Origin of the sequence: Chryseobacterium phocaeense (genome assembly GCF_900169075.1) — a bacterium.
In the GTDB taxonomy this organism is placed as follows: Bacteria; Bacteroidota; Bacteroidia; order Flavobacteriales; family Weeksellaceae; genus Chryseobacterium; species Chryseobacterium phocaeense.
This window is the reverse complement of the sequence record NZ_LT827015.1, coordinates 461,372-519,042: the sequence shown is the minus strand read 5'-3', so window position 1 is coordinate 519,042 and position 57,671 is coordinate 461,372. Positions and strand designations below refer to the sequence as shown.

Here is a 57,671-nt window from a genome sequence, read left to right as displayed (position 1 = left end):
ATTCCTCCATATGATTCAGGGAAAGTTCCAATGCTTTACCCAGCCCTACAATTCCGCTTACATTCTCAGTTCCGGCTCTTAGGCTTCTCTCCTGAGGTCCGCCCGTGATAATTCCTTTCATTCCGGTTGCCTTTCTGATAAATGCAAACCCTACTCCTTTCGGGCCATGGAATTTGTGACCACTGCATGACGCAAAATCCACCTTGATATCTGAAAAATCCAGATTCATATGGGCCATGGTCTGTACGGTATCTGAATGGAAAAGCGCATTATGTTCTTTGCAGATTTCAGCAATTCTTTTAATATCTGCTATATTTCCGATCTCGTTATTGGCGTGCATTAAGCTGACCAATGTTTTTTTATCTGAAGCTTTCAGTAATTCCTCCAGCTTATTCAGGTCAATATCCCCTTTCTCATTAGGACGGATATAATTTACCTCTACCCCTTTTCTGCTTTTCATATCCAGAATACTCTCTGAAACACATTTATGCTCCAAAGGCGAACTGATGATTCTTTCCACTCCCAGATGTTCCACAGCAGACTTAATGATCATGTTGTTCGATTCTGTTCCGCACGAAGTAAAAATAATCTCTGCCGGCGTTACGTGAAGATAATCTGCCACCTGTCTTCTCACATTTTCAATAAGAATTTTAGCTTCCTGTCCGAAACTGTGGGTAGAAGAAGGATTTCCGAAGTTCATTTTCATGGTTCCTACCATGGCATCTATCACTTCTTCTGAAAGAGGAGTCGTCGCAGCGTTATCTAAGTATATTTTGTTCATTTTTATTTTGAGTATTTTAATTCTACAGAGGTAAACTGATAATCTGAAGGCACGGCAAAAATAAACCATGGGTTTGAAATTACCTGGATTTCCATTCCGCCTGATGATGTTTCAGGAACTTCCACATACAGGATATTGTTTTTTACAAAGGTATTTTTGATGGTATTAATTCTGTGGCTTCCTGATCTGAACATTCCCATATGATACACAATTATTTTTTTGTTTTTGGGAAATTTCGGATAGTTGATAGCAGGCTCTTTATTTACTTCGATAAGACCAAAGCTTCCTTTGATGACATTCCGGAATTCCTGTTCGTTCTTTATGATCTTAAATCCGGCTTCATCCGGACCGCCCTGGGCCTCGGATACCAGAAGTTCAGAACTTTCCTGCATACCTGATGATTTTTGAGACGGCGTAGCTGCACAGCTCATTAAGATCGCAGTACATAAAATAAGCAGTCTTTTCATTTTTACATTTTTACCCTTCAAAATTAGTGAAAAAATTGGTAATGACCTTCATTTGCCCATTTCAGCATCTGGCGGTCTCCGGAGGTATCCCCGAAAGCTATTATTTTATCGTATTTCGCTTCGTGTATTTCGGCTTTTATTCTTACCAGCTTTTCTTTTCCGTTGCAGTTTTTTCCAATAAAATTCCCTGTAAAAATGCCGTTTTTAAACTCCGCCCGGGTGGATACGAGCTGCATTTCCAATTCTTCGGCAAAAGGTTTTACCCAAATATCCAGAGAAGCGGTCACCAATAAACTCTGTGTATTATCCCTATCGATATTTTTTATAAAGTCAAGGGCATTTTCACGGACGATTTTTGGATAATGATGCTCGAAAAACTGTTTGGATTTCATTTCAATCTTTTCCTGGGTCTGCCCTTTCAGAATAGAGCCTATAAAGCTTTTCTTTACTTTTTCCGTTTCGGCAAGCTTCAGTTTCAGTAAAATAAAAAGAGGAACGTGCTTTAAAAATTGTATCCGGAATTTGGTAGAATCGTAGAATTTAAGATACAAGAACATGGTATCCTTATACGTTATGGTTCCGTCAAAATCAAAACAATACAATTTTTTCATTTTTTTCTAAAGCTTTAATTTCTTAAATATAAATTCAGGTATATTCCTGATAATCATCATTATAATACTCCAAACCGGCAAAACATATGCCACATTTTTCTGCTTTTTGAAGGCCTTGTAAATGCCGGCCGCCGCTTGTTTGGGGGTTGCGGTCAGTTTCGGATTCAGGGGCAGTCCTTCTGTCATTTTCGTGGCCATAAAGCCGGGTTTAATCGTAAGGACATGCACTTTTTTATCAAAAAGATAATTCCGGAGACCGCTCAGGTAGGCTGTAAAAGCAGCCTTTGCGCTTCCGTAAATAAAATTGCTTTGCCTTCCCCTGTCACCAGCCACAGATGAAAGCCCGATAATGGTTCCGGACCTTCTGCTTTCAAACTTCTGGACAAAGTAGTTCATCACCGGAACCAGCTTTGAATAATTGATATCAATAATTCTTTCCGTATTCCTGTTATCGTAAAGACCTTCTTCAGTTCCTTCTCCCAAATATCCTACCGCACAAAATAATACATTTGAACTGACATGATCAAATGAATTATAATCAATTTCTTTCATCAGGTCAATTTCTATGACTTCAGACTGCTGCAGAAATTTGACATCAATATGCCTTGCAAATCTTTCCGTAGTCTCTTTATTTGAAGTGAAAAGATATATTTTTTCAAACTTTTCCCCTTCCTGGAGAGCCTTTTCCACAAAAGCCTGTGCCACTTCAGACGTACTTCCCAGAACTATCATTATGAATTGTTGTTTATGATTCTTTTGTGCTGTAAAGACACAAATTTTGAACTTTGAATATTTTTAAGGTAATTCGTGAGCGAAGACCGGCTCATGCTGTCTTTGGTGAGATAAATCCTTCCCCCGAACTGCTGTACGATATCATCCAGCTTTTCTACAAGTTTTTTCAGTTTTGAATTCACCTTAAAATCAAGGGCGAGCGTGTACCCTTCAAAAGGAAATGAATTATAAGCTTCAGGATTGTTTTTCCCAAAGAGTTTTAAAACCGCTAAAAATGATCCGTTCCCGCTTGCCGCAATGGTTTCCAGGATCTGTTTCATTCCTTCTCTTCCTGTTTCTTTCGGGATCACCATCTGATACTGGATAAACCCGGATTTTCCATAGATTTTATTCCAGTCGATGATGGCATCCAGCGGATAGAAAAAAGTTTCGTAATCGATGAAGGATTTCACTTCTTTCCTGGTCTGTTTTTTATAATACAGCAGGTTGAAAATTTTAACAGTCAACGCATTCAGTACAAAACCCGGAAAATAAAACGGAACGGTAGGCTGCAGTTTTTTCTTTAATCTTAAAGGCTGTCTGGCCAGGTTTTGCGGAAGCTCATGCTGAAAAGCGTGTTCACCCCTCATTAAAATGCTTCTTCCCAAATTTTTGCCTTTCTGAAGACAGTCGATCCACGCTACAGTATACGTCCAGTTTTCACTTTCTTCAAAAAGCCTGAAAATTTCATCCAGATTCTCTGCTTTGATGCTTTCCTGGCGGATGTAAGCAGATTCTATATTTTTAAGCTTGAATTTTACGGTAAGGATGATCCCGGTAAGGCCCATTCCTCCGATCGTAGCCCAGAATTTATCTGAATTTTCTTCCCGGGAACAGGTAATAATATCCCCGTTTTCGGTCATCAGCTTAAATTCAGTTACATATTCTGAAAAGCAACCTTCAGCATGGTGGTTTTTACCGTGAACATCGGATGCAATGGCACCTCCTACTGTAATAAATTTGGTTCCGGGAGTCACATACAGGAAGTATCCCTGGGGAACTGAAATTTCAAGTACCTCTGAAAGCAGTACTCCGGATTCACATTCTATAATCCCGTTCAGGCGGTCAAAACTGATGAATTTATTTAATTTTTTTGTAGAAAATACCGTTTCCCCTAATGAAGCATCTCCGTAGCATCTTCCGTTTCCTCTTGCAATGACTTCATTATGACTGAGTACAAACTCCTTAATTCTTTTGAAGCTGTCCTCAGATCTCATTTCTTTTTCTACGATGGGAAAATTTCCCCAGTTTGTAATTTTCTGTATGAAATTCGGCTTCATTTTTTAAAGTAAATCTGGATTAAAAATGCGGCTACCCAAAGCAATAAGGTCACCTGGATGTAACGGTCTCTGTAGAGTATTTTTGTGGGAGATTCCGTTCTGTTATATACCAAAGTCTGCTGGAGATATCTTAAAAACGCAAAAACCACGAATATCACGGTAAAGAAAACTCTTTCATGAAATCTTGCCTGAACTTCGGGTGACAGGGTAAACATCAGATAGCAGATAATGGCCAACGTGACTGAAATAGAAAGGGTAATATCTGCAAACTGAACATTATACCCATCCAGAGCTTTTCTTGTTTTCCCGGAAATCTGGGCATTGATGAGTTCTCCCCTTCTTTTCCCGATCGCCAGTACAAGCGCGAGTACAAAAGTCAGCAAAATAGCCCATTGTGAAATATCAATTCCCGTAATGTAACCTCCGGCGAGAACCCTCAGTACAAAACCTATTGCAATAATGAATATATCAATAATCGGGACATGCTTAAGTTTGAAGGTATAGGCCAGATTCATCACAATATAAAAACCTATAATGGTGGCAAACTTCCATAAAGATCCATGAAAGTACATCTGGGCAAAGAAAACAAGCGCCACGTTAACAATAATGAGCCCGGTGAGAATGGCTATCGCTTTTGATTTTGAAATAGCTCCGCTTGCGAGAGGACGTCTTCTTTTTTCAGGGTGTTTCCTGTCGGCCTCAATATCGTTATAATCATTGAGAATATACACCACACTGGCAGCGAGGGAAAAAATGATAAATGCAAAGACACTTTTGCTAAGTAGATCTATATTTGTAATGTTTCCGGAAAAAAACAGAGGGACAAAAACAAACAGGTTTTTCACCCATTGCTCCACACGGAGGAGTTTCAGATATTTCTTCATTTATGCTATTTCGGTTACAAAAATAGGGATTTCAAAATTCAAAACATAAAAATACAAAAAAAACCGCCGAGGCGGTCTTTTACGAAAATATTTATATCAATAAATTAATTACTGCCCTTGCTTGGCATCATTAATCATCTTTTCATTAGCGGTGATTGCAAATTCCACTCTTCTGTTTTTAGCTCTTCCTTCGTCTGTATCGTTGGTTGCTACCGGCATTGCTTCTCCTTCTCCTTTAGTAATCATTCTGGATGATGCAATTCCTTTTCCTGATAGATATGCTTTTACAGCATCTGCTCTTCTCTGAGAAAGTGACAAGTTATAAGAATCCGAACCTTTACTGTCTGTGTGACCGTAGATGTTGATGTTGGTGTCAGGGTTGTCTACAAGAACCTGAGCCAGTTTATCAAGGTTGGTCTGCGCCACAGATGTAAGGTTTGAGGAATCAAATGCAAAGTTTACAATGCTTTCGTTCATGGTAATTTTAATACCGTCCCCTACTCTTTCTACTTCAGCACCAGGTAAGGTTTCTTTAATCTGTTTGGCCTGCTTGTCCATCTTATTACCGATTACGTTACCTGCAACACCACCGATAATACCTCCTAATACTGCACCTAAAGCTGCATTTTTACCTTTACCTACATTATTTCCTAAAATCCCTCCGATTACAGCTCCGGAAGCCACCCCTACGGCCGTACCTCTCTGCTGGTGGTTAGAATTCTGAACAGCTTCACAGCTTGTTAATAGTAATGCGGATGATAAGAAAAGAGCTCCTATATATGTTTTAGTTAATTTCATTGTTTTGGTCTTTTATATTGATAAATTATTTCATTCCTGTTCTCTGGAAGTTGTAAACAACCTGTACTGTGCTTCCATCGAATGGAACATTCTGTACAAGTGAGAATTGGTCTGTAGACTGATTTGTAATCGTTAGAGAATAGCCTGCCAGGTTTTGTTTGGCTTTGGTACCCGCAGCTATTTTTTTGAACATGAAGGTATTGCCATCTTTTACTTCAAATTTAATAGGCTGTGTAACGCTTGGGCAAGCGCCACCACCATTTAAAGTATAGGCACCGGTATAGTTATTGGGAATTAATCTCCAATGGCTTCCTACGAAACACTGAGCATCTGCTCCTTCATCAAAAGGCTTTATTTTCAAACCTTTTTCATAATCCACACTTACAATTTGCCAGTCACCTTTTAATTTAAGGTATTCGACTCTCTGATTCTGTGAATTTTCTGCGTTTTTTACTGAGGAACAAGACACTGCAAAAAGTGATGTTCCAATCAATCCTGCAAGTAGTAACTTTTTCATTATGTTGTTTATTATTTTGTTAGTATTAAAGTTACAAAAAACCGTGCCAAATTGAATTATAAAAATAAAAAAAGTCCGAAAATTTCGGACTTTAAATGGTTTCTCCTTATATACAGGAAGATAAATTATTTTTTAACAGCCTTTTTTACGGATTTCGCAGGCTTCTTGGAAACTGAAGATTTTCCTTTGTAAAAATTCGTGTATGCATATTCTGCGGCTTTCTGAAGATCTATTACTCCACCAGCCTGAGAATAGTCAGGGAATTGGTTTTCAGCGCTCAGGTTGCTGCTTTTTACCAAGGCTTCGATGATCTGATCCGGTTTCAGCTCAGGCATATAAGCCAGCAGTACAGTAGCTGCTCCGGCAACCACTGGAGATGCCATGGAAGTCCCCTGAAGATATTTGTATTCATTTTTAGGTACAGTAGAATAAATTTCTTCCCCCGGTGCAAATACATTAACCATTTTCTTATTGTAGTTGGAGAAATCAGCTCTGAGCTGGTTGTTTCTGTTTGTGCTCGCTCCTACTACCACTACGTTATTTACAAATGGTTTTTCATCTGCAACGTTTTTAAAATTGGTAGGAAAAGCAAGATGTTCAGCTACATCTTCATTTTCGTTACCAGCTGCTTTCACCAGAAGTACTCCTTTGTCTTCAGCATATTTGAAAGCATCCCACACTACATTTTTACCTGGTGATACCGGTTTTCCGAAGCTCATGTTCAGAATTCTGGCCCCGTTGTCTACGGCATATCTGATAGCGTTGGCAACATCCTTATCTCTTTCGTCTCCGTTTGGAACGGTTCTTACAGACATGATTTTAGCTACTTTTGAAGCCACTCCGTACTGGATTTCTTTTCCTTGCGGAAGTCCTGCGATGATACCTGCAACATGGGTTCCGTGTTCTGCATCAGGACCTTCATAATCATTGTTTCCATAACTTTTTTCGGAATAGTCGTCGTAGTTATCACCTACGATTTCTTTTCTCGGGTCATAGCTCAGATCATATTGTTTGGCCTGTGGTGCAAAATGATCAATCGCCTCTTTCATCTGCTCTTTCATTAATTTTTCAAATTCAGCAGAAGATTTTCCCTGGAATTCAGGATTCTGTGAAACCTGACCAAGAATCTGAAGCGCAATGGCATCATCCTGTGCCGTAGAAGGTTTAATTGTTTCCAGGGTAGCTGCTGTAACAGGCTTACCTCCCAACATTTTCATCATATTAGGAATCAGACTGTTGATTTTGGTATAGGTCTGAAAACCTTGTTTTGCTTCTGCACTTTTTTTAGTGAAAAGCTCTTTGGATTTCATATACATGGCAAACTCTTCCGGCATTTTAGCCTGGTTTGCTTTGTTTTTGGTAGAATCATCGCCTTCGAAAACAGGTTTGTATTTGGCAACAACTCTGGTTACTTCCATGTTGTCTATATCAATATCCCCGTTTTTTCCGCCGATAAAGTTCCAGCCGTGTACGTCATCAATATATCCGTTTCCATCATCATCTTTTCCATTTCCGGGAACCTCATTAGGATTTGACCATACATTTTTCACAAGACCCGGGTGATCTACCTGAACCCCGCTGTCTAAAACTCCCACTACAACAGTTTTAGGTTTAAGACCTTTGGACTCTAAATATTTATAGGCATTTGCCGTATTTACTCCGTACACTTTTGATGTAGAAAAATCTTTATGATACCAGGTCATCAGATCTTTATCTTCTTTTGGATCCGTGCTCTTTGCCTGAGCTTCCTGAGCGTAAGAGAAACTAAAACCTGCCAGAAAAACAGCAGCCAATAATACTTTTTTCATAATGTTTATATTATTTTTTAATCCGATGCCGTCAGTATTTTCATGTGTCTGTTTCCGCAGAAAAACCCACAACGGCATTTGCATGTACCATGCTTATTTTATGTTCTTTATATATGTCAGCGATTCAGGTCCTTTGTTACAAATAAGGTCTAAAACGGACAGATCTTTTAAAAACCCCAGTTTATCGGAGAAGGTCTGGTAATAATCTTCCATCTGAAATTCTGAAGGAAGTTTAGCCGAAAATTTCTCTCTAAAATTAATACTTTCAGGATTTTTGATATATTCTTTATTCAAAGACTGTGCCTTTTCTGTTTTAAGAATCTGCTGTATTATTTCCAGCCCTTTGAGGTTAAAATCCAGAAGAAACTTCTCCTCCAGATCAAATATTTTTCTGAATTTATCTTCATAATATTCGAAATAGGGCGAGCTCTGGTAGGCTGTTTTGATGGACTTCCAGTGCAGATTCCTCCAGTCTTCCCGGTAAGAGATCTCGATATCTTTATACTCCCTTTTCCCGTTGTGATTGATGGGAATGATCAGGGAAAGCTTTCCGTTGGCCCCATAGATATTAGCTCTGTTTCTGTAGGTCTGCTTCGGGAAATTTTCAAACTGTTCAAATATAATTTCGTTTTCAGGATTCAAAAACACTGAAAACCATGAAACCGGAGGCATATAAAATACCGGCAATAATACATTCGTCATATTCATGATACAAAAATGAAGTATTTTTTCAAATACTTCATTCTATTTTTAATTTTTTAATTCAATTATGCTTCGTCTTCCGTTTTTTTCTTTCTGAATAATTTCACGAAATACTCCCATCCGAAGAAGAGGATCAGGATCATGGCAGCAATCCACCAGTAAGAAGTTTTATTAGCTTCCCCTGTATTCGTTGCCTTGAACATTCTTTCCCAACGGATTTTGAACGGAGCCTGATAAGAAGAACTGCTGTCTGAGAAAGCGCCCTGAAGGCTCATCCAGGTGAACATTGGCTTTCCTACGATGTTTTCTTCCGGAACCACCCCAAAGAATCTTGCATCCAGTGAAGCATCCCTGTTATCCCCTACCATCATATAATAATCCTGCTGAATGGTATACTGGGTGGCTTCTTTTCCATTGATGAAAATCTTTCCGTTCTTTTTCTCAAGGCTGTTGTGCTCATATTCTGAAATAATCCACTGGTACATCGGAAGCGTTTCGTTATTGATCGCTACTACATCTCCTTTCTTAGGGATTTTCAGCGGTCCGTACCAATCCTGGTTCCATGGTTTGTTGATTGGATAAATGGATTGGGTAGTGTCTATTTTTGTTTTGGCTTCGTCTCTGTAATATACGGCGGCTTCTCCTTTTGGTGTTATATCCTCTTTCATGTCTATCACCTGAGGAAGTGCCCCGATTTCCTTAGCCGTTTTGTCTGTCAGTCCCTGGAAAGCATACATATAGCCTTTATCCCCTTGAATCTCCTGTACCGGTAAGAACCCATAGGTGTTATACAGTGCGGGAATATCTAGCTGACTTCCGGTATTCACGATATATCTGTGCTGTACTTCCTGATCTCCCAGAACTGTTTCAGGCTTACCGTTCACAAAAAGTCTTCCTGCTCTCATTTCAAATGTATCACCGGCAACGGCCACACATCTTTTAACATAAGGATCTTTTCTGTCGATGGCTGTATGAACTGAATCCCGAGGGTAGTTGAACACCACCACATCATTTTTCTGTGGCTTGTTAAACTGTAAAATTCTTGTGTAAGGAAGTTTTACAGCATCAACGTACGATTTTGCATCATCTTTCGGGTTTCCTTTCTGTCCGGTATCCATAATGGTTCCCTGAAGGAATGGAATCGCCACGGGACGCATCGGCATTCTGTATCCGTAGCTCCACTTATTCACAAAAAGGAAGTCGCCAACCAGTAATGTTCTTTCCATAGAGCCTGTAGGGATTCCAAACGGCTGCGTTACAAAAACGTGAATAATGGTTGCAAAAACCACGGCAAAAGTAATGGAGCCTATGAAGGTATCTTTCTTTTTTGATTCTTTTTCTTCTTCTGTAATAAAAAGATCATTTGCATTCTCATCTTCTATTTCAGCATCTTTGGAATAGTTTACCGTAGCCATATAGATGAAAGGCAGGATCACGGTAAGAAGCTGGTTCTGGAAAAGGCTTTTCCCAAATTTCTTCATTAAATAAATATGAAAAACCGACATCATAATAGGTCCTACTATCGGAAGATAAGCGAGGATAGCCCACCATTTCGGATGCTTGGTCTCCTTTAGAATAATAAAGTAATTATAAAAAGGGATGAATGCCAATAAAGGACTGTATCCCATTTTTTTGAACAGCTTCCAGGTGGAGATCCCCATCAATACAGAGAGAATGAGAACATATACTGTATAAGTCAGAAAATAATTCATAGTTTTTTGTGCCTATTCTAAAATATCTAAATGATAAATGATGAGTAATAAATGATTTCAGCGCTCTGCTATAATTTACTAGTCATCATTTCCTTTTTATTGGTATGCAATTTAAAGAATTTGTTACAAATTAAAGCCCCAAAACGTCTTTCATTGTAAAATTTCCTTTTTTATCCTTGATCCATTCTGCTGCAACCACAGCTCCGAGTGCAAACCCGTTTCTGTTGAAGGCTGTATGTTTGATCTCAATTTCATCTACCTCGCTTTTGTAAAAAACGCTGTGGGTACCCGGTACCTCATCTTCGCGGACCGCGAAAATCCCGAGCTGATCCCCTTGGGTTTCTTCCAGTTTCCAGGCGTTAAATTGAGGATTATGCTTGATGATCCCTTCTGCAATAGAGATTGCAGTTCCGCTGGGTGCATCTTTTTTGTGGATGTGATGAATTTCTTCCAGCTGGCATGAATATTCATCTACATTTTTCATGATTTCAGCTACTTTTTCGTTCAGGGCAAAAAATAAATTTACCCCTAAACTGAAATTGGAACCGTATATGAATGCTGAGCCGCTATCGACAGCCATTTTTTCAACTTCTTCTTTTTTCTCCAGCCAGCCGGTGGTTCCGCAGATCACAGGAATTTTGTTCTCCAGACAGGCTTTGATATTGTCAAATGCCACTTCAGGCAGTGAAAATTCAATGGCTACATCCGGATTATTAAGATTTTCAGCGGTTGGAGTTTCTTTCAGGCGGGCTACAATTTCATGTCCTCTCTTCTGTGCGATCTCATCGATGATCTTCCCCATTTTACCATATCCAACTAATGCTATTCTCATGTGATATCTGTATTGTTTATGATCTCAAAAGCCTTGCGGTTTTGAATGATCTTATTTATTTTTTTAAAATCTGTAACTTAAACTTAACCCTGTTTTCGGTGTCGTAAATCCGTACTGATCCTGGATTACCGTAGGATTGAAACTAAGATCCGGGTCATGACGGCTTTCATAAAGATGCGCATCTACCACTGCATCCACAATGTTTAAAATATAGATCAAACCTGTGATGGCAATTGCATAGTCTCTTTGTCTTTTTGAACGGTCCTGGGCATTCCCCAGTGCCACTTTGTCCAGCCACGGATGACTGTCCACAAATTCGTTAGGGGTTCCGTTCAGTTTTGCGATATAATATTCCCTGTATTTTCTATACTGGTTGTTGCTCCAGATGGCATATCCTACTCCTGCCCCCACAGCACCCCATACAATAGGAATCTTAATGTATTTTTTGTTGTAATACTGCCCAAGCCCTGGAAATACTGCGGAATACAATCCGGCCCTTGTAGGATTCAGTTTGATGGTCTTTTTGGTAGGCCCGTTTGCATTTTCAAGGTCTTCAACAATCTTAGCTTCTGTCTTTGAAGGTTTTGAAGGCTGGATTATTACGATACTGTCCTTTGGAAGAGGGTTGGCAATGACCGTGTCGCTGGGCGTTACCTGCGAGTACATGAAAGCAAAAGTGCACAGAAAAAATGTGAAAAATATTTTCTTCATTATTTAATATGGGATAAAATATACTCCAGTTCTTCTTCATTTTTGAAGTCCAGGACAATTTTACCTTTTTTACCGTTTCCGGAGGTTTTGATCTCAACTTTTACGTCTAAAATATCAGCGATCGTTTTCTGAGCTCTTTTATAATTATTGGAAAGCTCGGTACTGGCCTTTTTCGCTGCCGGTGATTTAGGGTTCTTCAATGCCGTTGCAGCCTGCTCAGCCTGGCGTACATTGAGTTTTTCTTTAATGATCAGATCAAATAAAATCTGCTGATGCTCTTCGTTTTCAAGACTGATAATGGCTCTTCCGTGCCCGGCAGAAATCTCACCGCTCCTGATAGCATTCTGAATATCAGGATTCAGTCTTAACAAACGGATAGAGTTGGTAATAGTACTTCTGTCCTTTCCTACTCTCTGGCTCAGGTTTTCCTGGGTAAGACCGATCTCGTCCAAAAGTCTCTGATAAGTCAAAGCGATCTCGATAGCATCAAGATCTTCTCTCTGGATATTTTCAACAAGAGCCATTTCAAGAAGCTCCTGATCATTGACTAAACGGATATAGGCAGGAATCGTCGGAAGGCCTGCAATTTTACTGGCACGGTACCGTCTTTCCCCGGATATAATCTCGAACTTTTCACCATCTTTCCTTAAGGTAACCGGTTGGATTACGCCTAAGTTTTTGATTGACAGGGCAAGCTCGTTTAATGCTTTTTCGTCAAAATAAGTCCTTGGCTGGGTCGGGTTCGGATAAATATCTTCCAGAGCTACCTCTACGATATTTCCTACAAACTTATCTGCTCCTTCATCGGTAGCGGAGTTGATACTCGCTTTGGATTCTGCACTTAAAATAGCGCCTAAACCGCGTCCCATAGCTCTTTTTTTGTCCTTCATAGATATAATTGATCAATGATGATTGATAAGTGATGGTGCTCATTCACTTACAGGATTCATGTATTATATAATTAATTTTTTACTAAGTTTTCGTTTTTCAACAGAACTTCTTCTGCCAGCTGGATGTACTGGATGGCTCCTTTGCTTTCCGCATCGTAGTTCAGGATACTTTCCCCAAAACTAGGGGCTTCACTCAATCTTACGTTTCTGCTGATAATCGTTTCAAAAACCATATCAGGGAAATGGGAATTTACTTCTTCCACTACCTGGTTAGACAGTCTTAATCTGCTGTCATACATCGTAAGGAGAAGACCTTCGATACCCAGATCTTTATTGTGGATTTTCTGTACATTCTTCACTGTGTTCAAAAGCTTTCCTAATCCTTCCAGGGCAAAATATTCGCACTGGATCGGGATAATCACTGAATCTGCCGCTGTAAGCGCATTCACGGTAATAAGCCCTAAACTCGGGGCACAGTCGATAATGATATAGTCATAATCATCTCTCACTTCTGCCAATGCTTTTTTCAGCATGTACTCGCGATTTTCTTTGTCCACAAGCTCAATTTCCGCTGCTACAAGGTCAATATGGGAAGGGATGATATCAAGATTAGGTGTTGCTGTCCTCTTGATACATGCTCTGGTCTCTGCACTGTGTTCCAGAAGATTGTAGGTAGAATACTGAACGTCTTCCACCCCAAGGCCTGAAGTTGCATTCGCCTGCGGATCTGCATCAATGATCAATATTCTTTTTTCCAATACCCCTAATGCTGCCGCCAGATTTACAGCTGTTGTTGTTTTTCCAACTCCTCCTTTTTGGTTAGCGATCCCTATGATTTTTGCCATTATTAGAACTTTAGGTTTCAAAAATACACTTTTTTCTTTGCCCCTGATGAGTGACGAAATTCAAAATTGAGTTAAAATATTGTTAATAAGCTCTTTAACAATTAAAAAAATTATCCACAAAAAAAATTCTTTGTGGATAACTATCAGGATTTGTTTTTTATCTGATTATTCAAAGTTCATGGAAATCGGAAATTTAAAATAACTTCTTACATTTTCACCCTGCTTATTTTTAGCAGGTTTCCACAATCCTTTAATACTTTTAATGGTTCTGATGGCTTCACTATTGAACCCAGCCTCTTTGCCGTTGGCTTTAAGTCCGGAAATGGTTCCGTCTTTTTCCACAATAAAGGTGATCACTGTTTTCATGGTTTCTCCACTATCTTCAAACTGGGAACCGTCAAAATTGTTCATCACTTTATTTCTGAATGCATCAATTCCTCCTGCAAATACAGCTTCAGCACTTAGCTCGCCCGGATTTGCTATCTCGTTGTTATCTGGTTGAGGTTTTGGTGGATCTATACGCGGAGGTGCAATTGGTCCTTTTCCAATACCATCACTAATTATTGGTGTATACGAATCATTTTTAACAGGCTCTGCCGTAAAATCATTTTTTAAACCAGCCACTGCATCATCAGGAATGGTAGTTTTTTTTGTATCATCCGGTGCTGTACTAGATGGTGTAGGCACCGTCGCATCATATTGTCTTACTCTCTGAGGAGCGGTTTCTATAGGATTAATTTTTACAGGAGGAGTAACAGGGACATCTGGCGGAACAACAGGTTCTACAAACTCAATTACCACTCCGCCCGGTCCTTCAGACGGCGCATCATTACTAAACGCCGAAATCACAAACGGTGTTATTGAAATAGCAGCCAGTAAGCTTACTCCGACAAAAAGCGCCTTGGTTAATAACCGATCTGATTCATTTCTTAATACATAAGCTCCGTATTCTTTGTTGCGGTGCTCGAAAAGAACTTCGTTAAAGCGAAATTCCTGGTTTTGGTTTAGGTGTTTCATCACTATTAAATATTTAAACTGTTAAAATCAGTGATTATTAGTTTTAAGTGTTCTTATCGATAAGTAATGATTCGATATCAAAACATCTGCCAAAATTTTATCAAAACATCAACATTTTAAAAATTTTTATAACAAAATGCAAAATTTAACATTCTCAAAGGTTAGAAATATTCAAAAACAGAATACAGTACGTTTTATTTTTCGCAAAAAACACCTCATTATTTACCATATATACATCATAAAATAAAAATCAGTGAAAACCACATCGCAAAACAGGAAAATCACTGATGAATCAGTTTCAAATCTGAAATACATTTGTACCATAGAAAAATCGGGGATGCTGAAAACCGAAAAGAGTAAGCAAAGAAAATTTTTAAAAACTAATATATTATGCCAACTTTAACTCAAGACGCAAAAACTCAATCATTAATGAGCATGCTTTTAAAGCAGGTTTATGACACGGTAACGAACGGAGGAAATCCTGAACATTTAGGAACAGACGATTTTATTGCATTTGATCCGGTAGGGATTACTCTTTCTGAAGACACATTTGATTATGCATTAAACGGACTTTTCGGGGATGCTCCTTCTCCAAAGCCAATGCTGGACGGTACAGGAAAACCGGTTATGGATGCAGACGGAAATCCCAAAATAGATATGGAAGCCTACCAAACCGCTTTATCCAACAGTAAATTCAAAAAATATCTACAGATGGAGCAGTTTGCAGCAATGGTTGATTCAATTCCTTCACATCTTCCGCCGCTTACTGAAGACGGAAAAGGAAGAGCCATCACGATCATGAACGACTCGCAGAAAAGAGTATCAAAGGTTTACGAAGATCTTTTACAGTGGTCTGTAGTGGTAGATACGGATTTCGACAAGAAAATAGAGAAAAAACTGGATTCTCTGCGTGATAAATTATTTAAAATCAAAAAAGTAAAGAATCCGGATTTTGATGAGAATGCTCCTGTAGATGATTTCAACAAACCTGAGCTGATCCATACTTTCGTAGCGCCTACTTATGCCAAATACGTAGAATACCAGGTAAAGTATTATGATATCGTGGATGCGAACAACGAGATCAGAACTGCTGCCGACAACGGAGATACCGATGCCATGGCCAAATTATCCATTGACGGAAAAAACATGAAGAAGCGTGAAGATGCCGCTCTAAAGGCGTGGCAGTCTTTAGGATATAAAGAAGCTGTGGAAAGAATTCAGAATTACCTTAGTGAAATTGAGGAAAAACACATGCTGGTGATCAAGAAGAGAATCCAGGCGGAATTCAGAAACAGCCAGAGAACAAGAATTCTGGATTACACCAATTATTCTCCGTGTATTCCTGTAGCAGCGAATGCTTTGAAAGAATCGAAAGGATGGCCGGAAATTTCAATCTCACAAGGAAAATCAAATTACGACTATTCCAAATCCATCCACAACTGGGGAGTAGCCGGAGGTTTCAGCATGGGACTATTCTCTATCGGAGCCAAAGCGGGCGGTAAAAATGAAAAGACACAGATAAAATCCGACTACACCAGCATGGACATCTCCTTCAAAGTAGGAAAAGTAAGAGTGGAAAGAGGCTGGTTCAATCAGCAATTCATCGAATCCAAATACTGGAAGCTTCACGAGCAGTCTCCGCAAACCTTGAACGGCGACATGATCAGTGACGGAAAAGGAAAAGGATTAATGCCTTCCATTATTACAGAACTGATCATCGCCAAGGATGTTTCCCTTAATTTCAAGAGCAGCAACTCTGCGTACACTGAAGTAAAAAACTCCATCAATGCAGGTGGTGCCGTGGGAATAGGACCTTTCATGATCGGAGGAAACTACAGCTATGATGACCAGAATGTACGATCTACCTATGAATGGGACGACAAAAAGCTGATCTCTAAAGGAATCTACATCATTGGATACAAATGCCACATTGTTCCGAAATCTCCAAACCCGAACCCGGAAATCAAAAAATGGGCAGACGGAAAGTCTTAAGAAGTAAGGGAGTCTGAAGATGAAGGATGGAAGTTATCTAACCGAAAAGAAGCAAACAGTACATTAACTTCAAGCTTCCCTTCTCCCCTCTTCCAACCTTATAACCTAATATATCCTTCTCAATACGAATAGCCGGTGGAAATTTTTTCTGCCGGTTATTCACCTAAATTAAAAACAATAACCATGAAATATTTTGTAGCCGTCTATCAGAAGCTGAAGAACATTTATATGTCTCAGAGTTCGATGGAAAATGACCTTCCGATGATCTGCCCTTCTCTCCGGATCTATGATAATGAGGAACTGGAACTTCTGAAGCCCCAGAGCCTGCTGAATGACGAGCAGAAAAAAGCGCTTTCGATCATTAAAAAGCAGAATGTGGCGTATGAACTGAACTCGGTTCCTATTTCACCCAATTTCTGGGATCTGAACCCGAATAATTCTCTGTTTGATATTTACAGGGATATCCTGGACAAGAACAACCTGAAGAACCTGGAAGAAAATCTTGACAAAGTGCTTGACTCTAAAAGCACGGTTCTTTTTGACGCTAAAAATAGTGACACCAAAGACTTCAAGGCTTATAAAAAGTACCGGACATTATTTGAGGATGCGATCAATAAAGTGAGTGAACATTTACAGCTGTTTGACGGACTTGATACCGATGAAGAAAAAAACAACTGGAACGACCAACTTGTAAGTCTTAACAACCTCAAAGAACTGGCTTTTTCGGAATGGAAGGTGAAAGGCAACAAAGACCTCATAGAAAAGGAACTGGCAAGAATTAACAAATCATCTGATGCCGATCTTTATCTGGCGATGGCACAGAACGCTAAACATACCTTCGAGGCGGCTGAGAAAACGGATGTCATCAGCAATTCTTGTATTCATGACATTAATTTTATTCCGTATGATTTTATGGAGAATGAATCCGGATGGAACAGCATGCGGCTGGAAAAATCTGAAATGGAAGGACTCCATTTCGAAGCGAAAAACAGCAATGAAAACCTACCCTCTGAAATTTTATCCATCGATTATGATGAAAGTATGATCCAGGCTGTGGAAGTGGAATATTCTTTCGTCCATCTAAAAAGAAACTGGTTCAATAAAAACTTTATGCTGTCCGGCATGTTTGAATGGAATGAACCAAAAAAAATATCTGACGGACAAACCATTTCCAATGATTTTAAGCTTCCGGCATTCCCGAAAACCATGATTCTGATCAAAAACTTGAAAGTAATTCTCGATCCGTCCATCGTAAGCACCAGTGTAAGCAATGCGGAACAACTGGTTTACTTCGGGCCGATGGTGATGAAGCAGCAGGTATTTGTCAATAAAAATAACAATCAGAAATTCCTGAAAGCCATAACGAATGTAAAAACGATTAAATCCGACCAGCTGAATTATTTAGCAAAAAAAACTATGATCGCCGGAATTCCAAAAGTAACAGTGGTCAATAATCTGTCAGCCAGAATTTCTCCGGATAATGAACCTGTGGAGGTGATGAAAGCTGACACCCCTGCATCTTTCGCGGGAAAAGTAAATACAGGAAACCTTTTGAACAATATAAAAAATTTAAGACCCCTCAATCCTGCTCCTCATGAAGCGAGTCCTGTACAGCCAACACCACAGCCCGCCAACCCTATTAAAGGACCATGGGGTTCATGGGCCCCGAAATTTCCAACGATCCCGAGGCCTATACCAATCCCGACACCGATTCCAACACCAATCCCGGTTCCTCCTCCGCCATTAGGCGCTATGGTCCAGTTCAGGATTTCGGATAAGATCAACAATGAGCCTATTTATAAGTGCGCCATTTCCATCAAAGGAACCAATAACAACAGAATTTTCGAGATTGAGAGCAATGAGGCCGGGATCATCAGCCAGTTAATTCCTACCGGAGAATACAGCATTGAACTGAGAATTGATGATTATGCCGTTCTCAACCAGAATTTCAGCGTGAGCAGTGCCATGCCTCTTAATCTGGAATATAAACTTCAGCGGGAGGAAGTGAAATTCAAGTCTTATTTCCTGATCGGGATGATCTGTGAAAGGATGCCGAGGATACCGGTTGGGTAAATTTCAGATACCAGATTTCAGATATCAGATATCAGATATCAGATGTCAGACGTAAGATTCACAGTAGTTTATCGATATCTTTTAATCTTTTAATCTTTTAATCTTTTAATCATCATAAAAACTATCACCATGAAACTTTTAAAATATAACACAAAAGCACCGGAAGTGCTCACGTTGTGCGAGATCCTCTATCAACTTGGGTACAGCGTTAAAATATCGGATTCATTCACCCTGGAAGTGGATGCTGCGGTAAAGGATTTCCAGCAAAAAAACTCGCTGGTTGTGGACGGAATAGCAGGTGTTAAAACCTGGGCCGTCCTCCTTGAAAAAGATCCAAGACCTGTCAGTCAGACGGATAAATTCCTTAAAGAAAGTGACCTGACCAGTTTCGCAGCTGAATACAACCTTGAACTGGCAGCCGTTAAAGCCGTCAATGAGATTGAAAGCAGCGGTAAAGGGTTTTTGATCAATAATAAGCCTAAAATCCTGTTTGAAGGCCATGTTTTCTGGAACGAACTTAAAAAAAGAGGCATTGATCCCAATTCTTATTATAATTCCGAAAGCCGGAACGTTCTTTATCCAAAATGGACCAGAGCGCATTATCAGGGCGGTGTAAAAGAATATGACCGTCTGAATGAAGCCATCGGCCTGAATAATAACCCAAGTTTTAAAGAGGCTGCATTATCTTCTGCTTCATGGGGAAGTTTCCAGATCATGGGGTATCATGCCGAAAATCTGGGTTATCCGAATGTAGACGATTTCGTTTCCAGAATGGAAATGAATGAAGGGGAACATCTAAAAGCATTTGGAAAATTCCTGGAGAAAAACGGATGCCTGGTCCATCTCAGAAATAAAAACTGGGCAGGTTTTGCAAGGCTTTACAATGGAGCCGGATACAAGGAAAATAAATACGATGAAAAGCTTGCTAAAGCTTATGCTAAATATTCTCAGAATTAATTAAGTAGTTTTTTTAAAGTTCCTGCGGATCTAAGATTTCAAAGAGATTACAGCTTTGAATTTGGTGATCTGTGGGAATTTTGTCTTTGTGTATTTTAGTGTCACAACACTGTAATTCTTGTGGTGGATTTTTTTCCATAGATGACACAGATCTTCACAGATGTCTATGAATAAATATTCCGAATAAAAATCTTTGATTTTTCTAAAACTCAGGTGAACTTTTATCCATTCTAATACTAAACTTGAAATAACTCAAGTGTTAAAAACTTTTGTGCCTTTTGTGGTTATTCCTTTATTTCCCACAGATAACACAGATCTTCACAGATGTCTATGGATAAGTGTTCTGCATAAAAATCTTTGATTTTTTCTAAAACTTAGGTGAACTTTTATGCATTCTAAATATCAAATAACTCAAGTATTAAAAGCTTTTGCGCCTTTTGTGGTTATTTTTCCCATAGATGACACAGATCTTCACAGATGTCTATGGATAAGTGTTCTTCATAAGAATCTTGATTTTTTCTAAACCTTAGGTGAACTTTTATGCATTCTAATATGAAACTTCAAATTACTTAAGTGTTTAAAACTTTTGTGACTTTTGTGGTTATTTTTATTTCCCACAGATGACACAGATTTTCACAGATGTCTATGGATAAGTGTTCTGCATAAAAAACTTTGATTTTTTCTAAAACTTAGGTGAACTTTTATGCATTCTAAATATCAAATAACTCAAGTATTAAAAGCTTTTGCGCCTTTTGTGGTTATTTTTCCCATAGATGACACAGATCTTCACAGATGTCTATGGATAAGTGTTCTGCATAAAAATCTTGATTTTTTCTAAACCTTAGGTGAACTTTTATGTATTCTAATATGAAACTTCAAATTACTTAAGTGTTTAAAACTTTTGTGACTTTTGTGGTTATTTTTATTTCCCACAGATGACACAGATCTTCACAGATGTCTATGGATAAGTGTTCTGCATAAAAATCTTGATTTTTTCTAAAACTTAGGTGAACTTCTATGCATTCTAAATATTAAACTTCAAATAACTCAAGTATTAAAAGCTTTTGCGCCTTTTGTGGTTATTTTTCCCATAGATGACACAGATCTTCACAGATGTCTATGAATAAATATTCCGAATAAAAATCTTTGATTTTTTCTAAAACTTAGGTGAACTTTTATGTATTCTAATATGAAACTTCAAATTACTTAAGTGTTTAAAACTTTTGTGACTTTTGTGGTTATTTTTATTTCCCACAGATGACACAGATCTTCACAGATGTCTATGGATAAGTGTTCTGCATAAAAATCTTGATTTTTTCTAAAACTTAGGTGAACTTCTATGCATTCTAAATATTAAACTTCAAATAACTCAAGTATTAAAAGCTTTTGCGCCTTTTGTGGTTATTTTTCCCATAGATGACACAGATCTTCACAGATGTCTATGAATAAATATTCCGAATAAAAATCTTTGATTTTTTCTAAAACTTAGGTGAACTTTTATGTATTCTAATATGAAACTTCAAATTACTTAAGTATTTAAAACTTTTGTGACTTTTGTGGTTATTTTTATTTCCCACAGATGACACAGATCTTCACAGATTTCTATGGATAAGTGTTCTGCATAAAAATCTTGATTTTTTCTAAAACTTAGGTGAACTTCTATGCATTCTAAATATTAAACTTCAAATAACTCAAGTATTAAAAGCTTTTGCGCCTTTTGTGGTTATTTTTCCCATAGATGACACAGATCTTCACAGATGTCTATGAATAAATATTCCGAATAAAAATCTTTGATTTTTTCTAAAACTTAGGTGAACTTTTATGCATTCTAATATGAAACTTCAAATTACTTAAGTGTTTAAAACTTTTGTGCCTTTTGTGGTTATTTTTATTTCCCACAGATGACACAGATCTTCACAGATGCTTATGGATATTTTTCTGGTTAAAAATCTTTGATTTTTTAAGAACTTATGTGAACTTCTGCATTATTTTTTTAATTCCGGCTGCCTGTTTTTATTGGCTTTTTCCCATCTTTTAATGATCAGTATCCAGAGAATAATGCATACGCCAATTATAATCTGTTTCTGCTTAGGATCTATTCCGTTTTTAATCAATGAATTATATAATAAAATCTGTACAAGAAGATGGAAGCAGGCACAGGCACAGATGGAGCGTGTTGAAATAACGACCTGCCCGATTCCCCAGCTTCCGAGGATCAATCCACCCAGAAAAAGCAGATTGTTTAAGATGTTGGTTTCTGTTAGAAACGGCAGGTGCCATGTATACCAAATAAGCCCGATAAGAACATATTTTTTCCAGGGTTTCAGGTCCTGAAGTTCCCCCTGGAGATATCCCCGCCAGCCGTATTCCTCAATAATACAATATACTAATGTACACAAAATGGTAAAAAAGCCATAGAAATGGCTGTTCATACTGATGCTGTTGCTAACGCCGATCACAGTGAAGAGAATTACCGGCACTGTCATCATCAGAATGCTGTATCCGGGCGAAGTCCCAAAAAGAGTGGCATCCGACTCTTTTCTTTTATAAAAGAAGCAAAAAGCTATAACAGTTCCTACGAGTATACCGCTCCCTTCCAGCAAAGTAATAAGGATGATGTACATCCACTCAGGAAGGGTCTGTAAATTTTCCTTTAAAGAAAATACATCGAACCGGAACAGGTTGGATAAGACGGTAGCGATGACAAAAAATACTATAATCCTCAGGAATCTGTTTTGTTTCATTTCAATATCATGTTAATCTATTAAAAAGGCGGAACTTTTAAGCTCCGCCCATAGTTCATCAGTAGTTACTGCAGAGATTATTGTGCAGGAGCACTCACTTCTACAGAACCGAAATCACATAGTAAACTTGCAGCAGCAGCTTCTCCAGCTAATACTGTAAGGTTTACCATTTCTAGTCTTTCTTCTAATTCAACAGAATTGAATCCTTCTAAAAGCTCTAACTCTAGTTCTTGATTTTCCATAAGAATTTGGTTTATGATGGTTAAAATGAGGATAATGTCTTTCATTACCCTTTTATCTTAGATGGGAAGTCTACGGGTACTTTTCCCAAGTCTTTTAATAATGACAATTAAAAAATAAATATTGATTCCAAGCCCTACCACAAGATGACTTAGCTTATAATAAGAATCAAATGATCCCCACTCAGGTGTCCTGAAAGTACCGAACATTTCAATGATTCCTGTTGTATTCTGATAGGTAAGCCAGATGAATAAAGCAATCAACAGAATAAAAACAATATACAGCAATACAGAATAGATTCCGAGAGCCTTATTGCGGAACACGAAACTCATTTTCTGCCTGAAAGAAACAGGCTCAGTAAGTTTACCGTATAATCTCCGTGGAAAGGCTGTTGCTTCACTCATCAGATTCGGAATGCCGAAAAAATCACTGTATACCCAATATCCGTCATTTCTTAAAAAGGGATTTAAAGAATAGACCAGCAGGATAATATTGGACAGAAAGAAGAATTTAATCGCTATTTTCACCTCTACATTGCTGATGGATATATACAATACATAAAAAAGAAGATTAATGAGCAGCTGGAAATAGATGCCTGCAAGATTGACCATTACCCTCTTGTTTTTCCCCAGATTCCATATTTTGGTCACGTCCGTATAAAAAACGGGGAATATCAGATAAAAGCCGAATCCTATTTCTTCAGAGGGTTTGCCATAGAACCTTGATGAAGTGGCATGGCCGAGTTCATGAAACAGTCCGATGGCGGCAAAACCCAGATAGATCAGAACAATTCCTGTTAAAGAATGTTTCAGCGAAGATTCTATAGTCCATACCCCGTCGGTATACATTACATAAGCAAGAAGTACGCTGGCGATTAATGAGACCAAAACAAGAACAGGAAAAAGATATCTGTTGAAAAGAATAAGAAGAGGAGCAGATAGTTTATCTATAACATTCTTTCCAAATAATTTGAATTTAAGATAAATATAGTCTATCGTAGCACTTCTTTTCTCATGGGTCTGAACCAGCTTGTTGGTGAATTTTTCGATTTCACTGCTGATGAAAGTCTCATTGATGTTTACATTATATCTCTGATTGATTTTAGTTTTAATATCACCAATAGATTCTTCATTTTTAAGAAGGCTCAGTACTTCATACAGAATATTTCCTATAGAAAATATTTTATTTCCGTAGCTAGCCGTATAAAATGAATCGCTCACTTTAACGAGATCAATTTTCGAAACCAGGGAATAATCAGCCATAATGATAAGAATGAAGTGATTATTTTGTTCTGTTATCGCTTACAAACCGGGCTAAAGTTCCCATGGTTGCAAAGTGTGATGAAATGGCTTCAATATCTTCCACATCTATTCCGTAATCACGCTCAAATATCACCACGAGTTCCAGAGCATCTATGGAATCCAGTCCCAGTCCTTCTCTGAACAGTGCAGTATCCGCTGTAATGGTTTCGGGATTTACTTTTACAAGATTCATTTCTTCAATAATCTTCATTTTCAGCTCCTCAACGAGAAGATCTGCGTTTTTCGTTTCCATAAGATATTAGTTTTATAAGTACAGTACGGTAATTGGTTTAAAGCTTATTTTTTTAATATAACGTTTTGCGTCATGTGCCTTACTTTTGCCAAATCGTCGATTAATATTCAATTCTTTTAGGTCTTCATTTTTAATTTCTGATAAAAAGCAGTAAAACAGTGGTAAATTACTATTTATTTTCATTCCAACAAAATTTTTTTCATGATTTGGTGAACTTATTATAGTGCATTAAACATTCTGCGATTTTTTTCTCCGTATAAAAATTGTTTTTCTCTGATTCATAGGAGTATTGGCCTATCGGATTGATCTCTAAGAAGACAAAATCTCCCCGTAGGGTACGGATAAGATCTACAGAGCCCATCATCAGGTTCAGTGTTTTCATCAGATAGACCAGCTGCTCCTCAACAGTCTTCGGAAGAGCATATTGTACTACGCTGATCCTGTTGCTGTCTGTTATTTTTTTCCGGTCGTCTGTATCATAGCCTCCATCAATTAGTATGGCAGTAGAAGTGCAGTTTCCGTTAAGATAAAACACCCGGATTTCAAAATCAGTCTCAATTTTTTCCTGAAAAAGAGCCGGAAAAAATCGATCCTGCAGACTTTCTGCATCTTTTTTGGAAAATTCCTGTACAAAGGTTACGTATGACCGCTCTCCTATGGTGTAATACGATTTACTCCTGTCTGAAAAGGGTTTCATGATAAGCTTCTCCAGTTTCTGCTCTTCCAATAAACGGAGAACTTCTCTTCTGGAGGTCAATATCGCCGAATAAGGAATTTTAAACCCTGCTTCCTCAGCGGCATTAAGTGCGGTAAGCTTATTGAGGTATACTGCATCCATTCCGGAAAACCATTTTTTATCCTTGAGGTATTCCTGAAACATTTCCATAAAGCAGCTGATCTCATTATGGGTCTCTTTATTCATTCTGGTGCTTATCGGGTCTTTTTCCTCAAGAAGTGGTGTATATGCTTCCATAAAATGTCTGTACCACACCACATTAACTTCTTCGTTAAGATTGATACCCCGATAAAAGATCTGCCGTTTCCCGATATTCACCGAAAGTCCGTTTTCAGCGTAAAACAAATCATTTAACGTGATCTTGAGAAAAGGAACTTTATAGTAAATAAGCCAGTCGATCACAGGATCAGTACCCTGTTCATAGTGATGAGAACCCAGTATCAGAATCATTATTTACAGTTATTTTTTATATACCATTCATTCAGCTCTTTACCCCATTGCGGCTTTACAGAATTGGGATCCGGCTTGGTCTGGTTATATAAGCTGGCGGCCTGATTAAAAATCTTACAGCCTTTTTCCGGGTCTCCGCCTACAATTTTAGGAAAATAGACGTAGTACATTCCATAGACAAGATAAGCCCGCGGATTGTTTTTATTCAGCGAAATAGCTTTGTCCAGGTTGCTTTTGCATTGTTGCGTATATTTAGGGCCGTTTTTGGTCGTATTTTTTCCGATAAGCAAAACATAGGCTCTGCTTTCAAGGGTAAGAATTTCGCTGTTGTTAGGACTCAGCCTGGCGGCTTTCTGAAGCTTGGCCACCGCATCTTCAAGATCAGCAGTTCCTTCTTTCCATCTGGAAAGGACTATTTTACAGTAAGCAATATTGTACAGTAAAATCCAGTCCTTTTCCTGTTTCAGGGTATTAAGTCTTTCAAATTTATACAGTACTTTTTCGTAAGCTTCCTGATTGGTAGACTGGTTAAGCTCCTTTACGGTCTGTAAAAGTGTTTTGTTGTAATCCTGGGCAGGAGCAGCAGTCTGCCCGTGAATAAAGCCAAATGCCATCAAAAGAAACAAAAAAAGTGCTGAGGTGTAGTTTTTCATATAAATAGTTTTATTTCCGTTTTAAAATCTGATCAATAAGATCGTTATTTTTATTGAGACCGAAAGCAATATTCAGTCCGATAAAAAAGAATCGCCTGTACATAGGTGAGACCTCCCTTCTGATGTAAGGATCGTTTTCAGAATAGGTATAGCCATATATTTTATTGTTTCCCAACAGGTTGCTGACTGATAAAATAAGCAGCATAGCTGAATTTTTAACATTGAATGAATAAATAAGGTTGGAAGACAGATCATGAATATCCCGTGTCCTTTCCGAATTAAAGGCATCAGGCCCCAGTCCGGGATTATAATACGGCCTCCCGGAGGCATAATTATAGAATGCGCCCAACAACAGGTTGCCATCAAACAAAGAGTAATTGGCAGATAGGGTAAACTTGTTTTTAGAGTTAAGGTGAAATGGCGCTTCATCGGGATAGTTCAGGTATTTTCTTTTGGCGTCTGTATAGGAATAGCTGATCCTGTACTCCATACGGTCGAAAGTCTTTCCATCCCGGAAGTATACATCCAAACCTCTGGCGTAGCCGTAACCGTTATAAGTTGCCTGTTCAGGAGTGTACAGAAGCAGGTTGCTGTACTTTTTATGATAAAGTTCCAGTGAAAAATTACGGCCGTTGTTTTTGTATCGGTAATAGAGAATAGAATGGTCTGCTCTCGAGAAATCAAGGTCGTTCATATTAGAATTGTAGACGATTCCCGGTTGCTGGTAAAAGTTTCCGTATGAAATACCCACTTCATTTTCATTGGCATTATCAAGGTACTTAACATCGAACCTGCCTCCAAGATTGGCTTTCTTTACCAGCCATGAATATTCTCCCCTTGCTCCGATGCTGGCATACAGATTCCTGATTAATTTGGTGGTAAGTTCAGTATACAGGCCTGCATAGTTGTTTAAATAATCCACAGACCGGTCTCCATTAATAAGGTCAGAGTTTTCGATAAAATATTCTATTCCTGTATTGATGAATGTATTTTTTTTGAGCTTTTTATTCAGGCTTGTTTTAAACTGGGTGATGTTAAAATCTTTCCTGTAAAGAAGGAAATTCCCGTTTTTACCATACAGGGTTTCGTCGGTATTAAACGTATTGTTGATTCCGAAGAAAAACTTTGTATTAGCATTGCGTTCATAAGTAAGCGTTGCTTGATTGAAATAGTTTAAATTCTTTACCCTGGAGGAAAGCTCCTGTACAGGATTGTCAATATCCAGTGCAAGCGCATCAATTCTTGTAAAGGAATTATTGGAAAAATACCTGAATTTCAACTTATCCGAAAAATTATTCTTGTAAAATAAATTGCCGGTAAGGGTATAAGGCCCGTTTTTCAGCGATTGGTAATCAAGATCATCTTTAATATTCCGGGCATAAAGATCAAAATCCATAAGATTGATTCCGACTTCTACCGACTGCTTGTTTTCAGCTTTTATCGGCATTGCCATTTGAGTGTCCAGGGAAAAAGGAGACAAAAGAAAATTCAGGTTTTTGCTGGGCGCAACATCTTTTGAGGTCATTCTTACCACAGATGATAGCGCATTGCCATACTCTGCGGAAAATCCACCCTGAATGATCGCCATTTCCCTGAATAACGAAGGAGAAAGTCTGGAACCACCGGCCTGCCCGTCTATATTGGCGCCAACCATATTATTGACGAGCATCCCATCGAAAAGATACCGTGTTTCCAATCCTTCACCACCACGAACAGACAGTTCTCCGGTTTCTCCTACCTGCTGAACTCCGGGAAGATAACTCATTGAAGCCAGCACGGAAGATTCGGGAGAGCCCAGAATCACATCGATGTCACTTTTAGCAAACGGCTTCTGCTCCTGTATGTCTTTGATCTGTATTTTATCAATATACACTTCATCTACTATTGCTACTTTTATCCCAAGGTTGATTTTCAGGTCGGTAACCACCTGTCCGGAAATATTGATCTCCAGAGCCTTATCTGTAAACCCTTTTTTGTGAACCATCAGCGTAATATGATCGCCGGATTTTAAATCGTCGCTTATGATTTCAAATTTCCCGTTTTCATCAGTATCAGCTTCGGAAAAGTGATTTTCGATAAAAACAATGGCCCCGGAAACAGGCTTTTCTCCCGCATCGGTAACCGTTCCGCTTATTTTAACCTGAGCGGCTAATCCGGCAGAGGAAAGGAAGGTGAGCAGGAGTAGAAACTTGATCCTAAAATCGATTGTTTTTTTCATGATTGATGGTAAACGGATATTTATCTGATGTTATTTTTCATTAAGTATTCTGTATTGAAGGAAGAGTTCAGGGTGTACAAGGTTCAGGATTTCTTTCTGTTCCAGACCTTTGAATACATCATTCTTCAGTACCAGAAAACAGTTCTGTTTATACCACCATTTTACGTCCGGGCTGTTCCATATTCTGCTCCTTATCAGATCATAATATTCAAAACCTGCCTGATTGAATTTCTCTCTCCAGTATTCTGTCCATTGTTCATTAACGTGATTAATGCCTCCCTGGTAAGGAATCGCGGCGGAGAAAAGAACGGCATCACTGAGACCGGTCAGAAACTTTACCAGCGCATCCGCAGAATCCGGGCTGAGGTGTTCCGCCACTTCCAGGCATATCGCAAGGTCATATTTTCTGCCGATTTCGGGATAAGCTTTATCAAGGTCTGTACGAAGCAGCTTATCTTCGGGAATCATGATTTTATCCAATGGAAGGTGATCTCCATCGATTCCGAGCACATCATCCACACCCTGGTCTATAAGTACGGAAAGCCAGGATCCCAGGCCGCATCCTATATCTACGGCACTCCTGATATCTACGGTTTCCCTGACGATTTCCAGAACAGCCTTTGGTGATCTGATATCTCTGTGCAGGTATTCGGAATGAAGATAAACTTCAGACTGTTCCGAATATTTATTAAACAGTTTATGTAATATTCTGAGACGGGTTTCTATATCTTTCATAGTTTACTGGTATATATATCCTCCTGATACTTCAATATTCTCACCGGTGATCCATCCCGAGCCTTCCCCGGTCAGAAACATGATCAATCCTGTAATATCTTCCGGAATTCCGGTTCTTTTTACGGCATAATTCTTAATGTACATTTCACTGATGATCTTTTCGCTTACGCCCATTTTTTTATTGTCGATGGCAAGAACTCCGGGAATGATGTTGTTGACGGTAATTCCTCTTTTTCCAAAGTCCGGAACCATTGCTTTTGATGCATTTTGAAGCGCTGCCTTCGACGCTCCGTAACCGATCATTTTCTTGTAGGGTCTTTGAGCGGTTGTGGAAAGGATATTAATGATACGTCCGTTATCATTCATGTATTTCAGACAGTTTTTCATAAGCAGCAGAGGCGCTTTAAAATTAATATTGAATATCCTGTCCAGAAACTCCGTATTAAGCTTGTTAAAATTGTCAAACTCATAAATTCCGGCATTATTGATCAGGTAATCCAGCCCGGAATAGGTCTGCTCACTGAATAACGGGACTATTTTTTCTTCAAAAAAACGATCCAGAAGCGCGTTGTCGGTAAAATCTCCCTGTACGGGATAAACGGCAACCGGATATTGGGCGATTTCTTCCATGAGGGATTTCATCTCATCTTCCGAACGGTTATAATGCAGGATCAGATCAATGCCCTGCCCGGCCATTTCAAGAGCAATATTTCTTCCCAGACCTTTTGCGGCTCCGGTTATTAAAGCAATTTTCTTCAACATCTTTAGTTTAAATGGTTGATAAAATATTTTCCGTCCTTCTCATATACTGGAAAAGGATTATAGGTAACATGGCGAAGCGGAGAATCCTTTACATCCTCAATCTGGTCTGCACTGATCCTCCATAATTTCTGAAATTCACTGCTGTTGACGATGTCAGAAAGTCTGTTCTGATTTACATTTCCAAAACTGTTGGGGTCAAAAATGATATTTTTAATATTTCCTGAATAATCAATGGCTGCCTTCTGGTGATATGTGGTATTGTACATAAGACTTTCACAGTAATACTTCATATCAAGGATCAGCTTGTCAGCTTTAAAACCTCTGCGTTCCAATTCCTGCAGAGAACAATTGGTGAATTTCACAGATGTTCCCTCTTTTTCCATGGGAGCATTGCATACCGTGACAGAATTGATTTTCTGAAACATATGATAAAGGTCCTCTGCTTCTTTTTCACATGTCTCACCATCTTCCCAGAGAATGTCTATAGACTGTACCATATTTTCTTCCCAGATCTCCAGAAGTTCCTGTAATCGGGACAGATTTGAGGTACCTGTCTTTATTCTGAGCTCAAGATGACGGCATCCGCAGTGATCCAGATCTGTAATAACGGGAACGGGATCATAGCTTTCAAAATCTATTTCCATAACCGCAGAGTGGATGGTTCCAGGGAAATGATAGGAAAAATCCAGCTCCGGGAAAGATTCAGGATCATCAACATACCTTCCCATTTTATGATCTATCAGCTTAGCCAGATATTGTTCCAGCAGATCTGGATTATTTTGAAACAAACTGTTTTTTACCTGATTCACATCCATTGTTTTCAGCTTTTCCAGAACTGCAGTGAACGCATTCGGAATATACATCACCCGTGCGTGCTGCAGATCACAGATCGCGGCTTTGTCTTTACCGGATACCACTACATTATGTGAATACAGAAGAAAATACATAGCAGGAAATGTTACTTTATTTTTAAAAGGCTATTACTGCGCCCGATATGGTCATGGATTTCTATGATCTCAAGTCCTGCCTTTTCAACGGCTTCTTTAAAAGTCGGAAAGTCGTACATCTGGCTTCTTCCGTTGGCCATTGCCGTAAAATATAATGAGAACTGCTGCAGAGAAAATGCTCCTGTTTCAAACCGCTGTCGGTCCCAGAATGCGTCCTGCACAAAAATCCGTCCGTTTTCAGCGAGTGCTTTCTTACATTTTTTAAGAATAGACGTAATATCATCTTCGTGAAAACAATCCAGGAACTGGCTCATCCAGATGATATCAAATTTACCTTCGGGTTCGGAATCTTCATTTAAAATATTCAGCGTCTGATAATGTATATTGGACGTGTCCAGACCGGAAGCTGCCATTTCCTTTCGTGCCATCCCGATCTGTCCGGGAAGATCACCAATGGTAAACTGAATGTCCGGCATCTTTTGGATCAGATATCTGCAGAATTTACCCGTGTTGCCTCCCAGATCCAGGATATTGGTGAAGCTTTCTTTGCTGAGGATCTCAAAGGCTGCGTCATAGGAAACATCAGAAAAATAATGATCCAGGTCCAGCCAGCTTTTCTTTACATCAGGAGAAAGCTCGGAAAGGCCATCATAAATAGTATCCCAATCCCCTAACACCTTTAGCCCTTCAGCATTTTTATTTTTAATACTGTCTTCCAGATAAAACATCCCGTTGTAACATACATCATTCACAAAATTGATGTGGATTTGCGCGGCAAGCTGCTTGGAAATAAGGAATACTCCTGTTTTGGTAAGTTTAAATTTTTCATCCTTCTGGTAAACGACTCCGGCGCCCAAAGCAGACTGCAGCAGGACCCGTACCCCGTATTTCCAGACTCCGGTCTCCTGTGAAATTTCATCTATCGTGGTGCCTTCATCACCTGCTTTTTTCAGAACATCCATAATTCCCAGGTTCAGCATGGTTTTTACGGACTGAAATATCATGGGGGCATAGCAGATGAAGGTAGCCTGCCGCTGAGCTTCCAGGGCAGTTAAATTATCGTTGTCAAACATGGTCTTTTATTTTTTTCTCTATTATATTGATGGCAGTTTCCAGGCCGTTGAGCTCTGAAAAAGCTTTTTTCATTTCTTTGGCTTTCTCGTAATAGGCGGGATCGTTCATGATCTTTTTCACCGTTTCGTTGATCACTTCTTTAGAAAGGGTGCTGAACTTTATAAATTCTCCGGCTTTTTTATATTTTATTCTTGCTGCTGTTCCCGGCTGGTCAAAGGAGATCGGAATAACGAGAACAGGGACTCCCTGGCTCAGCGCATCCATCACCGTATTCATTCCCCCGTGGGTAATGCATAATGAAGATTTTTCCAGCACTTTGCGCTGAGGTACATACTCACAGATAATGGTGTCTTCCGGTAATACATCCGTGCTGATCTCTGTGGCTTTGTTTCCCGTAGAAATAAGCAGCTGGGCATGAATATCTGAAAAGCTTTCCCCGATCATTTCAAAAACATCAGACCTCATATTGAGGATAGTTCCTAAAGAAATATAGACCAGAGGATTTCCGTTAAGTCTTTCATACGGAAATCCGATGTCAGCTGCAGGGTCTTCGTCAATAAACGGACCTGTATTGTAAAATATTTCCGGTTTATGTTTTCTCGGATAATCCAGAAATCCAGGCATCTGGGCAATCTGAGCAACAGGTGAAACGGGATAAAGCGTTTTGGTATAGTCATAAGGGGGAATTTGGTATTCCTCTCTTTTTTTGTTTACATAATCAAATAAAGGCTGAAAATCCTTCACAAAATTTTTGAATCCGATCTTATTCCGGATGATCTGCTTTTCATCCTCTCCATATTCCCAATCGAGGAAAAACGGAGGGATTCCTTCTTCCCAGTCCAGATCAAGACCCATGCAGACCGTGATGAAAGGAATATTTTTGTACTCTGCCACACATGCTCCTACAGGATCGCTTTGGTCAACCAGTAAGCAGTCTAAATTTTCATGATCGATGAGTTTGGGAAGGTCTATGAACCACATTTTGAACAGCCCGATCTGCTGTTTCATCCAGAACCGCATCGCCTCTAAGCCATGTTTATGTCCAAGTTCCTTTTGTACAGTTTTTATAGAATCTGAGGGTAAGGATTTTCCTATCCTGCGAAACGTAATTCCAGCATGTTCTATTTTGTCTTTCATGTCAATCTGCTGAAAGAAAACAACGTCATGTCCTCTTTTGATGAGCGCTTTGCCCAATATCAAAAAAGGATTTACATGTCCCAGGGTAGGAGGTGATATGATGCCTATTTTAGCCAATAGTTCTAGTGTTTTGAAAGGATGATGACAGATTTATATTTTCGGTATTCATTTAATATCAGGATGTTGCTGATTTCTTCAGGTTCTTTTTTTCCAAAAATATCAGGAACCGTATTCTTTCGGATTATATTTTCTCCGAGCCACATTGCAAAAGAGATGGAGGTTGGGTATTCTCCTACGAAATCTTTATAGAATAAGGTTATTTCTCCGGGATGTATATCTTCGGACATATCTTTTTTAAGCCCTGAAATAACCAGACTGATATCATCTTTATGAATTCCATTCTTATCCAGAAGTTCTGAAATTTTATCTTTAAACTCTTCGTGACCGATGTTATAAAATGTTGCCACATCAGTTACAGTAACCGTATCCTGACTTTTTCTGCTGACCAGCTTAAAGAATGCGGCTCCTTCTCCGGATACAGCCTGCGATACATTGTCCTGATCCAGAAAATGATCTTTGACAACAGAAAACTGATAATTCACTGAATTTTCATCTGAAGAACCTAAGAGTATTTGCTCTTGCCCTTCCATAAAACTCATTTCCGCATCCAGCAGGGCTGTTTCAAAAGCATTTCCACGGTTGGTATAAGTTATATTATAGGCATGTGTTCCCAGTTCTATAGCCAGATTTCCGGATAAGGTACTGTGAAGAGACTGGATAAATGGATTGGGTGACATATTCACCTCTTCAAGATCAATCATCTGAAGCGTAAATTCTTCAAAATTCCTCAGTCCTCCCAGTGAGGTGCCCACCATGATTCCTTCAATATTTTGCGGGTTTTGGTTTTCCATGCACTTCAGAGCGGCATACATCCCGAATTTCGCACTTCTTGATCCTCTTCTTACAATATGGGTTTTCAGGCACTCATAATAATCAGGCTCAATTACCTTAAAGACATCTCCATCCTGGGTTTTCCGCGTTTCGAAGTCTTTAAAATCGCGGTTTTCAAACGGACCGATACCATAAGAGTTTTCAATATAGAATTTCATCAGCTTAATTTTGAAAAGATTAACGTTGAGCAAAAGCCTCCCATTGCAATGGAATTGTTCATCACATGCCGGATCTCCCCGCCGAAAGCTTCTCCGGTATACGGAAGAATATCTTCTATAGGATGTTGGAAATTATAATTGGCAACAGGTCTGTTCTCCTGAAGTGAAATCACTGAAAATATAGATTCTACCACTCCTGCAGCGGCCAGACAATGTCCGGTTAACGATTTGGTAGAACTGAACACGGGAACTGTTCCGAAGATCTTTTTCATGGAAGCAATCTCTGTACTGTCATTATTTCTGGTTCCTGTTCCGTGTGCATTGATGTAATCTATGTGAGACGGGCTTAGCTCAGCTTCATTTAATGCTTTCGTCATGGATAGCTGAAGTCCTGTAACCTCTTCGGAAGAGGAAGAGGGATGAAATGCATCATTGGCATTCCCATACCCTGCCACTAAAGCATAAGGTTTTTTATTTCTTTTACGGGCAGATTCTTCAGATTCCAAAACCAGAAAACCGGCAGCTTCACCCAAGTTAATACCTCTTCTCTCCCGGTCAAAAGGACGGCAGATGTCTTTATCCAGCAGTAAAAGAGAATTGAAACCGTTGAGTGTAAATTTTGACAAAGCATCAGCCCCTCCTACAATAGCAAGATCACACATCCCGTTTTTGATCAGGCGTGCACCTGCCATAATGGTGTTAAGTGATGATGAACAGGCGGTGTTTACCGAGATATTGAGGTCTGTCTTTAACAGGTCTGCAAGATCTTCCACCGTACTGGCTCCTTCATGATTCTCAAGATATTCTCCTTCAAAATCATTGTGAAAATAATCTTTGTAGATGATTTCTGTTTCCCGCATACCACCTACCGTGGAACCTGATAACAGTGCTGTTTTTCCGGGATACAAACCCGGTTCAATCCCTGCATCTTTCAGAGCTTCTTTTGCTGAAATTACCGAGAGATAGGCAGATCTTGATTTTTTTTTATCATCGGCAGACGCCATCTGCTGCAATGAGTTATCACTGTATTTTACTTCCCCTACAGAAAAATGACTGTTGTGGGTCTGCAAAAACTCAGGGAGGGTTATATAGGTTTTCCCGGAAAACAGATTAGTCCTGTTTTCCTCAAGATTCTTTCCCAATGAAGAGATGATCCCCATTCCGGTTATGACAACATTCATATGATGGTTTAGTTTTTTGGTGTTGGTTGGTTATCGTGAAATAATGATTTTATTCTGTAAGAGATCTTTCAGCAGGCCCGGGGGAACAAATTTTGTCAGATGACGGAGCGTAACTTCAGATTTTTCCAGCGATAAAAGAATCTGCCGGAGCTTGTCTGTGATCTTAAAGCTTACATAATTGCGGATGCAGACAATATAAGATTCATGATGGATGCTGATGATCTCATAATCTTCCCGGTTGAATTTGAGCAGTGATTTTGAGTTGGGTTTATACATAGACTGTCTGGCCCGTTCCAGGAATCTTTCAAAAAAACCTTTTTTGACAGAATTTTCCGGCTGTCTGTAGATCATTTTCTGATGAATGTGAGTCCATTCCTGCCATTGTGCAGGATCTTTCTGCAGGTATGAGCAGAGAACATTCACGGCTTCCTGTATAAAATCCCCGGCATAATTTTCCCTTTCGAAATCCTCCCTGTTTTCAAGATGATGAAATACTGCTTTTATTTTGTGATCTTCAGTTCTTTCAGCAATTACCGGAACCACGGGAACTTTTAATTTTTGAGAAATTTCCATGATTCCTGAAGACAACATCAGTTGCTGGGTGAGAAAATCAATTTTTTTGATCCTTTTATCCTGCTGGTCAATATTGGCCTGAACCCCATCCAGATAGATCAGTACGCTGACTCCCTTCTTCAGGTATTTGTATATTTTAAATATGCTTTCTTTTTCAAACGGATTGATGGAGACCGGCTGGTCTATTCTTTCCCTGTCTGCCACATCGCTTTTATCTTTGGTATCCCAGTTCACCACATCATAACTGTCGATGGTAAGAGATATGACCACGAAATCTATATCCAGCATTTTAAGGATGGCCGGAATCTGTATAAAAGCTCCATAATGAAATGAGCAGAACAGGCTGGTTTTGGGAATATGTTCGCGCTGATGGATACTGATCAGCTCATCTGTAAAAAGCTGATAGTTACACTGGGTGTCCAATTGGTTAATAAGCTGATACAGTACAACATTTTTGAAAAAAGAAGAACTTCTGTCAAAAGCTGAACTGTCCGGCAACAGATGATATTTATTAAGGTTGGTAAAAAACTGATCCGTATCTGTCTTGATGCTTACAAAAGGATTGTCTTTGTAATGAGCCAGCGAATCATCATTTAAAACCTTTTGTTTTAAACTTTCAATGGAATCTGTATAATCTTTGTAATTGGTGATCATAGTCATAATATATCCATATAAAAATTATGGATGACGGTAGTAAATATAAAATTTATTATTAATATAGCAAGTGTATATTTTCACTATTTTTACCCGAATACCCTATAAAATGGACATTCCCTGTATTTGGAATTAATTTAGTTCATAAAAAAATGTAAACAGAAGAAATGCCAGTATCTGAATCTTCCCATGATTGACTATAAAATGAATCATTAAATGGCTTTTTGTGGTTAATTTTTATCTCCCACACAATACACAGATTTCCGCTGATGTAGTAAGTTTAAAATATTACATTAAAGCTTCTATCTTATAAAATTATTTTATTTACAAATATTAGTTTAAAAGCTACAAACTGATAATCAATTGATTATATTTCCTGTTTTTTAACATTAGTTTAACATTTTTGTTTATCTTTGCTTTTCGTCAAACAACCAGGGATGTCTTTATACCAGAAAATTGCAGAAAAGCTACAATATATAAGTCCGAGTTTTTACAAGAAAAGATATTTTAAAAATTTAGCCCATCTTACCAAAGAAAATTTTTCGGAACGGAATGTAGAACCGGAGCTGGTATGGATCAAGGAATATCTTCCGAAAAAAGCTGTAATACTGGACATTGGAGCTAATGTAGGAACTTTTCTCTATCAGTTGGAGAATAAGCTGGATCATGAGCATATTTATGGTTTTGAACCGAACAAAAAACTGTATCGCCGTCTGAAAAGATTGTTTCCAGGAATGAGGATATTCCCCCTGGCGCTTTCTGACGAAAATACAACGGCCGAATTCAAGGTTCCTGTGATTAACGGCAGGCTGATTGCTTCCCGCGGAACTTTAAATACCTCCTACAAAGAAAAAGATGAAGAAAAAAGCTACACCGAAAAGGTAAAAGTGATTAAACTGGATGAATGGGCGGCCATAGAGCATTTCGACAGACTGGATTTTATTAAAATAGATGTGGAAGGCAATGAAATGAAAACATTGTCCGGTGCTGAAAAGATTATCAGGCAGTTCCGTCCCACCCTGATGGTGGAAATGGAGCAAAGACACCACGAAAATCCCATCTGGAACGATATTTCTGAAATTAAAAACTGGGGATACGATGCAAAATACCTTAACCGCAGGAGTTTTGAGCTGGAACTTCTGACGGAAGAGATTCTGATCCAAAACACTAACGATGAAAAAAACAAAACCAGCTATATCAACAACATTATTTTCACGCCAAAAAATCAATAACAGACATTATGAGTGTAGTAGCGAGACAGGGCTTCAAATATTCCATCATAGGTTATATTGGTTTTCTTCTGGGTACCATATCCGCCATTTTTATCTTTCCATCGAATTTTGAATTTTATGGACAGCTCCGCTATATCCTCCCTACCGCAGAAATGCTGGTTCCTGTAGTGGTTTTGGGGATCTCCTACTCCAACGTTAAATTTTTTCACCGGGTGGAAAAGGATGGCAAGAAACAGAATATGCTTTCTCTTTCCTTACTTGTTATTTTTATTAATTTTATCATTTTTATGGGCGTATTTTTCATACTGCCCTATCTTTTTCCAAAATTCACTCATACGGAAGCATGGAAACTTAAGGAAATGGTTCTTCCGCTGATCCTGATTCTTTCTTTCTGTGCCATATTCAATAAATACACGTCTAATTACAAGAGAATTGTAGTGTCTAATATTTTCGACAATCTTTTTCCTAAAATAGCCAATCTTGGAGCTTTCTGCCTATTTGTATATTTTTCTCTGTCCCAGCAAATTGCGTTTGCCTTTTTTTTTGGAATGTTTGCTTTAATGCTTTTCGGATATATCTATTACGCCAACAAGCTGGAAAGGATCAATCTGGATTTCAGTACGGATTACTTCAAAAAAGATAATTTCTGGAAGGAGTTTTTCAACTACAGCTTTTTTGGATTTCTTGGCACGTTTGGGAATTATCTTGCCATCAACAACTTTATGATCGGCGAATTTATGGGAATGGAGGAGGTAGGAATCTATTCCGTTCTGTATGCCCTGATTTCCCTGATTTCTGTTCCACAGCTTGGACTTTTCAATATTTCCGCCCCTATCATCAGTAAAACACTTGCAGAAGGTGATATGGAGGAACTTGACAGGTTTCATAAAAAGACTTCTTTAAGCCTGTATTTTTTAGGGGCCATTTTGTTTGCATGCATTATGGTGGGCTTCCCTTATCTGACTAAATTTATGCCTGAAAACGGGACCATGCTGAGGGAATATGAGCCTGTGGTATGGATCTGGGGCTCCGCAGTTTTAATTGATCTCGCGACAGGATTTAACGGAAATATTATTTCCCTTTCGAAGTATTACCGGTTCAATATCCTGATCATGGTTCTTCTGGCGGGACTTACCATAGGTCTTAATTATTATTTCATTAAAAATACAGATCTGAAACTGATCGGAATTGCCTTATCTACGGCTATTTCACTCACGACTTATAATGTGATTAAAATTGCTTTCAATTATTTTATGTTTAAAGTTTCTCCGCTGACGATAGAAATGATCTTCGTGTCCATCATCTGTACTTTGGCGATTACCGTAGCTATTGTACTTCCCAACTTTAATAATAATTTTATCAATCTGGTTTACAAACCCGTTGTAGTCCTGATTCTCATCTATATCGGAAATTATTTCACTAAAGTATTTCCATTGGAGGATTATCTGAATATAAAATTTATTAAAAGTATTTTTAAATTTAAATAATTTAAATCTGCTTTAATTGCTGCATTCTTTAACTCAAAGGATAAGATTGATACCATTTATTTTTAAGGAAACAAAGATGGAATTAACTCCGTTGATTTGATAAAGGAAATGATTTTATCCCGTCAATACATTTACTGTGGTTACCTTAAGAGTCCCGCTTTAAAAACCTATTTGATTTTCTTAGTGAAACTTAAGCCCTTCATTGTCCTTAACGGTTCAAATTAAGATCCGCACCATCTGCCTGATCTGCGTGATTTTTTTACACGCAAAGATATTTTGATTGTTAGTGAGCATTTTTAAATTACTTTTCGATAGAAATTAAGCCGTTAAGTACAGTTTCCAGTTTTTTCAGAACAGACTTTTTACTGTAGTTTTCCTGGAAATCAAAATGGGCATTTTGAAGCTTTTTACACTGTTCCAGGATATTTTCTTGCTCAGGAACTATAAATTCTAATTTTGAAGGATAGTCTTTAGGGAAAATTGCTGTTTTAGCATACTTAATGGCATCTCCCAGGTTTCCGGTCATTTTGGTAACGCCATACATTTCTTTCCTGCTGAAAAATTCAGTTTCCCGGCGGATCGGACACCATAAAACATCTGCCTGCTGCATTCCTTTTTCAAAATCAAGATGGGAAACCCTGTCCGAAAAATATTGGATTGAGACCCTATCAGGAAGCTGCCGGGCAAGTTTTTCAAGCTTTCCAAGCTCTTTATCTCCGGCTTTCCCCAGAAAAATGAATTCACATTCTTCTTCAGGCTTTAAATTGCGGATGGTTTTAAAAACATGATCATAATCCCTTCTCTTTTGGGAAACCCCTCCCGGAATAACAATCGTAAGCTTCATATTTTCCGGTTTCTCAAAGCTTTTACTGTAAAACAAAGGCAGAAACTTCAATTTCCGTGAAGAAAGCTCTTCATCCAGAACCAATAAATTTTTAGCGTTTCTGTAAACCTTGGAAGTATAAAACAATCCTTCTTTCCACCAAAGCTTCAATCTGTAAATCAGATCACCTTTGAAAACACTTGCCATTAAAGCACTTTTTGAAGCACTTGAAAAATTGATATTATGAACAATAACCGCAGTATTATATTTCTGAACCAAAGCATGAAACGTGTTAAAATACCGGTGAACAGTCCCGATAATAATCAGATCATATTTCTTTAATTTCAGCTGCTCCAAAATCATGGAACTGTCGGATAAAAATACCATTTCCCCACTGTGCTCTACCAGATCTCCTATTTTTTTTGAAAAATAATAATCCACACTGAATTCACTGGAATCCTTCATAATATCTACGAAAGCCTGTGCAATTTCTGCATGGGTGTCTATTTCTATGTAGGCGATTTTTTTCAAAGGGTTTAGGGTTTAGGGTTTAGGGTTTAGGGTTTAGGGTTTAGGGTTTAGGGTTTAGGGTTTAGGGTTTAGGGTTTAGGGTTTAGCAAAGGTAAAACCTCTGTTTGAATGCGGAACTTTTTTTGATAAAATTTACGATAAGTTTTTTGCAAATTTGCCTTTTCGCTTTTTCGCCGATATACTACATCTTCAGCCATTTCTTCTTCAGCATTTTCCATCTTTTATGATTAATGCTTTTCTGTTCCTCTTTTGATATTTTCAGCTCCAATTTATTTGTTTTGCAGGATTCATAAGCGCTGATGATTTTAAAGAAAAAAGGTACAGATCCAGCTTTTGCAGCTTCTTTTGAAGAGGCGATATAGGCCATCATCCTGTTCAGTCCCAGAAAGTAAAAATACCGGCCATAATAATCTGCAGGTCGTATCGTGTAGTCTGCACCTTTCACCTTGATCAGTTTCACATGCAGTTCAGGGATTACAACTTCTTTCCAGCCCAGATTTTCCAATAGAATGGAATCAATATTATCCCAACCTAATGTTTCCCTTAAACCTCCAATCTGTTCAAAACATGCTTTGCGATAGGCCTTCAAAGGTCCACGCACATGATGCTTATTTGAATTTCCCTCATACACCCAGCTTCCTTCTTTTTCTACATACAGCAAGCCGCCAACAAGCCCGTATTCAGGATTAGCGATAAAGGCCCGCTCTATTGTCTCCAGATAATTTTCGGGAAGGATAATGTCTGCATCAAACTTACAGATGATATCAAACTCATCCGTATTCTGGGTTTGCAGTCCGCTTTTAAATGCATGAACCACTTTAGAACCCGGCTGATGGGCAGATTTTTCAAGATCTAAGGTTTCAAAACGGGGATCTGCCTCTGTATATTTCGTGATCACTTCTGATGTTCTGTCTGTAGAACCGTCATTAACAACCACAGCTTTAAAATTTTTAAAGCGCTGCTGTTGCAAAGAATCGAGGGTGAACGGAAGATTTTCTTCTTCGTTATGGGCAGGAATGATGATTAAAAACCTCACGGATTTATTTATGAGTGATGAGTAATAGGTGATGAAAATGACAAGTGATGAATTTTTGAAATATATGATTATTCATCACTTGTCATTTATCATTAAGAATTTTATTTATTGTGCGGTTTCAGCATGTTTTTAGGATCCAGGATTTCATCCAGCTTTTCCTGGGAAAGAACTCCTTTCTCCAAAACGAGATTGTACACGCTGTTCCCGGTTTCGAGAGCTTCTTTTGCAATCTCCGTCGACTTTTTATAACCAATGTATGGGTTAAGCGCCGTTACAATACCGATGCTGTGTTTTACCATATTCAGGCAGATCTCTTTATTCGCTGTAATACCGGTCACACACTTATCGCGAAGGGTATCCAGTGCATTGCAAAGGAAATTGATATTTTCCATAATGGCGTGGGAAAGTACGGGCTCCATTACATTAAGCTGTAACTGCCCTGCTTCTGCCGCAAATGTTACGGTAAGATCGTTTCCGAATACTTTAAAACAAACCTGATTCACCACTTCCGGAATCACAGGATTTACTTTTCCGGGCATAATAGACGATCCCGGCTGCATCGGAGGAAGATTGATTTCGAACAATCCAGCTCTTGGACCTGAAGAAAGCAGTCTTAAATCATTACAGATTTTTGAAAGCTTTACGGCAAGACGTTTTGTAGCGGAAGAGTAAATTACATAAGAACCTGTATCCGGCGTTGCTTCTACAAGATCCGGTGCTGAAACAACAGGAAAGCCTGTAATCTGGGCCAGATTTTTAGCACAAAGTGCAGCATAACCAACCGGAGCATTGAGTCCTGTACCGATGGCAGTTGCCCCCATATTAACCTCTACAAAAAGGTTCGCATTATTATTTAATTTGGAAATATCTTCTTCCAGAGTCGCTGCATAAGCTTCAAATTCCTGTCCCAAAGTCATTGGAACAGCGTCCTGAAGCTGGGTACGCCCCATTTTGATCACATCATGAAATTCTTTTCCTTTGGCACGGAAAGCTTCCACAATTTTCTCAAGTTTCTCAACAAGTCCGATATTCATGTGCAGCAATCCCATTTTGATCGCTGTAGGATAGGCATCGTTGGTGGACTGGGAAAGGTTGATATGGTCGTTCGGTGAACAGAATTCATATTCCCCTTTATTTTTCCCCAGTTTTTCTAAAACAATATTGGCGATTACTTCGTTCGCATTCATATTGATTGACGTTCCGGCGCCACCTTGGATCATATCTACAGGAAACTGTTCGTGGTATTTTCCGTCTGCAATCTCATCACAGGCTTCTGCTATTTTGAAATAAAGATTTTCTTCAAGCAGACCTAACTCATAATTGGTTTTTGCGGCAGCTTTTTTTACAAAAGCCAGACCTTTGATAAAATCCGGATAGGATGACAAAAGCTGTCCTGAGATCTTGAAGTTATTGATCGCTCTCTGCGTCTGAACCCCGTAATATGCATCTGCAGGCACATTGAGTTCGCCCAGCAGATCGCTTTCTTTTCTGAAATTTTCCATTACAGATAATTTAACTGTTTTTTGATTTTTTAAATATAGCAAAAACGCATCGTTCCGATGCGTTTTAGAAGTTATTTCGCCGGATATTTCTGGTTTAAAGACTGTAAAATCGCCCATGTTTCTGCATCCATAATTCCATCGTAATTCTGCGGACGGAAATGATACTGTAAAGCTTCGATGGTTCTTTTTGTGGCATCATCCCATTTCCCGCTCAGATCCATATAATACCCGAATTTCTGTAAAGCAGTCTGAACAAGGAAGATGAATGACGGATCGTTATATTTTAACGGAACTTCTTCCTGTGCTACAGCAAGAAAATTCTGTTTTGACGTTTCGTCATACCACATTCCAATCTGGTACTGATCATACAGTTTTTTCCATGGAAACATAGGTCCCGGATCCTGCTTTCTTGTCGGTGCAATATCTGAATGAGCCAGCACATTGGTAGCCGGAATCTGATATCTGCTGATAATATCTTTAGCCAGAGCAGCCACTTTTTTCACCTGGTCATCACTGAAAGACGCAAAAATTTTCTTCCCCGTGGCATCCGATGTATAGCCTGTATTAACAATTTCAATTCCTATGGAAGTATCGTTAAGGTTTTTATCATTTCTCCAGTTACTTACTCCTGCATGATAAGAACGTTTGTTTTCATCAACCAGCTGGTAAATTTCATTATCTCCGGTATTATTTACCAGGTAATGAGCACTTACCCCTTGTTGGGTAAGGACGGCAATAGATTTATCGTCCGGGAGAGCCGTATAATGCAAGATCAGATAACGCTGTCTGAAATTTTGTCCTACAGCGGGGAAATAGGTCTTAACTACTTTATATCCGGCCGGTTTTGCAGAGACGATGGAACCATAGCTTATAGTGTTATCATTTTTCGTAGCATCAGCTATATTGGTTGTAAAAAATTCTACGCCACGCTCATTTGTAATTTTAGGTTTCGGAGTCTCAGCTGTTGTGGTTTTAACTGCCGTTTTTGCCTGTGATACCGGGGCTTTCGGCTTGTACGTACTTTTTTTTACATTTTGCTGGGGAGTACATGAAAAAACAAGTGTACTTAATCCGATGATATATAATGTCTTACGCATTCGTTTATTTTTTTAATCATTTATTCCCTCAAAAATACGCAAATTTTTCTTGAATTTTATTTGGTAAATAAAGAAATCTGTTCTATATTTGCACTCGCAATAACGGAACAACGATCATTAAAAAATAAGAGAAAAGGAGGGTTGCCAGAGTGGTTAATGGAGCAGTTTGCTAAACTGTCGACGCGAAAGTGTCGCAAGGGTTCGAATCCCTTACCCTCCGCTATTTTTTCTTATCCTATCATATACACTTCGGGGCGTAGCGTAGTCCGGTCATCGCGCCTGGTTTGGGACCAGGAGGTCGCAGGTTCGAATCCTGCCGCCCCGACTGTTTTATTAATTTTTTCAAAATTACTTAATGGGTGCGTAGCTCAGCTGGATAGAGCATCTGCCTTCTAAGCAGACGGTCAAAGGTTCGAATCCTTTCGCGCTCACTTATAAAAGACTTTACAGATATGTGAAGTCTTTTTTGTTTTATAACCATCTCAGAAAAACTAACCTGGATAAGGCATAGTTTTTATTCCTGATCCATGATTTTCTATAGATAAGCAAAATCGTTTGAACATTATCTGCATAAAGGACGAGAAAAGCATTGATTACAGTACTTTCCATGGTAATTACATAAAAAATAGCCCTGACTAAGAGTCAGGGCTAAATTTTTAAGAAGAGCAGCTATATATTCCAGTGCAACAATTAAATCTTTTTGAGCTCCCGGAATAGAATTAATCTCTCTTACTCTACTTTTACATTATTACTTTTCTATCTTTTGATAACTTTTACCGTTTTTACTATGTTGCCGGCAGCATTTACTTTTACCATATAGATACCTGAGGTTAAATTAGAAAAATCTACCTTTCCCTTACTATCGTTGATAACTTTAACAAGAACCTCTTGTCCGGCTGCATTGTAAACCAGTACGGACATGATATTTTTATCAAACGAAACATTAAGATAATCCTGCACCGGATTCGGGAAAACCTTTAGATTATCAGAAGCTACTGATATTTCTTCTACGTCCAAATTACTTACAGGACATACAAGCTGGATAAATGTAAGTTTTTGAACATTAGTGCCATCACCAATTTGACCGTGGTTATTGGAGCCTGATGCTCTCAAGAGCCCATCATTATTTAAAGATAAAGTATGCCATCCCCCTGTAGAAATTACCATATGAGAATTGGTTCCTAAGCTCACCCAATTTGAAGAGCTTGTAGAAGTATTGTTACCAAACGATCCTGTGGTATTATTTCCACAGGCAATCACAGTTCCGGATGTAGTTATGGCAATAGTATTAAAACCACCTGTAATAACTTTTTGAATTCCATCGGCTGCTAAAAAGGGGATTGATCTGCTAATGGCCGTTCCATCCGCTAACTGTCCGGATCCGTTATATCCCCAAGTGTAAAGAAGGCCATTTGCTTTTCTGGCTACAGTATGTGAATCTCCGGTGGATACCTCTGCCCAGTTGGTATCAGTTCCTATCTGTTTAGGCAAAATACGCTGAGTAAGAGTGCCATCGCCTAACTGCCCATGACCATTATACCCCCAGGCCCAAAGGGTTCCGTCTGTCTTTATTGCTACAGAATAGTAATTACCTGCGGCAATACTTTTCCAATTGGTTGCCGTTCCTATTTGAATAGGCACGAGTTTTTCGGTAGTTGTCCCATCTCCCAGGCCTCCGTTTATGTTCATTCCCCACGCCCAAAGACTTCCGTTTGATTTTAAACCTAAATTATGACTGTCTCCAACTGAAATATCTTCCCAGTCAGTAGCCGTCCCTATTTTTGTGGGGATTGTTCTGTTAGTGGTGGTTCCGTCTCCTAAAAACCCAAACTGATTATATCCCCAGGCCCAAAGTGTTCCATCTGTTTTAATAGCAACACTATATTTCTCAGCTGCAAAAACTTTTTTCCAATCTGCAGCTGTCCCTATCTGAACCGGGTTATTTCTGTTATTATTAGTTCCATCACCCAATTGACCATTGCTATTATTACCCCAGGCCCAAAGGGTTCCATCCGTTTTTATACCTAATGAATGAAAAGTGCCTGCACTTACAGTTTTCCAACAGCCAGTCTGGTTAGAAAGCGTTGTAAAAGACCCTCCCGGAGCCCAGATACTTTGACTGGAGATGCAATTTGCAGCAACCCACCAATAATACGTTGTGTTAGGTAGTAAATTGGCAAGATCTGCAGTGGTAGAAGCAGTAGCAGTAGCCGAGCCTGTCATGGTCGGACTGGTGCTGTAAACATAATTATACCCACCATTAGGTGCTGATGTTGAAGGCTGCCAGTTAAGAGTAGCTGATGTAGAAGTAATATTAGAAGGATACATCTGAGTTGGAGGATTACAAACTGCCGTGCCTGGCGCCATTTTTACCAGACCAAGCTGCAATGTTCCCAGCCAGATAGTTCCTGAAGATCCTGTTCTTACTGCACTAAAGTAATCATCAGGTAAACCAAAATTTGTATTTGCTTTAGTATAGGTCGTACAGTTTGTAAAATTCTGTAACCCTGCACCGTTAAATCCGATCCATACTTTACTATTACTGTCAACATCTAATGCATTTGGATTGTATCCTGCAAGACAGGAATTATTTTGATCATTGAACGCAATATTAGTTCCACCTGTTGTTAAAGTAATTAAACTATCAGAGCCTTTTACATAAATGGTGTTGTTTGCTATTCTCAATATTTTTTCAGTTCCCTGTGCTATAAAGTCAAAATCAGTACCATTAAATTTGTATAACACTCCCCCATTTGTAACCCAAACACCATTATTACTATCAGTTGCAACTGAGTTCATATTCGATACTGAGTTATACGTTGTCCAGCTGGTACCATTGAATTTGGTAAGTCCCGCAGATGTTATTACCCAAAGATTATTTTGTCCGTCAACTGCGATGTCGATGATTTCATTACTGGGAAGTCCCGAATTGGAGGATGTATAATTAATCCAAGTTGTGCCGTTATAAAGGATGATCCCGTTAAACTGAGACGCGATCCACTTTCTGTTCTGACCATCAATTTCAATTTTTAAAATTGCATTAGATGCAATACCGGAGTTCGTCGTATTATAGTTGGTAAAAGTAGTTCCGTTAAAAGTAGAAATACCGTTGTAAGTAGCCAACCATAATAGTCCATTGGGATCCGTTTTAATGTCAGCAATATAATCACTTCCTATTGCAGAATTGGACGTATTGTACGTGGTATAACTATATGTTTGCGCAAATACGGAAAGTGAGATAAAAATTAATAGTAAAAAATAAAATTTTTTCATGGTTTTAAATAAAATAATTCTTTTCATAGTTAAGTTTAATAATAATTTTCTTATTCGTTTAGTTTTTCGGTTCAGATGCTTTTATATGGTTTATTAATTCCATAAAAATTCTGCTTCAAAATTGACTTTGTTATATCAGTTTATACAAAGCCTTATCTTTTGAAGAAATCTGCTGGATTGATGGTGGTTTTAATTGTTGGAAACAATCAGTTTGGTGGGATAATAAAATTCTGGGTAGTTGTTTTCATGGTATAATTAGTTTTTTATTAAACAACATGAAAACACATTTCTTTTTCATGTTACGTTTTACAAAAATATATCTTTCCTGCGGATCTTCAAATAATCAACTAAAAATTATCTATTTGTGGTATTTTTTATTATTATTTTGAAAATTTAATTTATAATTTTCACAACCAGATCTCGGAGTAACTTACGTTTTGTCATTCAAAAAACTGAAAGAAGGATTAATCAATAAGCTTTTAACATCCGATTGGATTCAGCAATTAAAAAACAGCCCTATTCTTAATGAACCCTTATGACAATTCGTCATTTTCTTTTCATTGGTATTATTTTCGTCATTTATGTAAATAATTCACACCAAAGAGTAACAATTATTATTAATAACACACCTATCATAAGAAACACAATATCACAAATAAATTAATATGAAGAAAATATTCTACGCTTTTATTATTTCTGTGATCGCAGCTTTTGTTCTGAACAAACTGGTCTTTGAGGATGTTCCAGAAAAAGACAAACAGAAATTACTTACCGAAGTCCGGCTTTATAAGCATCCGGTTAAAAGTATTTCTATGGACTATCCCGACAACAGTGATCTTAAGGTACTGGATACGATCCTGAAAGACAACAGGGTTTTGATGCTGGGAGAAAATACCCACTATGACGGCGCTACTTCCCAAGCCAAAAGCAGACTGATCAGATACCTTCATGAAGACCTGAATTACAATGTCGTACTGTACGAAGCGGGCAGGTATGACACCTGGATTATGAATGAAGAGATGAATCATCACAGCATGAAGATTCCGGCAGATTCTATCGGAGGCCTCGGGCTGTACTGGTTCTGGGAAGCAACCAAGGAATCCAGACCTTTGATCAGCTATTATCAAAAAACAAAAACCTCAGGTGCTCCCATTGAAGTCGGGGGCTTTGACATCCAGCTTACAGGGAGCAATCTTTACAGAAAGCGTGCTCGGCTTTTGAAAGATTTTTTAAATAAAAACAAGATCGATCTGAACAGCTTTCCGGTGTTCAGCAAAGGCATCAATCATCTGGAAGATCTGATACACAAAAAGCAGGCTGATAAGGTTCTTAAGGGAAATCAGAAAAAATTCATTCAGGAGATCGCCCGCCTCGAACAGGTGATTTTAAAACTGGAGAAAACGCCGGAAAACAAAATGTATGCTCTGTATTTTAATGATATGCAGAATTACTTCATTAAATCATGGAAGTACAAAGCCCGATCTATGCCGAGTATGCAGTTCCGTGACTCGCTGATGGCCAGAAACCTTATCCATCAGATTGATTCTGTTTACAAAGACAGGAAGATCATTGTATGGTGCGCCAACATCCATACGTTTGCAGAGCGATATGATAAAAACTATCTCCCATTGGGAGCCTATATCAGGAACAAATATGGTAAAGCATCCTATATGATTAATTTTTCTTCGTATGCTAAAAAGAACTCCAAACGCAGTATTGGTGATAAGCCCGGCAAATTTGCCATTGAAAATGTATTCCATGACACAAAAACACCCTATTTTTTTATCGACCTGAGAAATATTCCTGAAAGCTCACCACTGAAAAAAGAATTCGTATCCACAATCAATCAGGGAATAGATCAGAAAAAGACATGGAGCCATTTTATTGACGGAATCTTCTATATAGACATTAATACCGAACACACCCTATTACAAAAGAAATGATGGAAAGTATCAGCACCAAAGACCTGAGCTACTCAATTGGCTCAAAGACAATTTTGAACAATATCAGCCTGAATGTTCCGGAAGGCAGTATTTATGGCTACCTGGGAAGAAACGGAGCCGGAAAATCCACCACCATAAAACTTCTTCTGGGACTCCTGGAAGAAAACGGAGATCAGATTTTTATTCAGAATAAAAGCCTGAAACAAAACAGAACGGAAATTCTCTCTTCCACGGGAAACCTTATTGAAGCTCCCTGCTTTTATACCAAACTGACCGTTTTTGAAAATTTAAAATACCTGGATATTATCTACGGAAAGGGAAGTAAAAGAATTGATGAAGTCCTTGAGCTTGTAGATCTTCATAAAGAGAAAAAGAAAAAGGCAAGCGCACTTTCTATGGGTATGAAGCAGCGCCTGGGAATCGCGATGGCCATCTTCCATGATCCGAAGCTCCTGATCCTGGATGAACCTTTAAACGGTCTGGATCCTCAGGGAATTTTTGAAATGAGAAAGCTTTTCCAGAACCTGAATGAGCAGGGAAAAACGATTTTTCTTTCAAGCCATATTTTAAGCGAGCTGGAAAAAACAGCTTCCCATATAGGAATTATTGAAGGCGGGAAAATGGTTTTCCAGGGCACAAAAAACGAGCTTCTGAGCCGGGTTGAAAAAGATGTCATCCTGAAGGTCAGTAATAGTGAAAAAGCAGTCTCTCTTTTACAGGAAACTTTTTCCATCTCTCAAAATGAGCCGGGTAAAATTTCAATAACCACCCGGGATGAAAAGGAATTCAATACGGTCCTGACCACAATTATCCAAAACGGTATTGAAATTTATGACATTGAATCCCAAAGCACGAATCTTGAGCAGATTTTTATTAACCTAATCTCTAAAAGCCATGACTAATACCTTCTACAAAGCATTTTCATCCGAACAGTACAAACTCTCGAAAAACCGGGAAATTTTTGGAATCCTTCTGATGCCTATCCTGGTTATTTTAGCCGTTGATTTTTATCTCGTCTATGATGTAATCAGGTCCGGAAGTTCAGAAGGAGAAGGCAATCCCTGGAAAATGATACTGGGCAGACAAGTTTTTATGTTTTTTTACATGCTGTATCCTATTCTTGTTTCGCTTTTTGTTCATGCCTGCTGTGATGTGGAATACCGGAATAATAATTATAAGATCCTGTTTACCATCCCGGTTTCAAAATCGAAAATATATGTTTCCAAGGTCTTATTTATCCTGATTACGGTTTTGTTCTCTCTGCTGCTCTCCTACATTACTTTTCTGGCAAGCGGCTATGTTCTGGGAATTATATTTCCTGGAATAGGCTTTCAGAATTATGATTTCAGGGAAGTGCTATTTTATGTTTTCCTGAAGTTTTCCATCACCCTTCTTGCGATTTCCATGGTGCAGCTGGCCTTAAGTCTGATATTTAAAAACTTCATCTACCCTATCGGGTTCAGTATGTTTATGCTTCTGTTCTCAGGAATTGTAAAAGACAAGGCATTCTCTGATTTTTTAGTGTATACCGGAGGCTACAAATCTTACGAAAATTTATTATTTGAAAATATTGCTTTTGAAAGACTTGATTACTGCAATATAGCTGCTGTATTTATTTTTGCGGTGCTGAGCTCTTATTTGTTTGTCAGGAAAAAAGGCGGCTAATTTTTTTCAAATCGAATTAATCGGTTTAAAATCCAAAACACCAAGTCCTATTTACGCATAAAATACTGATATAGAATAAATAATATCTGTCAGTTGAGAAAAACCGGCATCCTCAATGTTCATCATTGTTTGGTGTGACTCAATAATATTTTAATATTTTTTCAAATTTCTCTTTTTTATTTAAAAAAAGTTCCTATCTTTGCACTCGCTAAAACGAAGTAACATTCGCTTAGATGACCACCAATCGGGGCGTAGCGTAGTCCGGTCATCGCGCCTGGTTTGGGACCAGGAGGTCGCAGGTTCGAATCCTGCCGCCCCGACTGTTTTAGTAATTTTCTCAAAATTATTGAATGGGTGCGTAGCTCAGCTGGATAGAGCATCTGCCTTCTAAGCAGACGGTCAAAGGTTCGAATCCTTTCGCGCTCACTTAATGACACCATTAGGACAATTTAGGCCAAATGGTGTCATTTTATTTATAAATACTTGTTATTCAGTCTATTTAGAGTATTTTTCACTCTTTTACCTTATTTTCTAAAGCAAAAAATTTTTCTTAAAAAACCAATATTTTATCTTTTTAAACGATTTTTCGATTAAAGCTCCATATTATTGCTACGAACCTGACAGGATTCGAACCTTTTCAAGAAAAATAAACAACTGAAAATCAACCATATATTAAAATCATTTTTTTCCTGTGGTACAAAAGGTTCGAAAAGTCAAGCCCATCAAGTTATCTATACAGGATCTCGAACACTTCAAACGCCTCGCAAAAACTTGTTTTTCAGCGTTTTATATAAATATAATTTAAAATATCAGCTTTACTCTGAAAAATCAAAAACTAATCAATAAATTTTTAGATATTTTTTAAGTTTTGTTCATACCCTAAAAAATATAATTCTTTAAAAAATTCAACTATTGCTTGCTCTGTCTGCTGACCATGGATTTCTTTTATTTTCGAAGCTGAAGCAGTTAATCCAAATATAGTCTTAACACTTTCTGATAGCATTTTTTCAATATTCCCTTCTATTACTTTTACTTTCTCCGGAAAAAACAACCTGATAATTCTCTGTTTGGTTATAGTATCTGAATTTTCATAAAACTCTCCTAAGTGGTTAATTATGTAATCAGTTCCCTTTTCTGTATGTTTTTCAGCCACTATTTTTAAAGCCTGCTGTCTCAATTTATCAGTATTATCTTTTAAAGATTCCTGACAACGACTTCTTATTAGTATATAATCATCATAGTCAATATTCCCATTTGAAAATAGCTTTTGCGCATTGAATCCCCTATCAATCAATTTTTCCATTTCTTTCTTTATCTCCTCTTTTTTCTGAATATAATCATGATGTTCTTCACCATAAATTTCCTTTGAAATACTATAGGCAAGTTCTAAAAATGGTTCTACCACTCTATTATTCTTAAGGAATGAAAGAAAACTCAGATTGATAACGTCAGCTCTTACCCGGTATGAACAACGTCCCATACAGTGGTAATAATAATATTTTTTAGTATGTCCCCGCGATCCACTTCCTGTAAGCGTATTTCCACAATTAGGACATTGTAGGACACCTCTAAAAATTAAATTTTCATTAGCTATCCTTTTTGAAGTTAATTTTTTAGGATGATTTAAATCTGCGTCTTTTATTATTCTTTGAACATGATCAAATAAAACGACAGGTATAAGACGCTCATGAGTACCCTCAACAATTTTTTCAGGTTTATCTTCAAATGCCGGAATTTTTATTTTACCACAATAAATAGGATTTCTTACCAACCGATAAAAAGCACTTCTACTACAATTAAGCCCATTTGATACCGCATCCTTGTATATTTCAGTTAAACAATATTTATTTTGTCTCACTATAGCTGTAAAAGCCTCACGGATAATATATGCTTCCGGTTCGTAGAGGGCTATATATTTTTTTCCATCAGATGTGGTTTTATTTCTATATCCTAGAGGAGCTTTGTTGATCCATCTTCCTTCCAGTCTTGCTTTTTGCATTCCCAAACGCACATTACGGCTTCTTTTATCGTTTTCTACTTCAGAAGTAGCCCAGTACATTGCCAACATAATTTTGCTTTCCGGAATTGAGAAGTCTATCTGCTGTTCAATTGCCTGAATAGAAACTTTCATATTCTGCAATCTTTCTAACATCTTGTAAGCGTCCATAATATTGCGGCTGAATCGATCCCAATAAGTAAAGAGAATAAGTGAAGATTGATTTTTAATGAGCTTAAGTTCAGCGAACAGTTTGTTCCATTCTGGCCGGTTAAATGTTTTCGCAGAATAGTCTTCGAAAATAGTTTTGGCAACAATGAGATTGTGATCTTTACAATAGTGCACAAGCCGATCCAACTGGCTGCGTTGGGAATATCCTTTTACAGCCTGTTCATCGGTACTGACTCGTATGTACAGATAAACGGCTTGCATGGTATAGGTGTTAATTAAGTCATAGTATTTAAAAACTCTTATATATTAAACGAAAAACAGAATAATTTATTTGACGAGTTTATATACATCTTTAACAAATAGCTTTTACACTCCAATCTTATTCTATTTTACTAGATAATAGCATGAATTTATATTTATTTTAGAATCATTGCAGTAATTTGAAAAGGATTAAAATAGTGGATTTGTACCATTTTGAAAAGGATGGCTCGCACCCTATTAAATATCAACACCTTCACGATCTCTATAACTTTTTAAAATATTTATGAAAGGTTAGAAATTTCCATATTAATTGAAATTTTTGTCAAATAAAAAGAACTTATTTTCAGATAGTTTTTATAAATTCACAAATAACATAAAACTAACCTATCATGCCGACTGAACAAGAGAAATTAATAGGATCTCATCCAGTAACTCCCAATTTTTTTGCAAATTGGCTCAAAAGTGAAGACTCTAAAATCTTAGCTACAAAGCCTAATAAGAAACATCGTAAACTTGCAGAATTACCTAGCAAAAGAAAAGTCGCAATTGAACAAATTGCCGAGTGGATAATTGAACACCACGTTGATGGAAAAAAAATTAAAAGGATGCAGAGTCGAAAGGCTGAAATTATGGCTAAATATGGAATAAAAATGGAGGATTACATAGACAATCAAAATTTCTTTCCAAGGATCGAAAATACAAAAAGTGGGAATGCTACTGAAATAATTCTATCTAGATATTTACAAGAATCTGCTGGGGTACAAATATTAGCGTATAAACTAACATATAATCCTAATGTCGATCAATCTATGAAAGGAGATGATTGCTTATTATTTGACACTAAAAATATAACCAGTAGAATTATTGTCGGCGAAGCTAAATATCGAGCAAAACCGAGTAAACAAACTGTATCTAATATGGTTAAAAATTTGGAAAATAGTAAAAGACTACCAATATCATTACCTTTTATATCTACACATTTGACATCTATTGGAAATGAAGATTTAGCTTCTCAAATTGATGATTTAAATTTTGAAGTAAGCAAGGGCAGAATCCCCATTATTAATGTGGGTCTTTTATTAAGTACCCTAGGAAATTCAAAAACAACAGATTCAGGAATATGTGTTGAAGAAAATCTAGATTCAACAAATCCCAACCTTGTTGTATTATCTTTAGGTGTTGATAAACCTTTGGAAATAATAACTGAAGCATTTAAACTAGCAAGAGCTAAATTAATTTCACAAATATGAATGTTGAGAAAGCAATTGAATTGTTCAATCGAATGGACAAGGATTCTTATGCACAGAATTTATTTGCAAGGGCAAATGCTCGCTATATCCTTTTCGGAGTAAATGAAGATAAAGCAAATTTCCCTTCCTCTCTAGAATCAAATCTTAATGCAGGTTCTGACTATTTAGCATTTTCTTATCTTTCCATAGCATGTACACTTGCCGAAGCTGATTATTTCACAGAAATAACAAAAGAATCTTTTGAAAAAGGTGCCGAAATTATAGAATATAATCATCTATATACCACAAATAGAAATGGTAGTAGTAAATATTATTTATTAATTGGAGCATTAGCATACTATTCTTCGTTTCAATATTCCAAAGCCTTTATATTAATGAAAGAGGCAAGCAGTTTTGAAACGGATATTACACTTCTTATTAGCAGTTTTCTCAAAAAAGATTTCCTTACTGTATTTGACCAATTAAACAATATTTTACTTGATCAAGAAATATATTTAAAAATTGACGAAGAAAATTTTTTAGATAAAGTGTATACTCCACATATCGTTATTTTTGCAAAAGCTGTAAGCAATTTAATGGATTATTTATATACCGGATCTGAATCAAGTTTGGAAAAATCTATAACAATTCTAAATGATCTCATGGAACTACTTATGATTGATGGTGAACCCTCAATGTGGTGGCTTACAAGACTATTCAAAATTATTACCAAAGGATTCAATAAAAGTTCTTTATGGGCAAATATTCCTCCTTTGTTACCATATACGTCTAATAGTATAATTCAAAAATATATTTCCAATTTAATTTTTAGTCAAAAAAAGGTTATAGAATTATTTACTGTTCAACGTTCTGCTTTGGAATTAATAAAATTAGATAAAGGAGGTGTGATTAGTTTACCGACGAGTAGTGGTAAAACCCAAGTAGCTATTTTAGCAATTTTGAAAGCATTGACTGAAAATGATGAAATTAAAGTTCTATATATTGCACCATATCGTTCTTTAGCTTTTGAAATTGAAACTTCATTAAAAGATGCTTTTGATATTTTAAATTTTGAAGTATCTCAATTATATGGGAGTGCTCAATTTGGAGAATTAGACAAAATGCTTACCGAAAACGCTAATATTCTAATTGCTACTCCCGAAAAGGCAAAAGTAATTTTACGAGCAAATATAGAAATTACCAACATGATTAAATATGTTGTGATTGATGAAGGGCATCTCTTAGATACTACTGAGCGTAATGTAAAAAATGAATTGTTTATAGAAGAGCTTAAAGTTCACGTAAAAAGTAATGAAGGAAAAATTTACTTATTATCCGCTGTATTACCCAATACAGAAGACATAGCAGAATGGATAACAGATGATCCTAATCTAGCTATTTTAGAAAAAGAAAGAGTTGCAAGGCAAAGATTAGGCATTTTAAGATATCGAAATAATAGTGTTTCATTGGAATGGATGGGTGATGAAAAAAGCTTTAATCCAAATTTTATTAGGCCTTTTACTCCTGAAAGAAAAAAAGCACTTACGCAACCTGCTGATAAATCAATTGGAGTTGGAATGACTTCTTTAAAATTAAGTGAACAGAAAAAAACTGTATTAATTTTTACAGCCAGGGCCAGAAGCGTATACAAATATGCAGAAGCAGTATTAAAATCAATCAAGCTATTATATGGTAAACTAGAAGAATTTCAATGGAAAGATGACCGCTCCTGGGCGGAACTCAAGTTACTATGTTCTGAATATGAATCAAGTAGTAATAAAAAGCTAATAAAATATGCTAAATATGGTATACTTTGTCATCATGGAGGATTAAATAAAGATGTAAGAAATGTATTAGAAAGGTTAATGAAAAATGGTAGTCCAAGAATTATTATAGCAACAATAACCTTAGGACAGGGAGTGAATCTCGGTGTTTCTACTATTGTTCTAGCTGATATTAATTTTTATAACCAAGATACTAAAAAATGGAAATGGTTAACAAAAAATGAAGTATGGAATGTGATAGGTCGCGCAGGAAGGGCATTTCAAGATGTAGAAGGAAAAGTTCTTTTTGTTACCGAAAACAAAGATGATGAAGAAATAGCGCAATCTTATATGGAAGATGTCACAGAAAATGTCACGAGTGGTTTACTTCTTAAAATTATCCAGTTAAAAAAAATTGCTAAAAGTTGTAAAATTGATTTCCCATATTTACTTGAGCTGATCGCGGAAAACAATTTTTCTGATCTAAAAAAATTTAAATTAACCTCTAATCAACGTCGTGTAGATATAGAATTCCATGAAGTTTTAGATTGGATTGATGACACCCTTTTGGCACTAAATAATATTTCAGAAGAAAAAGACAAAAGTTTGGATGATATTTTTCGTGAAACGTTAGCCTATATTCAAGCGCAACACTTAAAATCTATTACCCAAGAAGAAGTTTTAGAATTTTTGGAAACAAGGAGTAATGCAATAAATCTAATGATACCCGATTCTACGGTAAGAAAACAACTATCCATCTCAAGTTTACCTTTATCATGCGCTCAAATTCTAGACGAAATGTTTGATGAGATTTTAGATTTAGGTAATGATGTTTTGAAAAATGGATTAACTCTAAATTCAAAGGTAGTATTACTTTCTAAAATAGAAAGGATAATTAGGAATTTTCCAACATCAGCCTTTCATCCAAAAATTGATCATAAAGGAGAACTAGTTTATTCCCTGAATTTCATTGATGAATCACTCATGCTTTGGATTTCTGGAGATTCCTTATCAAAAAGTACTGATGAGAGGAAAATAGTGAAAATTACTAATCAATATTTTTCATATACCTTATCTTGGGTTTTAGGATCAATTGCAAGTAAGTGTCGCCTTATGGATTATGAAGACATGGCTATCTTATATGAAGAACTAGCCGTTTCATGCGAATTAGGACTTCCTCATATTTTGGCCGGAAAAATTTATTTGTCCGGCGTCAGATCGAGAATAGCAGTTTTAGAAATTCTTAA

47 protein-coding genes and 5 tRNA genes (2 of these 52 running past the window's edge) are annotated in these 57,671 nt (G+C 37.8%); 15 read left to right on the top strand and 37 right to left on the bottom strand.

Annotated elements, in window-relative coordinates:
- The 16 genes from B7E04_RS09150 to B7E04_RS09075 all read right to left on the bottom strand — a co-directional run.
- A protein-coding gene (locus B7E04_RS09150) for a cysteine desulfurase family protein (protein ID WP_080778367.1) crosses the window boundary here: on the bottom strand, positions 1–781 show its 5' portion. It extends 395 nt beyond the left edge of the window; 781 of the gene's 1,176 nt are visible here — the first part of the coding sequence; it begins with the start codon at positions 779–781; its stop codon lies beyond the left edge, outside the window.
- 2 nt (positions 782–783) lie between these two features.
- The gene (locus tag B7E04_RS09145) at positions 784–1,248 is read right to left on the bottom strand and encodes a hypothetical protein (protein ID WP_080778366.1); all 465 of its coding nucleotides are present in this window, start codon (positions 1,246–1,248) and stop codon (positions 784–786) included.
- Between the two features lie 23 nt (positions 1,249–1,271).
- The gene (locus B7E04_RS09140) at positions 1,272–1,859 is read right to left on the bottom strand and encodes an HAD-IB family hydrolase (protein WP_080778365.1); all 588 of its coding nucleotides are present in this window, start codon (positions 1,857–1,859) and stop codon (positions 1,272–1,274) included.
- 6 nt (positions 1,860–1,865) lie between these two features.
- Positions 1,866–2,591, bottom strand: a complete 726-nt coding sequence (locus tag B7E04_RS09135; RefSeq protein WP_080778364.1) for an SDR family NAD(P)-dependent oxidoreductase — start codon at positions 2,589–2,591, stop codon at positions 1,866–1,868.
- Positions 2,591–3,910, bottom strand: coding sequence for an FAD-binding oxidoreductase (locus B7E04_RS09130; protein ID WP_080778363.1), 1,320 nt, complete (start codon positions 3,908–3,910; stop codon positions 2,591–2,593). Before B7E04_RS09130 ends, B7E04_RS09135 begins: the two co-directional genes overlap by 1 nt.
- Positions 3,907–4,794, bottom strand: coding sequence for a decaprenyl-phosphate phosphoribosyltransferase (locus tag B7E04_RS09125; protein WP_080778362.1), 888 nt, complete (start codon positions 4,792–4,794; stop codon positions 3,907–3,909). Before B7E04_RS09125 ends, B7E04_RS09130 begins: the two co-directional genes overlap by 4 nt.
- A 108-nt stretch (positions 4,795–4,902) precedes the next feature.
- A complete protein-coding gene (locus B7E04_RS09120) occupies positions 4,903–5,592 on the bottom strand; it encodes a YiaD family glycine zipper/OmpA-like lipoprotein (RefSeq protein WP_080778361.1) in 690 nt (229 codons plus the stop codon).
- Positions 5,593–5,617: 25 nt separating this feature from the next.
- Entirely contained in the window at positions 5,618–6,109 is a 492-nt protein-coding gene (locus tag B7E04_RS09115; RefSeq protein WP_062653737.1) for a lipocalin family protein, read from the bottom strand.
- A gap of 125 nt (positions 6,110–6,234) precedes the next feature.
- Positions 6,235–7,917 (bottom strand): S8 family serine peptidase, encoded by a 1,683-nt coding sequence (locus tag B7E04_RS09110; protein ID WP_080780633.1) that lies wholly within the window; start codon positions 7,915–7,917, stop codon positions 6,235–6,237.
- A gap of 93 nt (positions 7,918–8,010) precedes the next feature.
- Positions 8,011–8,625, bottom strand: coding sequence for a WbqC family protein (locus B7E04_RS09105; RefSeq protein WP_185113307.1), 615 nt, complete (start codon positions 8,623–8,625; stop codon positions 8,011–8,013).
- Positions 8,626–8,684: 59 nt separating this feature from the next.
- Positions 8,685–10,331: a signal peptidase I gene (gene lepB / locus B7E04_RS09100; protein WP_080778360.1), complete on the bottom strand. Its 1,647-nt coding sequence runs from the start codon at positions 10,329–10,331 to the stop codon at positions 8,685–8,687.
- Between the two features lie 130 nt (positions 10,332–10,461).
- A complete protein-coding gene (dapB, locus tag B7E04_RS09095; protein WP_080778359.1) occupies positions 10,462–11,163 on the bottom strand; it encodes a 4-hydroxy-tetrahydrodipicolinate reductase in 702 nt (233 codons plus the stop codon).
- Positions 11,164–11,226: 63 nt separating this feature from the next.
- On the bottom strand, positions 11,227–11,874 hold the full coding sequence (locus tag B7E04_RS09090) for a DUF5683 domain-containing protein (RefSeq protein WP_080778358.1): 648 nt from the start codon (positions 11,872–11,874) through the stop codon (positions 11,227–11,229).
- On the bottom strand, positions 11,874–12,764 hold the full coding sequence (locus B7E04_RS09085) for a ParB/RepB/Spo0J family partition protein (RefSeq protein ID WP_062653744.1): 891 nt from the start codon (positions 12,762–12,764) through the stop codon (positions 11,874–11,876). The genes B7E04_RS09090 and B7E04_RS09085 overlap by 1 nt, the downstream gene beginning before the upstream one ends.
- 71 nt (positions 12,765–12,835) lie before the next feature.
- The gene (locus B7E04_RS09080) at positions 12,836–13,609 is read right to left on the bottom strand and encodes a ParA family protein (protein WP_062653745.1); all 774 of its coding nucleotides are present in this window, start codon (positions 13,607–13,609) and stop codon (positions 12,836–12,838) included.
- Between the two features lie 165 nt (positions 13,610–13,774).
- Positions 13,775–14,626, bottom strand: a complete 852-nt coding sequence (locus B7E04_RS09075; RefSeq protein WP_080778357.1) for an energy transducer TonB — start codon at positions 14,624–14,626, stop codon at positions 13,775–13,777.
- 429 nt (positions 14,627–15,055) lie between these two features.
- Here B7E04_RS09075 and B7E04_RS09070 point away from each other — a divergent pair, with 429 nt between their 5' ends.
- The 3 genes from B7E04_RS09070 to B7E04_RS09060 all read left to right on the top strand — a co-directional run bounded on the left by B7E04_RS09070 (position 15,056) and on the right by B7E04_RS09060 (position 19,648).
- Positions 15,056–16,618: a hypothetical protein gene (locus B7E04_RS09070; RefSeq protein WP_080778356.1), complete on the top strand. Its 1,563-nt coding sequence runs from the start codon at positions 15,056–15,058 to the stop codon at positions 16,616–16,618.
- Positions 16,619–16,801: 183 nt separating this feature from the next.
- The gene (locus B7E04_RS09065; RefSeq protein WP_080778355.1) at positions 16,802–18,691 is read left to right on the top strand and encodes a hypothetical protein; all 1,890 of its coding nucleotides are present in this window, start codon (positions 16,802–16,804) and stop codon (positions 18,689–18,691) included.
- 129 nt (positions 18,692–18,820) lie between these two features.
- Complete coding sequence (locus B7E04_RS09060; protein WP_080778354.1) at positions 18,821–19,648, top strand: N-acetylmuramidase domain-containing protein; 828 nt, start codon at positions 18,821–18,823, stop codon at positions 19,646–19,648.
- Positions 19,649–21,633: 1,985 nt separating this feature from the next.
- Here B7E04_RS09060 and B7E04_RS09055 read toward each other — a convergent pair.
- From B7E04_RS09055 to B7E04_RS08990, 15 genes are all read right to left on the bottom strand, one after another.
- Positions 21,634–22,392 (bottom strand): CPBP family glutamic-type intramembrane protease, encoded by a 759-nt coding sequence (locus B7E04_RS09055; protein WP_080778353.1) that lies wholly within the window; start codon positions 22,390–22,392, stop codon positions 21,634–21,636.
- Positions 22,393–22,469: 77 nt separating this feature from the next.
- Positions 22,470–22,679 carry a hypothetical protein gene (locus B7E04_RS22125; protein ID WP_228439876.1) on the bottom strand — a complete coding sequence of 70 codons (210 nt, stop codon included), beginning with the start codon at positions 22,677–22,679 and terminating at the stop codon, positions 22,470–22,472.
- A 12-nt stretch (positions 22,680–22,691) separates the two neighbouring features.
- Complete coding sequence (locus B7E04_RS09050; protein ID WP_080778352.1) at positions 22,692–23,894, bottom strand: zinc metalloprotease; 1,203 nt, start codon at positions 23,892–23,894, stop codon at positions 22,692–22,694.
- A 19-nt stretch (positions 23,895–23,913) separates the two neighbouring features.
- Positions 23,914–24,186 carry a phosphopantetheine-binding protein gene (locus B7E04_RS09045; protein ID WP_080778351.1) on the bottom strand — a complete coding sequence of 91 codons (273 nt, stop codon included), beginning with the start codon at positions 24,184–24,186 and terminating at the stop codon, positions 23,914–23,916.
- A 199-nt stretch (positions 24,187–24,385) separates the two neighbouring features.
- Positions 24,386–25,372 carry an ATP-grasp domain-containing protein gene (locus tag B7E04_RS09040; protein ID WP_080778350.1) on the bottom strand — a complete coding sequence of 329 codons (987 nt, stop codon included), beginning with the start codon at positions 25,370–25,372 and terminating at the stop codon, positions 24,386–24,388.
- A complete protein-coding gene (locus tag B7E04_RS09035) occupies positions 25,372–26,025 on the bottom strand; it encodes a tetratricopeptide repeat protein (RefSeq protein ID WP_080778349.1) in 654 nt (217 codons plus the stop codon). The genes B7E04_RS09040 and B7E04_RS09035 overlap by 1 nt, the downstream gene beginning before the upstream one ends.
- Positions 26,026–26,035: 10 nt before the next feature.
- The gene (locus B7E04_RS09030) at positions 26,036–28,243 is read right to left on the bottom strand and encodes a TonB-dependent receptor (protein ID WP_080778348.1); all 2,208 of its coding nucleotides are present in this window, start codon (positions 28,241–28,243) and stop codon (positions 26,036–26,038) included.
- A 30-nt stretch (positions 28,244–28,273) separates the two neighbouring features.
- A complete protein-coding gene (locus B7E04_RS09025) occupies positions 28,274–28,978 on the bottom strand; it encodes a methyltransferase domain-containing protein (RefSeq protein ID WP_080778347.1) in 705 nt (234 codons plus the stop codon).
- 3 nt (positions 28,979–28,981) lie between these two features.
- Positions 28,982–29,740, bottom strand: a complete 759-nt coding sequence (locus B7E04_RS09020) for an SDR family NAD(P)-dependent oxidoreductase (RefSeq protein ID WP_080778346.1) — start codon at positions 29,738–29,740, stop codon at positions 28,982–28,984.
- A 2-nt stretch (positions 29,741–29,742) separates the two neighbouring features.
- Positions 29,743–30,687 (bottom strand): hypothetical protein, encoded by a 945-nt coding sequence (locus tag B7E04_RS09015; protein WP_080778345.1) that lies wholly within the window; start codon positions 30,685–30,687, stop codon positions 29,743–29,745.
- Positions 30,688–30,698: 11 nt separating this feature from the next.
- Entirely contained in the window at positions 30,699–31,760 is a 1,062-nt protein-coding gene (locus B7E04_RS09010) for a class I SAM-dependent methyltransferase (RefSeq protein ID WP_080778344.1), read from the bottom strand.
- Positions 31,753–33,015 carry a glycosyltransferase gene (locus B7E04_RS09005; protein WP_165439423.1) on the bottom strand — a complete coding sequence of 421 codons (1,263 nt, stop codon included), beginning with the start codon at positions 33,013–33,015 and terminating at the stop codon, positions 31,753–31,755. Before B7E04_RS09005 ends, B7E04_RS09010 begins: the two co-directional genes overlap by 8 nt.
- Positions 33,016–33,020: 5 nt before the next feature.
- The gene (locus tag B7E04_RS09000) at positions 33,021–34,007 is read right to left on the bottom strand and encodes a beta-ketoacyl synthase chain length factor (protein ID WP_080778342.1); all 987 of its coding nucleotides are present in this window, start codon (positions 34,005–34,007) and stop codon (positions 33,021–33,023) included.
- The gene (locus B7E04_RS08995; protein ID WP_080778341.1) at positions 34,007–35,188 is read right to left on the bottom strand and encodes a beta-ketoacyl-[acyl-carrier-protein] synthase family protein; all 1,182 of its coding nucleotides are present in this window, start codon (positions 35,186–35,188) and stop codon (positions 34,007–34,009) included. The genes B7E04_RS09000 and B7E04_RS08995 overlap by 1 nt, the downstream gene beginning before the upstream one ends.
- A 30-nt stretch (positions 35,189–35,218) precedes the next feature.
- Entirely contained in the window at positions 35,219–36,415 is a 1,197-nt protein-coding gene (locus B7E04_RS08990) for a lysophospholipid acyltransferase family protein (RefSeq protein ID WP_139785368.1), read from the bottom strand.
- 437 nt (positions 36,416–36,852) lie between these two features.
- Here B7E04_RS08990 and B7E04_RS08985 point away from each other — a divergent pair, with 437 nt between their 5' ends.
- Together B7E04_RS08985 and B7E04_RS08980 are read left to right on the top strand one after the other, a co-directional pair.
- Positions 36,853–37,647 carry an FkbM family methyltransferase gene (locus tag B7E04_RS08985; protein WP_080778339.1) on the top strand — a complete coding sequence of 265 codons (795 nt, stop codon included), beginning with the start codon at positions 36,853–36,855 and terminating at the stop codon, positions 37,645–37,647.
- A gap of 8 nt (positions 37,648–37,655) precedes the next feature.
- A complete protein-coding gene (locus tag B7E04_RS08980) occupies positions 37,656–39,134 on the top strand; it encodes a lipopolysaccharide biosynthesis protein (RefSeq protein WP_080778338.1) in 1,479 nt (492 codons plus the stop codon).
- Between the two features lie 301 nt (positions 39,135–39,435).
- Here the strand turns inward: B7E04_RS08980 and B7E04_RS08975 are convergent, their stop codons facing one another.
- From B7E04_RS08975 to B7E04_RS08960, 4 genes are all read right to left on the bottom strand, one after another.
- Positions 39,436–40,488, bottom strand: coding sequence for a glycosyltransferase family protein (locus B7E04_RS08975; protein WP_080778337.1), 1,053 nt, complete (start codon positions 40,486–40,488; stop codon positions 39,436–39,438).
- A gap of 181 nt (positions 40,489–40,669) precedes the next feature.
- A complete protein-coding gene (locus B7E04_RS08970; RefSeq protein ID WP_080778336.1) occupies positions 40,670–41,524 on the bottom strand; it encodes a glycosyltransferase family 2 protein in 855 nt (284 codons plus the stop codon).
- A 101-nt stretch (positions 41,525–41,625) separates the two neighbouring features.
- Entirely contained in the window at positions 41,626–43,026 is a 1,401-nt protein-coding gene (gene aspA, locus B7E04_RS08965) for an aspartate ammonia-lyase (protein ID WP_080778335.1), read from the bottom strand.
- A 71-nt stretch (positions 43,027–43,097) separates the two neighbouring features.
- Positions 43,098–44,123, bottom strand: coding sequence for an N-acetylmuramoyl-L-alanine amidase (locus B7E04_RS08960; RefSeq protein ID WP_080778334.1), 1,026 nt, complete (start codon positions 44,121–44,123; stop codon positions 43,098–43,100).
- Between the two features lie 135 nt (positions 44,124–44,258).
- Here B7E04_RS08960 and B7E04_RS08955 point away from each other — a divergent pair.
- The 3 genes from B7E04_RS08955 (at position 44,259) to B7E04_RS08945 (ending at position 44,554) form a co-directional block, all read left to right on the top strand.
- Positions 44,259–44,343 (top strand) — tRNA-Ser (locus tag B7E04_RS08955).
- 30 nt (positions 44,344–44,373) lie between these two features.
- Positions 44,374–44,448 (top strand) — tRNA-Pro (locus B7E04_RS08950).
- Positions 44,449–44,480: 32 nt separating this feature from the next.
- Positions 44,481–44,554: transfer RNA gene (locus B7E04_RS08945), tRNA-Arg, on the top strand.
- A gap of 325 nt (positions 44,555–44,879) precedes the next feature.
- Here the strand turns inward: B7E04_RS08945 and B7E04_RS08940 are convergent.
- Entirely contained in the window at positions 44,880–47,396 is a 2,517-nt protein-coding gene (locus tag B7E04_RS08940) for a T9SS type A sorting domain-containing protein (protein ID WP_165439422.1), read from the bottom strand.
- 665 nt (positions 47,397–48,061) lie between these two features.
- Between B7E04_RS08940 and B7E04_RS08935 the strand changes: the two genes are divergently transcribed.
- From B7E04_RS08935 to B7E04_RS08915, 5 genes are all read left to right on the top strand, one after another.
- Positions 48,062–49,339, top strand: a complete 1,278-nt coding sequence (locus B7E04_RS08935) for an erythromycin esterase family protein (protein ID WP_080778332.1) — start codon at positions 48,062–48,064, stop codon at positions 49,337–49,339.
- Positions 49,336–50,241 carry an ABC transporter ATP-binding protein gene (locus B7E04_RS08930; protein WP_080778331.1) on the top strand — a complete coding sequence of 302 codons (906 nt, stop codon included), beginning with the start codon at positions 49,336–49,338 and terminating at the stop codon, positions 50,239–50,241. The genes B7E04_RS08935 and B7E04_RS08930 overlap by 4 nt, the downstream gene beginning before the upstream one ends.
- The gene (locus B7E04_RS08925) at positions 50,234–51,004 is read left to right on the top strand and encodes an ABC transporter permease (RefSeq protein WP_080778330.1); all 771 of its coding nucleotides are present in this window, start codon (positions 50,234–50,236) and stop codon (positions 51,002–51,004) included. Before B7E04_RS08930 ends, B7E04_RS08925 begins: the two co-directional genes overlap by 8 nt.
- Positions 51,005–51,249: 245 nt before the next feature.
- Positions 51,250–51,324, top strand: a tRNA-Pro gene (locus B7E04_RS08920).
- 32 nt (positions 51,325–51,356) lie between these two features.
- Positions 51,357–51,430: transfer RNA gene (locus tag B7E04_RS08915), tRNA-Arg, on the top strand.
- 424 nt (positions 51,431–51,854) lie between these two features.
- Here B7E04_RS08915 and B7E04_RS08910 read toward each other — a convergent pair.
- A complete protein-coding gene (locus B7E04_RS08910; RefSeq protein WP_080778329.1) occupies positions 51,855–53,432 on the bottom strand; it encodes a recombinase family protein in 1,578 nt (525 codons plus the stop codon).
- A 389-nt stretch (positions 53,433–53,821) separates the two neighbouring features.
- Between B7E04_RS08910 and B7E04_RS08905 the strand changes: the two genes are divergently transcribed.
- Positions 53,822–54,682, top strand: coding sequence for a Hachiman antiphage defense system protein HamA (locus tag B7E04_RS08905; protein WP_080778328.1), 861 nt, complete (start codon positions 53,822–53,824; stop codon positions 54,680–54,682).
- A protein-coding gene (locus B7E04_RS08900; protein WP_080778327.1) for a DEAD/DEAH box helicase crosses the window boundary here: on the top strand, positions 54,679–57,671 show its 5' portion. 394 nt of this gene lie beyond the right edge of the window; the window shows 2,993 of its 3,387 coding nt (coding positions 1–2,993); its start codon is at positions 54,679–54,681; its stop codon lies beyond the right edge, outside the window. The genes B7E04_RS08905 and B7E04_RS08900 overlap by 4 nt, the downstream gene beginning before the upstream one ends.

What these genes read in the sequence shown, in the direction of transcription:
- B7E04_RS09135 (WP_080778364.1), bottom strand. Translation starts at nt 2,591, where the DNA reads ATGATAGTTCTGGGAAGTACGTCTGAAGTGGCACAGGCTTTTGTGGAA.
- B7E04_RS09040 (WP_080778350.1), bottom strand. Translation starts at nt 25,372, where the DNA reads ATGATTCTGATACTGGGTTCTCATCACTATGAACAGGGTACTGATCCT.
- B7E04_RS08905 (WP_080778328.1), top strand. Translation starts at nt 53,822, where the DNA reads ATGCCGACTGAACAAGAGAAATTAATAGGATCTCATCCAGTAACTCCC.
- B7E04_RS09110 (WP_080780633.1), bottom strand. Translation starts at nt 7,917, where the DNA reads ATGAAAAAAGTATTATTGGCTGCTGTTTTTCTGGCAGGTTTTAGTTTC.
- B7E04_RS09075 (WP_080778357.1), bottom strand. Translation starts at nt 14,626, where the DNA reads ATGAAACACCTAAACCAAAACCAGGAATTTCGCTTTAACGAAGTTCTT.
- B7E04_RS08935 (WP_080778332.1), top strand. Translation starts at nt 48,062, where the DNA reads ATGAAGAAAATATTCTACGCTTTTATTATTTCTGTGATCGCAGCTTTT.
- B7E04_RS09045 (WP_080778351.1), bottom strand. Translation starts at nt 24,186, where the DNA reads ATGGAAACGAAAAACGCAGATCTTCTCGTTGAGGAGCTGAAAATGAAG.
- B7E04_RS09060 (WP_080778354.1), top strand. Translation starts at nt 18,821, where the DNA reads ATGAAACTTTTAAAATATAACACAAAAGCACCGGAAGTGCTCACGTTG.
- B7E04_RS08925 (WP_080778330.1), top strand. Translation starts at nt 50,234, where the DNA reads ATGACTAATACCTTCTACAAAGCATTTTCATCCGAACAGTACAAACTC.
- B7E04_RS09105 (WP_185113307.1), bottom strand. Translation starts at nt 8,625, where the DNA reads ATGAATATGACGAATGTATTATTGCCGGTATTTTATATGCCTCCGGTT.
- B7E04_RS09010 (WP_080778344.1), bottom strand. Translation starts at nt 31,760, where the DNA reads ATGTTTGACAACGATAATTTAACTGCCCTGGAAGCTCAGCGGCAGGCT.
- B7E04_RS09145 (WP_080778366.1), bottom strand. Translation starts at nt 1,248, where the DNA reads ATGAAAAGACTGCTTATTTTATGTACTGCGATCTTAATGAGCTGTGCA.
- B7E04_RS08990 (WP_139785368.1), bottom strand. Translation starts at nt 36,415, where the DNA reads ATGATCACCAATTACAAAGATTATACAGATTCCATTGAAAGTTTAAAA.
- B7E04_RS09020 (WP_080778346.1), bottom strand. Translation starts at nt 29,740, where the DNA reads ATGTTGAAGAAAATTGCTTTAATAACCGGAGCCGCAAAAGGTCTGGGA.
- B7E04_RS09065 (WP_080778355.1), top strand. Translation starts at nt 16,802, where the DNA reads ATGAAATATTTTGTAGCCGTCTATCAGAAGCTGAAGAACATTTATATG.
- B7E04_RS09015 (WP_080778345.1), bottom strand. Translation starts at nt 30,687, where the DNA reads ATGTATTTTCTTCTGTATTCACATAATGTAGTGGTATCCGGTAAAGAC.
- B7E04_RS09055 (WP_080778353.1), bottom strand. Translation starts at nt 22,392, where the DNA reads ATGAAACAAAACAGATTCCTGAGGATTATAGTATTTTTTGTCATCGCT.
- B7E04_RS09140 (WP_080778365.1), bottom strand. Translation starts at nt 1,859, where the DNA reads ATGAAAAAATTGTATTGTTTTGATTTTGACGGAACCATAACGTATAAG.
- B7E04_RS22125 (WP_228439876.1), bottom strand. Translation starts at nt 22,679, where the DNA reads ATGAAAGACATTATCCTCATTTTAACCATCATAAACCAAATTCTTATG.
- B7E04_RS08940 (WP_165439422.1), bottom strand. Translation starts at nt 47,396, where the DNA reads ATGAAAAAATTTTATTTTTTACTATTAATTTTTATCTCACTTTCCGTA.
- B7E04_RS08995 (WP_080778341.1), bottom strand. Translation starts at nt 35,188, where the DNA reads ATGAATGTTGTCATAACCGGAATGGGGATCATCTCTTCATTGGGAAAG.
- B7E04_RS09090 (WP_080778358.1), bottom strand. Translation starts at nt 11,874, where the DNA reads ATGAAGAAAATATTTTTCACATTTTTTCTGTGCACTTTTGCTTTCATG.
- B7E04_RS09025 (WP_080778347.1), bottom strand. Translation starts at nt 28,978, where the DNA reads ATGAAAGATATAGAAACCCGTCTCAGAATATTACATAAACTGTTTAAT.
- B7E04_RS08930 (WP_080778331.1), top strand. Translation starts at nt 49,336, where the DNA reads ATGATGGAAAGTATCAGCACCAAAGACCTGAGCTACTCAATTGGCTCA.
- B7E04_RS09050 (WP_080778352.1), bottom strand. Translation starts at nt 23,894, where the DNA reads ATGGCTGATTATTCCCTGGTTTCGAAAATTGATCTCGTTAAAGTGAGC.
- B7E04_RS09125 (WP_080778362.1), bottom strand. Translation starts at nt 4,794, where the DNA reads ATGAAGAAATATCTGAAACTCCTCCGTGTGGAGCAATGGGTGAAAAAC.
- B7E04_RS09030 (WP_080778348.1), bottom strand. Translation starts at nt 28,243, where the DNA reads ATGAAAAAAACAATCGATTTTAGGATCAAGTTTCTACTCCTGCTCACC.
- B7E04_RS08960 (WP_080778334.1), bottom strand. Translation starts at nt 44,123, where the DNA reads ATGCGTAAGACATTATATATCATCGGATTAAGTACACTTGTTTTTTCA.
- B7E04_RS09035 (WP_080778349.1), bottom strand. Translation starts at nt 26,025, where the DNA reads ATGAAAAACTACACCTCAGCACTTTTTTTGTTTCTTTTGATGGCATTT.
- B7E04_RS09080 (WP_062653745.1), bottom strand. Translation starts at nt 13,609, where the DNA reads ATGGCAAAAATCATAGGGATCGCTAACCAAAAAGGAGGAGTTGGAAAA.
- lepB (WP_080778360.1), bottom strand. Translation starts at nt 10,331, where the DNA reads ATGAATTATTTTCTGACTTATACAGTATATGTTCTCATTCTCTCTGTA.
- B7E04_RS08980 (WP_080778338.1), top strand. Translation starts at nt 37,656, where the DNA reads ATGAGTGTAGTAGCGAGACAGGGCTTCAAATATTCCATCATAGGTTAT.
- B7E04_RS09115 (WP_062653737.1), bottom strand. Translation starts at nt 6,109, where the DNA reads ATGAAAAAGTTACTACTTGCAGGATTGATTGGAACATCACTTTTTGCA.
- aspA (WP_080778335.1), bottom strand. Translation starts at nt 43,026, where the DNA reads ATGGAAAATTTCAGAAAAGAAAGCGATCTGCTGGGCGAACTCAATGTG.
- B7E04_RS09070 (WP_080778356.1), top strand. Translation starts at nt 15,056, where the DNA reads ATGAGCATGCTTTTAAAGCAGGTTTATGACACGGTAACGAACGGAGGA.
- B7E04_RS08985 (WP_080778339.1), top strand. Translation starts at nt 36,853, where the DNA reads ATGTCTTTATACCAGAAAATTGCAGAAAAGCTACAATATATAAGTCCG.
- B7E04_RS08910 (WP_080778329.1), bottom strand. Translation starts at nt 53,432, where the DNA reads ATGCAAGCCGTTTATCTGTACATACGAGTCAGTACCGATGAACAGGCT.
- B7E04_RS09120 (WP_080778361.1), bottom strand. Translation starts at nt 5,592, where the DNA reads ATGAAATTAACTAAAACATATATAGGAGCTCTTTTCTTATCATCCGCA.
- dapB (WP_080778359.1), bottom strand. Translation starts at nt 11,163, where the DNA reads ATGAGAATAGCATTAGTTGGATATGGTAAAATGGGGAAGATCATCGAT.
- B7E04_RS09085 (WP_062653744.1), bottom strand. Translation starts at nt 12,764, where the DNA reads ATGAAGGACAAAAAAAGAGCTATGGGACGCGGTTTAGGCGCTATTTTA.
- B7E04_RS09130 (WP_080778363.1), bottom strand. Translation starts at nt 3,910, where the DNA reads ATGAAGCCGAATTTCATACAGAAAATTACAAACTGGGGAAATTTTCCC.
- B7E04_RS09000 (WP_080778342.1), bottom strand. Translation starts at nt 34,007, where the DNA reads ATGAAATTCTATATTGAAAACTCTTATGGTATCGGTCCGTTTGAAAAC.